A 55,739-nucleotide genomic window follows, 5' to 3' on the forward strand; every position below is an offset into this window, starting at 1 on the left:
GGCAACCCGTGCCGGCGTTCGCCACGCTGGCGCTGCTCAACGACTGGCTGGAGGACCGCTGCAAGGCGCTGTGGGGCGAGATCGTCCACGGCAAGCTGCCAGGGACCGTAGCCGATGTCTGGTCGCAGGAACGGCCGCTACTGATGCAGATCCCCAGACCCTTCGATGGTTTCGTAGAACACACCAAGCGCGTCTCGCCCACCTGCCTGGTGCACTTCGAGCGCAACCGCTACAGCGTTCCGGCCTCCTACGCGAACCGGCCAGTGAGCCTGCGCGTGTACGCCGAACGCCTTGTCGTGGCGGCCGAGGGCCAGATCGTGTGCGAGCACACGCGCATCATTGACCGTCGCCACGACACCGCAGGTCAGACCGTCTACGACTGGAGGCACTACCTGGCGGTGCTGCAACGCAAGCCAGGAGCGCTCAGGAACGGAGCGCCCTTCAGCGAGCTGCCGCAGGGCTTCCGGCGGCTGCAGGCCGCGTTGCTGAAGCAGCCGGGTGGAGACCGCGAGATGGTCGAGATCCTGGCGCTGGTGCTGCACCACGACGAGCAGGCAGTGCTGACCGCGGTCGAACTGGCGCTGGAAGCCGGCGTGGCCAGCAAGACCCATGTGCTAAACGTGTTGCACCGACTGCTCGATGCCAAGCCCGTTGCGCCCGCGCCCGTCACGGCACCGCAGGCACTGCGCCTGGTGAACGAGCCGAAGGCCGATGTGCTGCGCTACGACACGCTCAGGGGGCGTGCCAGCGCTGCTGGCGGCCTGCGCGGGCCGCTGAACTCCAAGTCAAGCAGCCAGGAGGTGCGCCATGCGACATGACCCTGCCAGTGGCGCCCTCGTGATCATGCTGCGCGAACTCAAGATGCACGGCATGGCCCAGGCCGTCGCGGAGCTGGCCGAACAGGGATCGCCGGCCTTCGAGGCGGCCCAACCGATGCTCTCGCAGTTGCTAAAGGCAGAGACAGCCGAGCGGGAGGTACGCTCGGTGGCCTACCAGTTGAAGCTCGCTCGCTTCCCAGCCTATCGCGATCTCGCTGGCTTCGACTTCGCCAACAGCGAGGTCAACGAGGCGCTGGTGCGTCAGCTACACCGATGCGAGTTCATGGATGATGCGCAGAACCTGGTGCTTGTCGGCGGGCCGGGTACGGGTAAGACTCATATCGCCACAGCCCTGGGCGTGCAGGCCATCGAGCACCATCACCGTCGGGTGCGCTTCTTCTCGACGGTAGAACTGGTCAACGCACTCGAGCAAGAGAAGGCCAGTGGCAATCCCGGCCACATCGCGCACAGACTGATGTACGCGGACATGGTGGTGCTCGACGAGTTGGGCTACCTGCCGTTCAGTGCATCAGGTGGCGCGCTGTTGTTCCATCTGCTGTCCAAACTCTACGAACGCACTAGCGTGGTGATCACCACCAACCTGAGCTTCAGCGAGTGGGCCAGCGTCTTCGGCGACGCGAAGATGACCACGGCGTTGCTGGACCGGCTTACACATCACTGCCATATTCTGGAGACTGGAAACGACAGCTTCCGCTTCAAGCACAGCTCGGCTCAACCCGTTCAGGCAGTCCAACCTAAAAAGGAGAAAACCAAAAACTTATCCACACCGTGAGCCGGCCGGCTCGCAAAGAGGGTGGGTCAATATTCGATGGAAATCGCGGGTCAGGATTCCATGGAACTCAACAGCTTCGGCACTGGTGTGTCTCGGCTCGGTGCTTGATGCGCAGGTGTTGAGATCGAGAGCGCGCAGCCTGGCCTGCTTCAAATGCGCAACGCTCACTGCTGCTTGGGCGATGCCGCGGGGCCTTCAATCCACTTGCAGCATGAGCGTGTCTTGGCGCAAGCTGGTTGAACCGTGGCTTGCAGCCTGTCCAGGCGCTCGAGTCGTCTTGTCGGTGGGCTATCGAATTCATCGACATGGGTTTCCACTTCGAAAGAAGTCCCGTCGCTGAGCGTCTTCAGAAGGCCTGCGATTTCGGCAAGGCGGAGATGTGCCTTTCTCGACGAATCGGCATCGCCCTTGATCGCGAACGCAAAGATGTCAGCGCGGTATATGCCGTGTGTCGCTCTGCTTGTGTCCTTCTGCTCGATGAACCAGTTTGTCAGAGAGATGACCTGCTCCGAACCGAGGCGCGTGCTGGCCGGCGCGACCTGCACTTCGTGTTCGAGCCCACCAAAAGAACATGCGATGGCACCTTTGAAGGCGACGGTGCAGATGAGGGCGACGCCCGCACACAACCATCTTGCGCGAGGCAGCGTGCACTCGAATTTCTCTTTCATCTTTGCAGGGCCGCCGGCTTGTAGAGAGGGTCACCCTTTTGACACGGGCATTCGTGTGGGCAGGCCGGAAGGAAATCGATGTTTACGCGCTTCACCAAGTCGCTTCCCTCTGGGGCCGGGATGGCGGCGACATACCCTTTGGTGGGCAAGTCGACTTCGCGCACGTCGAATTGCAGGTCTTCCCTGAGGACTCTCGCGACGTTCCTGGCGCGCTTCACCCCTAGATTGCTCGCGTCGTGCTCGCCGAATGCCGCTTGCGTTGAAAGAAAAAGCGACTCTCGATTCGGATACTGCAATCGGAGCATGGCCGTCCAATTGGCGAGCTTGAGAACCTCCTTGGCCGGAACGGTCGCCGAGTTCCTCTCAAACACGATGCCGATGGTTCTGATCGGGCTGCAAGCCCATGTGGTCGGCGCAAGCAGAACAGCAAGAGATGCAAGGAGGCATCTCGGAAAGGATTGCCAGCAGTCTTTCATTTTCAAGCCTCGGCTCGGCGCCGTGCTCGGTGTGAAGCCAGGTAGGGCTGCACTCGCATCAACGCTCCAACCATCGGGCCGACCGGGATTGCAGCCCGGCAGTTTCGAGGTCTTCAGGTTCGGACATAGCTTTATGGCCGCAAAGTCGTTGACTACGAGGTCTGCACTTTTCCTCTCTCGGTAGCTAAGTGCAAACCGCTCGGCTTCGGTGGGCAAGGGAAAAAGACCTTTCAACGCGTGCGTCGTGTTGTCGGCTCTCCGAAGGCGCCTATCTGACATGAACATTCGTGCGGACAAGCAGGAAGAAAGTCGAGTTGCACGGCCCTGACGCCTTGGCTCTTCTCCAACTCCTTGAGGTACGCGGACGCAGACTTTTGTACATGGCCTCGCTCCGGCAGATAGATCTTTGCTCCATCGAACAGAAGGTTTTCCCGGAGAACACGAGCAACATTGCGTGCTCGCGCCATTGCAAGGTTGCTTGGAGAGTTTTCGCCAGGTTCTGCCGAAGCGCTGATGTCGATAGATTCATGGTTCGGATATCTCGCATGCAGGTCGGCCATCCAGCTAGCAAGCCTCGACACCTGCGCTGCGGATACGGTCGCGGAGTCGCGATCGAAGTACACACCAATGACCTTCATCGGACTGCAGGCGTGAACTGAGGGCGTGGAAACCAATGACAAGAAGATTGCGGTCATACGCCAAATGGCTGGGCGATATCTTTTCATGGCACTCCAAGTGTGTAAGCCACGATGCTGTCGGCATTGGAAAGAAGGGCGGCGTGGTTTTCGCTGGTCACGCGCCGCCTTGAGTTTGCCGTCCCGTTCCAGGTGTCATTCGATCCGAAGGTGTCGTTGAAGTGGGTCACTTCGTGAAGCAGCACCACGAGCTGCGAGTTGGCATCCATGACTACACCGGTGTCAAAGTTGACCACGTTGTCTTCGTAGTAGCAGAAGGGAAGGGCGATCGCGATGGTGTGAGTTGTCGTGTCCGATTTGCATGCGGCAGCATCCGCCCCGAAGGTGCTGCCCATGACGCAGGTGGCCAGCTTGCCGCCCGCAACAAAGCGGACGAAATTCTTGGGCTCAAGAGATTTCAGCACTCGCACGCATTCGACCAAGCCTTTCTGCAAGTGCCCCCGGGTGTACTGATCGGCGATGGCAAACCACGCTTTGACATGAGCCTGCGCCGCTTTGTCCCAACGCTCCAGTTCGGGCAAGCGCTTCTTCGTGATGTAGTCGACCGCCATGTCGCGCAACTTCATTGCCAGCGTTGCAAATTCCTTGTTTGTCATATTCGGACAGATGTTCTCGGTCTGCTCGGCTTCCGGAGGATGTGTGACGTGAGCGTCGACGGTCTTCTTGAAGGCTGCCATCTCCGCAGCTTTTGCCACGGCCGTTGTAGCGGGTGGCGCAGTCTGACTCGGTGTCACGCCGCCCGCATGCCAATCGTCATCGTCATATTCCGCCGACTGCCGCAACACCGACAGCAGCGGCTGCGGCACAGGGCAATGGCACACCACCACGTCCCCCTCCAGCGCCATCTCCGATATGAACTGCGGTCGCCGCGGCCCTCCTGCCTTGGCGATGATGCCGACGCTGTTACATCCCTCGCAGTACGCCCTGCCACCGACCAGCGCGGGCCGGTGCCCGAAGAAATCGACCATCGGGCCGTCGTACGGCAGCACCCTTCCACCGGCGGCCGGCGGATCACCGACCAAGACAACTCTGCGCATCATCCTGAAACCTCCCTGTTGTGTGCGGGAGTTGTAGGAGGAAGCGCGCGTTGACACTGTTGCCCACTGTCAACTGGCTAGAAATTCTTCACGCGGGCTTTGGTTTTTTTCGATTCCTGGAGCGGCGCGGAGTCAGCGAAGAAAGGCCTGCAGCATTGCAGGCCAGGTCGGTTCGGGAGTGGCGGCCTGTCGCGCAGACCCCTACGGCTGCACGGCCAAGAGCACGGCGTGCGTCAGCACGTGGGCAATCATTGCCGCCTCCAGGCCATGCCGCCAGAAGAGGTATCCGGCCACGAGGCCGAATGCGGCATTGGCCCCGACGATGTAGGCCACGAGGCCGGCACTCGGCGCGCCCGCCAAGGCAAAGGCGGCCGGCAGGTGCCCCACGCCGAACAACAGCGCGCTGCCCGCGATGGCGACCCAGAAGATCCACGCGGGTGGCGTGGCGCGCCCTCGCCGTGCTGCAACGCGCCACAGGGCCCAGGCCATCGCGCTCATCAGGCCCCAGCGCACGAGGACTTCTTCCGTGATGCCGCCGTAGAGAAAGCGCACGACGGGCGGCAGCGTCACGCCCTGCAGCGCTTCGGCGGCATCGGCCGCGAGGCGCGTGATGGACCAGAGGAGCGCGGCGCCAAGCAGGCCGCCAAGGATGCCTGGAAGGCACTGTGCGCGGAGCATGCCCCACGCCAGCCTCGACCCGGCCAGCGCCGCCAATGCCGGCGCCTGCAAACCGACCCCGGGTGCCAGCCTGGCACCGGCGTATGCCGCCAGTGCCAGCAGCATGGCGCTCTGCATGCCCGAGGCCACGCTCACGACCCACATCGGCAGCGGCAGTACCTTGCCCGCCAGGATCTCGGGCACTGCGAGCCATGCGACGGCGATCACCCCGGGAAGGCCTGCGCAAAAGGCTGCCGCGAACATCCGTCGATTCATGACTGTTCCTCCTTCTATAGTTCTGGGACTGCGTCGCAGCCGTGTTCGCTCGAGCCGGCCGGCCACGGTCGCAGGCTCACTCGGCGATCACTTTGAGTGTCACATCTCTTTGCGCGTCAATCTCCGCACGCGTGAAGGGCAGTTCCACCCATTCGCGGCGGGCAAACCGTTCGGTCTGGTCGGCGAACCAGGGGGAGCCGGGGTCGGTCGACTGGGAGTAGGCGAGGAATGCCCTGGCGCGCGGCCCCTCCGCCGTGAACCCTACCGACTGCAGGTAGCTGGTCCCGTGCACGGCTTCGCGCAGGCCGCTTCCGGTGGCATCGACGCTCATCATCATGTTGTACACGCCCAGTTCCTCATGTCCGCCGGGAACGGGGATGCGCCGTCCGCCCCGCGTCGCGCCCTGGATGTCTCCCCAGCGCCGGTCCGCAGTCCAGCCCCTGGCTGCGACGTTGCGCACCGCGGCCTCCATGGCCGCACGCACCTGGGCCGTCACCTCGGGCTGTTCGACGCGCAGGCCGCGCGGCGTGTTCACGGGATCGGAGGGATCGAATGCAACGCGCCAGACGTCCGGGCCCTGCTGCAGGAACGACAGCGCGAAATCTTCCATGTACCCATAGCCGATGCCGGCATCCAGGCCTGCCGTGCGGTCCCATGACTTGAGCGCCGCGCATGCCTGGTTCATCTCGGCAGTGGCTTCGGGCGACCTGCTGCCGCCCGGGCATAGCGAGAGCATGTCGTCGAGCACCAGCTCCGCCAGGTACACGCGGTTGTCCAGCACCATGGCCTCGACCTGGTCCTGAGATACGCGTCGGGTGGGCACCCCGTTGCGCGGCTGCAGGGCGGTCTGCAGCCACGACAGGCCCTGACGTGTGCGCAAGCCTTGCCGGGAGCCCGCGATGCTCACCAGCGGGGAGAAGCCCTCGAGCGGAGCCTGGGGGTTGGTCAGCCAGGCGCTGTCATTCGAGTTATGGACGTAGTCGTGGCGCTCCAGCAGCGGCAGAGCCTTGCCTGCAAAGATGCCCGCCTGCGGCGCGGCAGGGTCGTTCGCCCATTGGCAGCGCGTCGTGTCGCCTCGCAGCACGGGGGCGGGGAGGTCCTTCAACGCGTCGGAGCCGGTGGCCTGGCAGTCGGCCAGCATTTGCGCGGAGACATTCGGCGTGGGCGTTGCGCTCATGAACAACGTGCGTCCGGAGGCATCCGCCGCCAGGGTGTTGTTCCACGGGTTGCCCACGATGCGCAGCACCGCGTCTTTCATCTCGTCGAGCGAGCGGGCCCGGTTCATGGCCAGCCACTGGTCGGCCAGGCGGTGGTTGTCCGTATTGGTATCGCGCACGGTGTAGGCGTGCTGGCTGTCCCAGCGCAGCGGCCCATGGGCGATGACGGTGCCGAAGTCGGTGGTGTAGTAGGCGTGTTCGCGTGCCGCGATGCGCCCGTCGGGCTCCCGTACGTCGATCTTGAACACCTTGCGCTCCATGGGCCTGCTTTGCCCATCCACCATGTAGCGCGTGGGGTCCGCGGGGTCCAGGCGCAACTGGTGGAAGGTGAGGCGCGCCGCCGTGTTCGTGGTGTGCGTCCAGGCAAAGTCGCGTGTGAAGCCGATGCCCACGATCGGCAGGCCGGGCAGGCTGGCGCCCATCACGTCCATGCGGCCGGGAATGGTCAGGTGCAGCTGGTACAGGCGCAGCACGCCGGCCCAGGGAAAGTGCGGGTTGCCCAGCACCATGCCGCGCCCGTTGGCGGTGGCGTCGCTGCCCAATGCCATGGCGTTGCTGCCCGTGCTGGGCTTTTGCACCAGAGCCTGGAGCGCGGTCGCTCCGGAAATCTGCGGCGCGCCTTGTGCGGCATTGCCGCCGCGCTGCGGCGGCGAAGCCTGGGCCAGCAAGGGCGCGGTGTCGGCCAGTCCATTGAGCGCCGCGTAGTCGCGCATCAGTCGCACGAGGTCGGCTTCTTCCACCGCACGCACCCAGGTCGCGCCCTTGCAGCTCGAAGGCAATGCCTGTGCCCCGGTTTCTCGCAGGTAGCGGTTGAAGCCCGCGGCGAATCCCTTGAACATCGCCTTGACCGGTTCGCTGTAGGCGTTCCAGGCCGCGCGCACCTTGGCCTCGTCGTTGTGATGGCGATAGAACAGGTCGGAGGTCACATTGGCGGGCAGGGTGCCCTGTCCCGATGCGGGCAAGGCCCCTTCGCCGAAGTAGCGGGACCGCTCGCCCCGCACGGTGACGAAATGCTCTGCGAGCACGCAGAAGTTGTCCTGCGCGTACGAATAGCCCACGCCGTAACCGATGCCCTTCTCGTCGCTGGCCTCGATGTGCGGAATGCCATGGGCGGTGCGGCGGATCTCGGCCTTGTAGACATCGCCCGGGGCGATGCCTTGCTGGCCGCCGCCCGTGCTGCTGACATTGCCGCTGTTGCTGCCGTTGCTGCTGAGCCAGCTGCCGATGCCAATGTCGCTGCCGCTGTTGCCGCCGCCGCATGCGGCCAACGCCGCGGTGGCGCTGGCGCAAAGGCCCAGCCGCCAGGGCCGCCGCAGCCCGCATGGACGGTTGGAAGCCGGAGGCGAGGAATGCAAATGCCGAAAGTTCATGTCGTCCCTGATCGAAGTCGGCTGCCGCACCACGCAGCAGCCCTCGGGGCACGATAGAAACCCAGGCTTGGCACAAGCTGAAGCGATGCTGAAAGAACGCTGAACGTGCGCCGGCCGCTCGGAGGGCCGGGATGGGGTGGGGTTGGCGCGTCGGAAAATTTTTTTCCGTGAGGCTGCATCCAAACCCACCCCTGGCGTGTAGACCCCTCAGCAGCGAGGAGCTGCTGACCCTCTACAACCCCAGGAGAAATTCCATGCACACCTCCCGTCCCGCCCGTTCGCTCGCCGTTCTCGGCGCTGTTTCCGCCGCTGCCGCGGTGCTCACCGCCTGCGGTTCGATGTCGATGACGCCCGCTTTCAACCAGTCCAGCCTGCCCCCCACCATCCAGGTGCCGGCCGGCAACAAGGTCGCGATGGAAACGGTGGGCAAGGGCGACATCACCTACGAATGCCGCGACAAGGCCAATGCCCCGGGCCAGACGGAGTGGGTGTTCGTCGGCCCCGACGCCAAGCTGCTGGACCGCAGCGGCAAGCAGGTCGGCAAGTACTACGGCCCGCCGGCCACCTGGGAGTCGATGGACGGCTCGAAGCTCACGGCCACGCAGCTGGCGGTCGCGCCCTCGGGCCCGACCAGCCTGCCGTACCAGCTGGTGAAGGCCAACCCGGCCACGGGCAGCGGCGCCATGACGGGCGTCACGTACATCCAGCGCGTGGCGCTGCAAGGCGGCGTGGCGCCAGCGGCCGTGCCGTGCACGCCGGCCACCAAGGGCCAGAAGCAAGTGGTGCAGTACCAGGCCGACTACATCTTCTGGAAGGCGTCCTGATCGGGGGGCGATTCGGCGGCGGGGCCGCCGGCTCCACTACCATCGGGCCGTGCAGAACCCGCCACCCACCTCGCCCTTCGACTACGACGCCACCCTCATGGCCTGCGCACGCGGTGACCGTCAGGCCCTGCAACAGCTCTACCAGCGCGAAAGCCGCTACCTGCTGGGCGTGGCGCTGCGCATCGTGCGCCAGCGCCAGCAGGCTGAAGACGTGCTGCACGACGCCTTCATCAGCATCTGGCAGCGCGCGGAAACCTTCAACCCCGCGCGCGGCGAAGGCCGGGGCTGGATCTACAGCGTGGTGCGCAACGCCGCGCTGAACATGGTGCGCAGCGGCGCACGCCAGGTGGACGTGAGCGAAGACGCGGCCGAGGCCATCGACGACCAGGCCGCGCTCGCGGCCTATGCCACCGCCGCCGACCCGTTCGAGCTGCGCGCGGACCTCGGCAGGCTTGAAGGCTGCCTGGGCGGCCTGGAGCCAGCGCGGCGCGACTGCATCCTCTATGCGTATGTGGAAGGCTGCTCGCACGGCGAGATCGCCGAGCGGCTGCAGACGCCGCTGGGCACGGTCAAGGCCTGGATCCAGCGCGGCATGCGCGCGCTGCGGGAGTGCATGGCATGAGCAGCGGCACCGCTTCTTCCGGTTTCGGGAATTTCGAAGACATCGACGCGCTGGCGGGCGAATACGTGCTGGGCACGCTGTCGGCCAACGCGCGCGCGGCGGTGGAAGCCCGCATGCGCGACGAGCCCGCGCTGCGCGATGCGGTGCAGGCGTGGGAAGCCCGGCTGCTGCCGCTGGCCTCGCTGGCGCCGCCGGCCGATCCGTCGCCCGCGCTGTGGTCGCGCATCGAGCGCACGCTGGGCAGTGTTGCTGCTGCAGCAGCTGCAGCAGCACCGAAGGCCGGGCAGCCGGCACGCGCATCGGGCTTCGCGAGCTGGTGGAACAACCTGAAGCTCTGGCGCGGCCTTGCCGCCGGCGGCTTTGCAGCCGCGGCGCTGATGGTGGCCGTGCTCATCACCCGGCCGGCGCCCACGCCGCAGTACATGGTGGTTCTGGTCGCCCCGCAAGACAAGTCGCCGGGCTGGGTGATCCAGACCACGTCGTCGCGCCAGCTGAGCCTGGTGCCGCTGGGCACCGTCGAAGTGCCGCCGCAGAAGACGCTGCAGTTCTGGACCAAGGCCGACCAGTGGCGCGGCCCGGTGTCGCTGGGGCTGGTCAAGCAGGGCCAGACGCTGCGCATTCCCATCGACAAGCTGCCGCCGCTGGAGCCGAACCAGCTGTTCGAGCTCACGCTGGAACCCGAGAACGGCTCGCCCATCGACCGTCCGACCGGGCCGATCCAGTTCATCGGCCGCGCGGTCAAGGTGCTGTAGCGCTGCTGCTCCGGCTGGCAAGGGCGGCCGCGACGCCGATGGCGCCCACCAGCATGCACAGCCCGAAGATCACCATGCGCGTCTGCGCCGCGTCGGCAAAGGCGCCGACCAGCAGGCCCGCCAGCGGCTGCGTCAGGTTGTTCAGCAGCACGATCACGCCGGTGGTCTTGCCGTAGTCGTGCGCCGGAATGATCCGCTGGCGGTGGATGCGGATGTAGATGCTGAACATCTTGTCGAACCCGATCACCAGCAGGAAGCCGGCCGCATAGCCCCAATGGCTGGTGCTCACGGCGGTGAGCAGGCCGCCGCCGAAGATCAGCAGGTAGGCGGTCAGCCCCATCTTCTTCAGCGCGAACGACCCCCGGATGATGCTCAGCAGGATCACGATGGTGGCGACGGCGCCCAGCGTCTGCAGCCCCGCGTAGTAGGTGGCCGAGCGATGGTGCAGCCCGGTGACCATCGCGGCGGAAGAAGCGAGCGTGGTGCCGAGCATCAGGTTCACGCCGGCCGTGAGCCCGGTCAGCCGCAGCAGGCCCGGCAGGTGCAGCAGATGGCCGAGCGCGGTCTTGATCGGCTGCAGCAAGTGGCCCTTGGCGGCCTGCGGTTCGTGCAGCTGCATCGGGTTGCCGCGCCGCCAGTACGCGGTGGCGACATCCGCCAGCAGGAAGAGGGCGGCCGCCGCGCCCACCACCGCCTGCCAGGGCAGGAACGCAAAAAGCGCCGCCGCAACGAGCGGCCCGAGCACCATGCCGGTCTGCTCGGCCGTCTGCGCATAGGCCAGCACCTTGTCGAAGCCGTGGCCGTTGCCGGCAATCTGCGGCAGCATCACCTCGCGCGCCATGACGCCCTGCGTGGTCAGCACGCCGCACACGGCAGACAGGCCCACCAGCCAGCCGATGCCGCCCAGCGCCTCGTTGCCCAGCACGCCGAGCACGCAGACCAGCGCCCGAAAGATCTGGCTGCCGCGCAGCAGCCTGATCGGCGAGATCCGGTCGCACAGCGCGCCGCAGACGGGGAACGACAGGAAGCGCGGAAAGGTCTCGGCCGCGAAGGCATAGCCGGACCACGCCACGTCCTGCGTCACCTGGAACACCACCAGCGGCACCAGGAACAGCAGGATCTGGTCGGCCAGCTTGGAGACGAGCAGCGAGAAAAGAAAGGCCGGGAACTGACGAGCCGAGCGCCGCGGGCCGATCGGCTTCATCCTCAGAACGCCGAGCGCGGCAGCAGCGCCGGCACCAGCGTGCGGTTCATCCGCTCGCGCCACCAGCGCAGCGCCTGGCCCTGCGCGCCGGTCTTCCAGGCCAGCCAGAAGGCTTCGGGCGGGCGCGGTTCCTCGGTGGGCAGTTCGACCAGCGTGCCGCGCTTGAGCTCGCCCAGGATGCAGGCGCGCGGCAGGAAGCCGTGGCCCAGGCCGGCGACCTGGCAGGCGATCTTCGCGGGCATCGACGGCACGGTGATGCGCGGCTGGCCGGCCAGCAGGCCGACGGTGCGCTCCGACAGCGTGCGCGCGCTGTCGCCCACCACGATGGCGTTGCACTCCAGCAGGTCGCCGCGCTGCAGCGGCCGGCCCAGCCGCGTGAGCGGGTGCGAGGGCGCCACGCAGAACGCGAAGTCGAGGCTGCCCACGGTCACCGCCTGGTAGCCGCCGCCGGCCGGCCCGTCGCCCGCGGCGATGACGATGTCGGCGCGCCCCTCGCGCAGCGCCTCCCAGCTGCCGGTGAGCGCCTCGCAGCCGATGCGCAGCCGCGTGCCGCAGCGCAGGTCTTCGAAGGCGCGGATGTCGTCGATGAGCGCTTGCGTGGGAATGAGCGAGTCGTGCACCAGCCGCAGCTCCGACTCGTAGCCGGTGGCGATCTGCCGCATGCGCGATTCGAGGTCGTTCGCGGCGCTGAGCAGCCAGCGGCCCTCCTTGAGCATTTCCTCGCCGGCGGCGGTGAGCGTGACGCGCGGGCCGTTGCGCTCGAACAGCAGCATGCCGAGCTGCTCCTCGAGCTTGCCCACGGCATACGAGATGGTGGAGGGCACCTTGTTCAGGCGCGTGGCGGCGGCGGCGAAGGAGCCGTGGCGCGCGATGGCGTCGACCACCTCGATGGCTTCCAGGCTGAGTTTGAGCATGCGGCGGTCCTTGTCGAAAAAGAAAGATCGAAAAATTCGATCATTGACAGTGAAAAGTTTCGTCGATGACAGTGAGTGGGAGCCCGATGATTCAGCCCATGCCAAGGAGATTCCCTCCGAACGCAATTGTGAATTCAATCGAACGTCAACTCAAGCCCAGGAGCTTTTTCCATGTCCATCAAAGCCACCCCCACCGCCGGTTCCAAGCTGCTCACGCCCACCGATCACACGCTGGTGATGATCGACTTCCAGTCGCAGATGGCCTTTGCCACGCATTCCATCGACGCCGTGAACCTGCGCAACAACGCCGCGCTGGTGGCGCAGGCGGCGGCCGGCTTCGGCGTGTCGACCATCCTCACCACCGTGGCCGAGAAGAGCTTCTCGGGCCCGATGTTCAGCGAGATCACCGACGCCTTCCCCGGCCAGAAGATGCTCGACCGCACCTCGATGAACACCTGGGAAGACGCCGCCGTGATCGATCGCGTCAACCAGATCGGCAAGCCGCGCATCGTGCTGTCGGGCCTGTGGACCAGCGTGTGCATCGTCGGGCCGGCGCTGTCGGCGCTGGACCAGGGCTTCGAGGTGTACGTGATCGCCGATGCCTGCGGCGACGTGTCGGCCGAGGCGCACAACCGCGCGATGGAGCGCATGGTGCAGGCCGGCGCGCAGCCGATGACCTCGCTGCAATACCTGCTCGAACTGCAGCGCGACTGGGCGCGCGGCGACACCTATGAGCTGACCACCGGCATCGCCAAGAAGGTGGGCGGCGCCTACGGCCTGGGCGTGACCTACGCCAAGACCATGTTCGGCGCGCACGAAGGCTGAAAGCCGGGGTGAACCAGATGAAGCCCTATGTCCTGTCGCTTGCGCTCGGCCTCTTGGTCGGCGTGATCTACGCACTGTTCCAGGTGCGCTCGCCGGCGCCGCCGGTCATCGCCCTGGTGGGGCTTCTGGGGATACTGCTCGGCGAGCAGATCCCCCCGCTCATCAAGAGCGTGTTCAAGCCCGACGCCGTGGCCACCTCGTGGCTGCACCACCAGGTCAAGCCGCATGTGTTCGGCGAACTGCCGAAGTGCCTGCCCGCCCAGACCGCCGCCGAAACCCCCAACAAGGAAACCCGCCATGGCTGAGAACATGACGACCCCGCCCGACCTGATCCTGCACAACGGCCGCTTCACCACGCTGGACCGCGCCAACCCGGTGGCCGACGCCGTGGCCATCAAGGACGGCCGCTTCACCCGCGTGGGCCGCGCCGAAGACGTGCTGCCGCTGGCCGGCGGCGCCACCCGCGTGATCGACCTGCAGGGCAAGCGCGTGCTGCCGGGGCTGATCGACAACCACCTGCACATCATTCGCGGCGGCCTGAATTTCAACCTGGAGCTTCGCTGGGATGGCGTGCGCAGCCTGGCCGACGCCATGGGCATGCTCAAGCGGCAGGTGGCCATCACCCCCGCGCCGCAGTGGGTGCGCGTGGTGGGCGGCTTCACCGAGCACCAGTTCGCTGAAAAGCGCCTGCCGACCATCGAGGAACTGAATGCGGTGGCGCCCGACACGCCGGTTTTCATCCTGCACCTGTACGACCGCGCGCTGCTCAACGGCGCCGCGCTGCGCGCCGTGGGCTACACCAAGGACACGCCCGCGCCACCCGGCGGCGAGATCGTGCGCGACAGCGCCGGCAACCTTACCGGCCTGCTGCTGGCCAAGCCGAACGCGGCCATCCTCTACGCCACGCTGGCCAAGGGCCCGAAGCTGCCCTTCGACTACCAGCTCAACTCCACGCGCCATTTCATGCGCGAGCTCAACCGCCTGGGCGTGACCGGCGCCATCGACGCGGGCGGCGGCAACCAGAACTACCCCGACGACTATGAAGTGATCCAGAAGCTCGCCGACGACGGCCAGCTCACCATCCGCCTGGCCTACAACCTGTTCACGCAGAAGCCCAAGCAGGAAAAGGAAGACTTCCTGAACTGGACCGCCAACTCCACATACAAGCAGGGCGACGACTACTTCCGCCACAACGGCGCCGGCGAGATGCTGGTGTTCTCGGCCGCCGACTTCGAGGACTTCCGCCAGCCGCGCCCGGAGGTGGCGCCCGAGATGGAAGGCGACCTGTAGGGCGTGGTGCGCATCCTGGCGCAGAACCGCTGGCCCTGGCGCATGCACGCCACCTACGACGAGACCATCAGCCGTTCGCTCGACGTGTTCGAGAAGGTCAACAAGGACACGCCGCTGGCCGGGCTGAACTGGTTCTTCGACCATGCCGAGACCATTTCGGAGAAGTCGATGGACCGCATTGCCGCGCTGGGCGGCGGCGTGGCCGTGCAGCACCGCATGGCCTACCAGGGCGAATACTTCGCGGAGCGCTATGGCGCCGCCGCGGCCGAGGCCACGCCGCCGGTCAAGCGCATGCTGGAGCGCGGCCTGAAGGTCTCGGCCGGCACCGACGCGACGCGCGTGGCTTCGTACAACCCGTGGGTGTCGCTGTCGTGGCTGGTCACGGGCAAGACCGTGGGCGGCCTGCAGATCACGCCGCAGCGCAACCTGCTCGACCGCGAACAGGCGCTGCGCATGTGGACCGAGAACGTCACCTGGTTCTCGAACGAGGAGGGCAAGAAGGGCCGCATCCAGGCCGGCCAGCTCGCCGACCTGGTGGTGCCCGACCGCGATTTCTTCGCCTGCGCCGAATCGGACATCGCCGACACCACGGCGCTGCTCACGATGGTGGGCGGCAAGGTGGTCTACGGCGCCGGCGTGTTCGCTGCGCACGACGAAGGCTCGGTGCCCCCGGCCATGCCCGACTGGTCGCCCGCGCGCACTTTCGGCGGCTACGCCGGCTGGGCCGACAAGAAGGAGGGCGCGCCGCTGCAGAAGGTTCTGCGCAACGCGGCTGTGTCCTGCGGCTGCGCCAACAACTGCAACGTGCACGGCCACGGCCACGCCACGGCCTGGAGCAGCAAGCTGCCCGTGGCCGACCTCAAGAGCTTCTGGGGCGCGCTCGGCTGCGCCTGCTGGGCGGTGTGATGGCGATGCGCTGGACCACCTCGCCCGCGCTGCGCTGGATCGCGTTGCTGCTGCTGTGCGCCGCCTACCTGCAGGGCGGGCTGAACAAGGCGATGGACTTCGACGCGGCCCTCGCCGAGATGAACCACTTCGGCCTGTCGCCCGCCGGCCCGCTGGCCGTGGCGGTCATCGTGCTGGAGCTGGGCGCCTCGGCGCTGATCCTCGCGGGGCGGCTGCGCTGGCTGGGCGCGCTGGCGCTCGGCGGCTTCACGCTGATGGCGACCTTCGTGGCGCTGCGCTTCTGGCAGATGCCGCTCGGGCAGGAGCGCTTCATGGCGGCCAACGCCTTCTTCGAACACCTGGGCCTGGCCGGCGGCTTCCTGCTGGTTGCCTGGCATGACCTGAAGGAGCGTGCCCATGTCTGACAACTCTCACGGCGCGGTTGCGCCGGCGGCCTGGTCCGGCGCCTTCGCGCCGCTGCGCCAGCCGGTGTTCGCGGTGCTCTGGGCCGCCACCGTGCTCGGCAACATCGGCAGCTTCATGCGCGACGTGGCCAGCTCGTGGCTGGTGACCGACCTGTCGGCCAACCCGACCGCGGTGGCGCTCATCCAGACGGCGGCCACGCTGCCGGTGTTCCTGCTCGCCATTCCGGCGGGGGTGCTCTCGGACATCCTCGACCGGCGCCGCTTTTTGATCTTCGTGCAACTGGTGCTGGCGGCGGTCAGCGGCACGCTGCTGGTGCTCTCGCACACCGGCGCGCTCACGGTCGAATACCTGATCGTGCTGACCTTCGTGGGCGGCATCGGCGCGGCGCTGATGGGGCCGACCTGGCAGTCGATCGTGCCGGAGCTGGTGCCGCGTTCGGACCTCAAGGGCGCGGTGGCGCTGAACTCGCTGGGCATCAACATCGCGCGCTCCATCGGGCCGGCGGCTGGCGGGCTGATCCTTGCGAGCTTCGGCGCGGCGGCCACCTATGGCGTGGACGTGCTGAGCTATGTGTTCGTGATCGCCGCGCTGCTGTGGTGGAAGCGCCCGGCGCCTGCCGACAGCGGGCTGTCGGAGAACTTCCTCGGTGCCTTCCGCGCCGGCCTGCGCTACACGCGGGCCAGCAAGGAGCTGCACGTGGTGCTGCTGCGCGCGGCGGTGTTCTTCCTGTTCGCCAGTTCGGTGTGGGCGCTGCTGCCACTGGTGGCGCGCCAGATGCTCGGCGGCAGCGCCGGCTTCTACGGCGTGCTGCTCGGCGCCGTGGGGGCGGGCGCCATCGGCGGCGCGCTGGTGATGCCGCGCCTGCGTGCCCGGCTGGACGCCGACGGCATGCTGCTGCTGGCCGCGCTGCTCACGGCCGCCGTGATGGGCAGCCTGGTCTTCGCGCCGCCGAAGTGGCTGGCGGTGCTGCTGCTGTTGCTGCTGGGCCTGGGCTGGATCATTGCGCTGACCACGCTCAACGGCGTGGCCCAGTCGATCCTGCCCAACTGGGTGCGCGGACGCGGGCTGGCCGTGTACCTCACGGTGTTCAACGGCGCGATGGCGGCCGGCAGCCTGGGCTGGGGCCTGGTGGCGCAGCAGGTCGGCGTGCCGGTCACGCTGGTGGCGGGGGCCGTGGGGCTGGTGGTGGTCGGGCTGGTGTTCCACCGCGTGCGGCTGCCCTCCGGCGAGGCCGACCTGCAGGCGTCGAACCACTGGCCCGAGCCTTTGCTCGCCGAGCCGGTGGCGCACGACCGCGGGCCGGTGATGATCCAGATCGAATACCGCATCCGCAAGGACGACCGCCCGGCCTTCCTGCAGGCGATGAAGCGCCTGTCTCTCGAACGCCGCCGCGACGGCGCCTACGCCTGGGGCCTGCACGAGCACACGGCCGACGCCGAGCGGGTGATGGAGTGGTTCCTCGTCGAATCCTGGGCGGAGCATCTGCGCCAGCACCACCGGGTGTCGCAGGCCGACGCCGACCTGCAGGGCGAGGCGCTGCGCTTTCACATCGGGCCGGGGAAGCCCGAGGTGCATCACTTCCTGGCGCTGTAGCGCAGGCGGCTTGGGCCCGCGGTCGTCAGGGACAGTGCCGGTGGCGATAATCCCCGGATGCGAATCCGCTTTACCAAGATGCAGGGAGCCGGCAACGATTTCGTCGTGCTGGACGAAACGCGCGGCACGCTGGGCCTCAGCGCCGCGCAATACCGCTTTCTGGCCGACCGCCACTTCGGCGTCGGCGCCGACCAGATCCTCACGGTGCGGCCTTCGCCGGCCGAGGGGGTCGACTTCCAATATGTCATTCACAACGCCGACGGCGGCGAAGTGGAGCAGTGCGGCAACGGCGCGCGCTGCTTCATGCGCTTCGTCAGCGAACACAAGCTGACTGAAAAAGACACCGTGCGCGTGCAGACGCTGGCCGGCGTCATCGAGCCGCGCATGGGCGCCGACGGCCGCGTGACGGTCGACATGGGCGCCCCGGTCTTCGACACCGCGCGCGTGCCGTTCGACACGGCCGGGCTCGACCCGCAACCCGACGGCGGCTGGCAAACCTGGCACCTCGCGCTCGGCACGCACGCCGACAGCGCCATCGTCGCGCTGGCGGTGCTGTCGATGGGCAACCCGCACGCGGTGCAGGTGGTCGACAACGTCGACACCGCTCCCGTGGCCGAGCAGGGCCCGAAGATCGAGCACCACCCGCGCTTTCCGCAGCGGGTGAACGCAGGCTTCATGCAGGTGGTCGACCGCGCGCACATCAAGCTGCGGGTGTTCGAGCGCGGCGCCGGCGAAACCCTGGCCTGCGGCACCGGCGCCTGCGCGGCGGTGGTGGCGGGCATTCGCCTGGGGCTGCTGGACCGCCGGGTCGACGTGCAGACGCACGGCGGCATTCTCACCATCGAATGGCAGGGCGAAGGCCAGCCGGTGCTCATGACGGGGCCGGCCACCACGGTGTTCGAGGGCGACATCGAGGTGCCGGAGCTGCCATGACGACCAACTTCACGAACAACAACGACGCCAACGCCATGAACCCGATCACCGAAGACGACATCGCCAACTACCTGGCGAACACGCCGGACTTCTTCGAGCGCCATGCCCAGCTGCTGGCGCAGGTGCAGCTAACCAGCCCGCACGGCAACCGCGCCGTGAGCCTGCAGGAGCGCCAGGCCGAGATGCTGCGCGAAAAGATCAAGGCGCTGGAGCATCGCCTGATGGACATGGTGCGCCACGGCACCGAGAACGTCGTCATCGCCGACCGCCTGCAGCGCTGGACCAGCGGCCTGCTGACCACGCGCGACCCGCGCAGCCTGCCGTACCGCATCGCGGTCGACCTGCAGTCGCTGTTCCTGGTGCCGCAGACGGCCATCAAGGTGTGGGACTGCAGCAGCGAATACCTCGACGAGGCCTATGCCCAGTGGGTGAGCGACGACGTGAAGGCGCTGGCCACCTCGCTGACCTCGCCGTACTGCGGGCTCAACTCGGGCTTCGAGGCGGCGAACTGGCTGCCGGAGCCGCAGTCGGCCATGTCGATCGCGCTGATCCCGCTGCGCGCCGACGCCGAGTCGCCGGCCTTCGGGATGCTGGTGCTGGCGTCGCCCGACGCGCAGCGCTTCAACTCCGAAATGGGCACCGACTTCCTCGAGCGCATCGCCGAGCTGGCGTCGGGCGGGCTGTCGCGGCTGCGTCCTTGAGCCGCCCGCGCTGGTTGCGGCGGCCCTGGCAGATCCTGCTGTTCGGCGGGCTGCTGGCCGGGGCGCTGGTGTACGCGGCCATCGGCGCGTTCCTCTGGCGGCAGGCCGAAGCGCTGCTGGCCAACCCGCCGCAGCGCGCGGCCGACGCCGCCCTGGTGCTCGGCAGCCGCGCCTACCTGGACGGCAAGCCGCACCCCTGCCTCTCGGGGCGGGTCGACACGGCGGTGGCGATGGCCAGGACCGGCCTCGTGAAGCAGCTCGCCTTCTCGGGCGGCGTGGATTCCGAAGACGGCCGCACGGAGGCCATCGCGATGCAGGAGCGCGCCGTGGCCGCGGGCTACGCCGGGCCGGTGCTGCTGGAGCCCGCTTCCACCTCCACGCGCCTGAATCTTTCGCTGTCGCGCCCGCTGCTGGAGGCGGCCGGCGTGCGCAGCGTGGTCATCGTGTCGGAGCCGTTCCACATGTGGCGCGTCGAGCGCCTGGTGAAGATGAGCGGTTTCGACCGCATCTTCGACGTGCAGTACGCGGCGGCGCCCACGTCCTGCTGGAATGCGCTGGGGCCGTTTTCGAAAGGCGCGTTGCGCGAGCCGGCGGCCATCGTGAACAATGTCTTCCGTGGCTTCCTCTTCTGAGCCCTCAGGGCCCGCGACGCCGGCCGTTTCCGCAGATTCCGGCTGGGTCGAAAAATACCTCGAGCATGTGCGCGTCGAGCGCCGGCTCGCGGCGCGCACGGTCGAGCTGTACGCCTTCCACCTGAAGTCGCTGACCGACCACGCCGCCGAGGCGAAGCTGCCGCTGGACCGCGTGCAGACCGCCCACATCCGCCGCTGGATGGCGCAGCTGCACGGCGCGGGGCGCGAGCCGCGCGGCATTGCGCTGGTGCTGTCGTGCTGGCGCAGCTTCTACCGCTGGCTCGGCCATGAAGGGCTGGTCGGCTTCAACCCGGTGCAGGACGTGCATGCGCCCAAGGCCGGAAAGCCCTTGCCCAAGGCGCTGGGCGTGGACGACGCGGTGCGCCTGGCCGAGCTGTACGACCCCGAGGCCGACCCCTGGACCGAGGCGCGCGACAGCGCCATCGTCGAAATGCTCTACGGCTGCGGCCTGCGCGTGAGCGAGCTCACGGGGCTCGACGCGCAGGCGAGCAGCACGGCGCGCGGCTGGGTCGACCTGGATGCGGGCGACGCCAACGTGCTCGGCAAGGGCAGCAAGCGCCGCATCGTGCCGATGGGCAGCAAGGCGGCCGAGGTGGTGCGCGACTGGCTCGCGGTGCGCGGCGACTGCGCCGCGCTGGCCACCTCGCACCTGCGCGACCCGCAGGCCGCCGCCGCGCTCTTCATCAGCGCCAAGGGCGTGCGGATGTCGTCGCAGGCGGTGTGGAAGCTGCTGCGCGAACGCAGCCTCAAGGCCGGCCTCGCTGCGCCGGTGCATCCGCACATGCTGCGGCATTCCTTCGCCAGCCACGTGCTGCAGTCGAGCAGCGACCTGCGCGCGGTGCAGGAGCTGCTCGGCCACGCCAACATCTCGACCACGCAGGTCTACACGCGGCTGGATTTCCAGCATCTGGCCAAGGCCTACGACGCCGCGCATCCGCGCGCCAAGGCCAGGCCGGAGAACGACAAGTAAGCAACAAAAAACAATGAAAACCCTTCGCCTCAAACCCGGCAAAGAGCGCTCGATGCAGCGCCGCCACCCCTGGGTCTTCGAATCCGCCATCGCGCGCGGCGGTGCCGATTCCGGCGAGACGGTGCGCGTCGAGTCGCACGACGGCGCCTTCCTGGCGTGGGCCGCGTTCAGCCCGGTCTCGAAGATCCGCGCGCGGGCCTGGAGCTTCGTCGAGACGCAGCGCATCGACGCCGCCTTCCTCGCGTCGGTGTGCGCCCGCGCCGTGGCCGCGCGCGGCCTGTTCGACCTGCAGAGCGACGGCGTGCGGCTGGTGCACGGCGAGGCCGACGGCCTGCCGGGGCTGATCGTCGACCGCTACGGCGACACGCTGGTGGCGCAGTTTCTGTCGGCCGGCGTCGAGCGCTGGAAAGACGTGCTGGCCGACGCGCTGCTCAAGGCCACGGGCCTCGCCAAGCTCTACGAGCGCTCCGACGCCAGCGGCCGCGAGCGCGAAGGCCTGAAGCCCGTCACCGGCTGGCTGCGCGGCGACGGGCCGACCGAAATCGTCATTCGCGAGCACGGCTGGCAGCTGTCGCTGGACATCGCGACCGGCCACAAGACCGGCTTCTACCTCGACCAGCGCGACAGCCGCCAGCGTTTTGCCGAGCTGGCGCAGCACCGGCGCTTCCGGCGCGTGCTGAACTGCTTCTGCTACACGGGCGGCTTCACCGTCGCGGCGCTCGCGGGCCTGAAGGCCGCGAACGCGCTGCAGGGCGCGCAGCTGGTGTCGGTCGATTCGTCGCTGCCGGCGCTGGAGCGCGCGCGCGGCCACCTGGCGCTGAACGGCTTCGAGGGGCAGGGCATAGAGACCGAATTCCTCGACGCCAACGTGAACACGGTGCTGCGCGAGTTCATCGACCAGGGCCGCACCTTCGACGCCATCGTGCTCGACCCGCCCAAGTTCGCGCCCACGGCGGCGCATGCCGAGCGCGCGGCGCGGGCCTACAAGGACATCAACCGCCTGGCGCTCAAGCTGCTGGAGCCGGGCGGCGTGCTGCTCACGTTCTCCTGCTCGGGCGGCATCAGCGCCGACCTGTTCCACAAGATCGTGGCCTCGGCCGGGATCGACGCGGGCGTGGACGGCTACATCGCCGAGCGGCTGGGCGCGGCGCCCGACCATCCGATGACCATCGAGTTCCCGGAAGGGGAGTACCTGAAGGGCCTTGTGGTGGTCCGCAAGCCGGCTTGACCCTGCCGGCAACGCAACTCAGTGGCATTGGCTAAACTGCCTGCCAAGTCTTTTTCCGCCCCTTTTCCTGTTTTCCGCTTCCGGAGCACTCCCCACATGGCCCTCATTCCCGCGACCATCCTCACCGGCTTTCTCGGCTCTGGCAAAACCACGCTGCTCAAGCGCATCCTGACCGAGGCCCACGGCCAGAAGATCGCGGTCATCGAGAACGAGTTCGGCGAAGAGAACATCGACAGCGACATCCTGGTGACCGAGTCGAAGGAGCAGATCGTGCAGATGAGCAACGGCTGCGTCTGCTGCACCATCCGCGAAGACCTGCGCGAGGCGCTGCAGCTGCTGGCCGCCAAGAAGCGCCAGGGCCTGCTGGACTTCGACCGCGTGGTGATCGAGACCACCGGCCTGGCCGACCCCGGCCCGGTGGCGCAGACCTTCTTCATGGACGACGAGATCGCCGAGAGCTACCTGCTCGACTCGATCCTCACGCTGGTCGACGCCAAGCATGCGCCGCAACAGCTCAACGACCGCCAGGAAGCGCGCCGGCAGGTGGGCTTTGCCGACCAGATCTTCATCAGCAAGAGCGAGCTGGTGTCGGCCGAGGAAACCGAGGCGCTCATCCACCGCCTCAAGCACATGAACCCGCGCGCGCCGCAGCAGAAGGCGCATTTCGGCGATGTGCCGCTGAAGGACATCTTCGACCTGCGCGGCTTCAACCTGAACGCCAAGCTCGACATCGACCCCGACTTCCTCAAGGAAGACGACCACGACCATCACGACCATGACCACGCGCATGGCGAGCACTGCGACCATCCCTCGCACAAGCACGAAGGAGGGCACGGCCACCATCACCACACGGACGACGACGTGAAGAGCTTCGTCTACAAGGCCGACCGTGCGTTCGATCCGGCCAAGCTGGAAGACTTCCTGGGCGCCATCGTCAACATCTACGGCCCTCGCATGCTGCGCTACAAGGGCGTGCTGAACATGAAGGGCACCGAGCGCAAGGTGATCTTCCAGGGCGTGCACCAGCTCATGGGCAGCGACTTGGGCCCCGAGTGGGGCAAGGACGAGGCGCGCCAGAGCCGCATGGTGTTCATCGGCATCGAGCTGCCGCGCGAGATCCTGGAACAGGGCCTGGAGCAGTGCCTGGTCTGAAGCCCTGACTTGCTCCTTCCCCCGCTGGGGGAAGGAGACATACCCTGCTACTTGCCCAGCCCGCCCAGCGGCTTGCCGTTGACCTTCAGGTTGCCGTCGCTGAACTCGACCTGGGCGGTCACGTCGTCGCCGTCGCGCTTCACGAAGCCGCTCTGCTCGCCCTGTGTGACCAGCAGCGCCACGGTTTCGGGCGGGGGCGTCTGGCCGCTCTCGGCGCCGGTTGCGGCCAGTTTCTCGATCCACTGCATCGGCAGGCGCGCATTGGCCTTGAGCACGCCGCGCTTGAGCAGGAGCGCGGTGCCGGGCAGCTGCAGGTCCTCGTCGGTCACGCCGGCCATGCTGGCGGTGTAGCCGAGTTCGCCGCGCTTGCCGTCGATTTCGACCAGCACCTTGTCGATGCCGGCTTCGGGGCCGTACTTGGCCATGGCCTTGAGGTCCGGCGAGAGCTGCTCCACCAGCGCGCTCATGGCGGCCTGTGAAGCCTTGCTGCCGCCCTTGCCGCAGCCGTTGGCGGCGCTCGACTGCATCCAGGCGTCGGCCAGCTTCTTGTAGCCGGCGGCATGGATTCGGCGCGCGCTGCTGGTCAGCTCGAACCTGTCGATCCTGGTGGCGCCGATCTTGCCGGCGCCCTTGAGGGTGCCTTCGGACGCGTAGAGCCCGTCCTTGATGCTCGCGCCGCCCACCAGGTCGATGCCCTGCAGCAGCACGGTCGGCAGCGGCTTGCGCGGCGTGGTGTCGTCGCCGTCGCCGGCGCCCAGGCCCTTGGGCGCGGCGAATTTGAGCGTGTCGAGGCGGCCCTCGGTCTTGCCGGTGGCCAGGAACCAGCCGGCGCTGCTGTCCATGTCGGCCTTGGCCGTGAGCTTGCCCATCTTCATGGTCAGGCCGCTGCGGGTGTCGTTGAAGTCGAAGCCGGGCATCGTCAGGTCGTAGCGCACCTGGGTGCGCGCGGCGTTCACGTCCATGCGCAGCTGCGCGCCCTGCCATGCCATCTGGCCCTTGCCGTCTTCGGCGAGCCTGGCGGGCGCCACGTTCAGGTCGCTGGTGAAGGCGCCGCTGAAGGCGACCTTGGTGCGGGCCGTGAGCGGCTTGGCCTCGCCGAACAGCTTCTTCGCGTCGGCCTGGGTCTTGGCGTCGAGCACCAGTTCGCTGTCGATGGTGGCCGCGGCGAGCGTGCCGCCGGCCAGCGGGCCGTGGTGGATGGTGTCGCGGATGGTGAAGCGCAGCGGCTTGGGCGGCGCGGCTTCGGCTTCTTCCTCCGGCTCTTCCTCGGGTTCCTCGCCGGCGGCGGGTTTCTGCGCGGCGGCGGCCGCTGCGGCGTCGGGCGCGCAGCCGATTTCGAGGGTCACGGTGCTCACGGCACCGAGGAAGCCGCGCTCGTAGCTGCGCTCGACCACCCGCACCAGCGCGGTCTGCTTCGGAAGTTCTTCGAATGCGGTGTCGTAACGCGACTTGACCTGCGAACCGGCCCACCAGGTGCTGCCACCGTAGGCGACCGCGATGGCTGCGGCCAGGACGCCCAATACTGCTGCTTTCTTGCTCAAGACTTGCTTTCTTTTGTCGAATGATCGGATGGCCCGCGCCGCCCAAAGGGCAATGGCCGGCCAGCGCCACCCCCTCCAGCGGCGCCGCGCGATGCTAATGGACGCGACCGGCAGCCGGACACATCGCCCGCGCTTTCGAGTTCTCTATACAATCGCGCGCCTGTTCCGGCAGCCATACCCCGTCCCAGCGGACAGGATGTGGCATCCGGCACGGGGCGCCGCACGTTTCTGGTGGGCTTTCGGGGGTATAACCCCGGGGTTCGCCGTTGGCGGGCACCCCGACAACGTGGAGCCGGCGCGGCCTGAAAGCCGCAATCGGTTCCCATGGGAGGAGACACCCAGTGAAAGCGCGTTCCAGTTCGACCAAGGAGCCAGTCACCGTGAAGAAACCCGCCGCCAAGGCCACGCCAGCAACCAAGCCCGCCGCAAAGAAGGTGGCGGCTGCGAAGCAGGCTGCACCTGCGGCAAAAAAGGTTTCCGCCGCAGTGCCGGACCCCACGGCGAAAGAGAAAAGCGCGCCGACCAAAAAGACCGCGGCAGCACCGGCCAAAGCCGTGACCGCTGCCAAGAAATCCGCCAAGCCTGCAACTGCCGCAACCAAGAGCGCAGGCGCGGGTACCTCGTCATCCAAACCCGTCGGCCGCCCTGCTGCCGTTCCTTCTGCTTCCCCGATCCCCATGAAAAAAACGGCTGCCGCCTCCACTTCCGCCCCGGCGACACCCTCGATTCCCGCCCAAACCGCCACGCCCGCTCCCGCTGCGCGTGGTGGCCGCGTGTCCCGGCTGTCGCAATTGACCGTTCCCTCGATGCCGCAATCGGTGGCATCGACCGCCGCCAAGTCCAGCTTCTCGCAGGCGCCCTCCACCGCGCTGGTGCCGCCGCCGCCCCTGGCCGTGAAGAAGGACCCGAAGCTGGTCAACAACTGGAAGACCAAGTCCGCCAACGAGCTGAGCGACGCCGAAGTCATCGCCATGCCCGACGACGAGTACATGAACGAAAAGCAGATGGCGTTCTTCCGCCTGAAGCTCGAAGAACTCAAGCGCGGCATTCTCGAGAACGCCGGCGAGACCACCGAGCACCTGCGTGAGGACACCGTGGTCGTGCCCGACCCGGCCGACCGCGCCACCATCGAGGAAGAACACGCCCTCGAACTGCGCACCCGCGACCGCGAGCGCAAGCTGCTCAAGAAGATCGAGCAGTCGATCCAGCGCATCGACGCCGGCGACTACGGCTACTGCGACGAAACCGGCGAACCCATCGGCGTCGGCCGCCTGCTCGCCCGCCCGACGGCCACGCTGTCGCTCGAAGCGCAGCAGCGCCGGGAACTCAAGCAGAAGATGTTCGGGGATTGATCGGGAACAAGGTCGCAAGAACCCCCCGTCCGCAAGCTTTCGTCGAATGGCAAAGGAAGAGTCGGGCCGCCTTTTTTCGAAGGTGGCCAAGTTTGTCCGCAATCCGCTGAAGGATTGGTCGGAACTGGACGAGCCCGCCCAGTCGGACTCTTCGTTGCCCGAGCAGGCCTACAACAGGGAAATGCTCAAGGAGATGATCGAACGGCGCCAGCGCAACGACTTCGTGCGCCGCCGCGAGTTCGACATGCTGCGCAAGCTGCGCCAGCGCGAGGCTGCAGCCCACGCCTTCGACCCGACCGTCACGCCGTCGTCGTTCAATCTCAACAGCTCTTCGGAAAAGCTCGAAGGCCGCGCGCTCACGCTCAAGAAGATCGACGAGATCGAGCAGCAGATGTCGCAGCAGTGGTGGAAGGGGCGCGGCCCGAACGGCGAGCCGCTGGGCAGTCCGCCGCCCGACGCCGGCGCCGAGACCCTGCCGCCCGTCGGTTCCGACGCGCCCGATACGCAGACCGACCGGCCCGACAGCGTTGGCGCGCCCGTCGCGGCGGCGCCGGCCGGGGAGGCGCCGGCGATGGCCGCGGGCGCGGCGCCAGCGCCCCTGTCGCGGCTGGCGCACGATGGCGCGCTCGAAGAGGCCGTCATCCGATTCGCGCATGGCGACGACACCGGCGCCGAAGCCATCCTGCTGCAGGCCCTGGCCTCCGAGAGCGCCCCCGCCACGGAAGCCGAGGGCAGCCCCGCCGCCGAGCGTGACGACAGCCGCTGGCGTGCCCTGTTCGACCTGTACCGCGCAACCGGCGATGCAGCCAAGTTCGCCGCCGCCCGCATGCGCTATGCGCATCGCATGCGGCGCATGGGGCCCGACTGGGTTTCGTTCGAAGAACTGGCCCGCAGCGTCAAGGCCGTGGCCGCCAGCGAAGAGGCAGGCGCCGTCTCCGAAGCCACCGCGTATGCCGATTGGGTGTCGCCCGCGCACCTGGGGCGCGAAGGCCTGGTGGAGCTCACGCGCGCACTCTCGAAGGCCGGCTCGGTCTGGACGCTCGACTGGCGCGCGCTGAACACCATCGGCGCCGATGCCGCCGCGCCGCTGCGGGTGCTGTTCACCCACTGGGCCGATTCGCCGGTGCAACTGCGCTTCATGGGCTCCGCCCAGTTGCTGGCGGTGCTGTCCGAGGCCGCGCCCAACAATGACCGCAGCACCGAAGACGTCTGGTGGCAGCTGCACCTCGCGGCGCTGCGCATGATGCACCTGCCCGACGACTTCGAGCTGGTGGCGCTCAACTACTGCATCACCTACGAGGTGTCGCCGCCCTCCTGGCAAGACCCGCGCGGTGAATGCGCCTCGCTGGCCGCGCCGCCGGCGAGCCGCCCCAGCTCGGTGTGGTCGCTGCTGTCGGTCGGGGGCGATTCCGAGAGCTTTCCGTCCACCGACAGCGGTTTCGCCGCGCTGGCGGGCGACCTGCGGGGCGAGTCCCTGTCGAGCTGGGAGCGGCTCGACAACGACCTGCGCCACACCTCGGCGCCCGTCATTTCCTGTGCCGCGCTGCTGCGCATGGACCTGGCCGCCGCCGGCGCGCTGCTGAGCTGGGTGCGCACGCGCGACGCCAACGGCGAACGCGTGCAGTTCGTCGATGCGCACCGGCTCGTCGCCGCGCTGTTCACGCTGGTAGGCATTACCGATCACGCCACGGTCGCGGTTAGGAAAAACTAAGGCGCCGGGCGGCCTTGCCGCGGGTTGCATTGCCTCTTGCCATCCCCAGATGGCTTCGATGGAACAGTTTCACGGCACCACCATCGTGAGCGTGCGCCGCAAGACCCCCCAAGGCGACCAGGTCGCCATCGGCGGGGACGGGCAGGTCACTCTCGGCAATATCGTCATCAAGGGCACGGCGCGCAAGGTGCGCCGGCTTTATCACGGCAAGGTGCTGGCGGGCTTTGCCGGCGCCACCGCCGACGCCTTCACGCTCTTCGAGCGCTTCGAGGCCAAGCTCGAAAAGCACCAGGGCCACCTGACCCGCGCGGCCGTCGAGCTCACCAAGGACTGGCGCACCGACCGCGTGCTGCGCAAGCTCGAGGCCATGCTGGCCGTGGCCGACGCCACCACCTCTCTCATCATCACCGGCAACGGCGACGTTCTGGAGCCCGAGGACGGCGTGATCGCCATCGGTTCCGGCGGCGCGTATGCCCAGTCGGCGGCCAAGGCGCTGATCGAGAACACCGAGCTTTCGGCCGAGCAGATCGTGCGCAAATCGCTGGCGATCGCCGGAGAAATCTGCATTTACACGAACATGAACCACACCGTGGAAGCGCTCTGACCATGTCCATGACCCCCCAGGAAATCGTCTCCGAGCTCGACAACCACATCGTCGGCCAGCCGGCCGCCAAGCGCGCGGTGGCCATCGCCCTGCGCAACCGCTGGCGCCGCCAGCAGGTCGACGACAAGCTGCGCCACGAGATCACGCCCAAGAACATCCTCATGATCGGCCCCACGGGCGTGGGCAAGACCGAGATCGCGCGCCGCCTTGCGCGGCTGGCCGATGCGCCCTTCATCAAGGTCGAGGCCACCAAGTTCACCGAGGTGGGCTACGTGGGCAAGGACGTCGATTCCATCATCCGCGACCTCGCCGAGATCGCCGTCAAGCAGACGCGCGAATCCGAGAGCGCCAAGGTGCGCGTGCGTGCCGAGGATGCCGCCGAGGAGCGCATCCTCGACGTGCTGCTGCCCCCGGCGCGCGGCGCCGACGGCACGACCCCGGCGCTCGACGCTCCCAATCCCACGCGCCAGGCCTTCCGCAAGAAGCTGCGCGAGCACCAGCTCGACGACAAGGAGATCGAGCTCGATCTCGCGGAGACCCGCACGCCGCTTGAAATCATGGGCCCGGCCGGCATGGAGGAAATGACCGAGCAGCTGCGCGGCATGTTCGGCCAGCTGGGGCAGGGCAAGCGCAAGACCCGCAAGCTCAAGATCGGCGAGGCGATGCGCCTGCTGATCGACGAAGAAGCCGCCAAGCTGGTCAACGAGGACGAGATCCGCACACAGGCGATCGCCAATGCGGAGCAGAACGGCATCGTCTTCATCGACGAGATCGACAAGGTCGCCACGCGCAGCGAAGCGCAGGGCTCCGACGTGTCGCGCCAGGGCGTGCAGCGCGACCTGCTGCCGCTGGTGGAGGGCACGGCCGTCACCACCAAGTACGGCGTGGTGCGCACCGACCACATGCTGTTCATCGCGAGCGGCGCTTTCCACCTGAGCAAGCCGAGCGACCTGATCCCGGAGCTGCAGGGTCGCTTTCCCATTCGCGTCGAGCTGCAGTCGCTCTCGGTGTCGGACTTCGAGAGCATCCTCACGCAGACCCGCGCGTCGCTCGTGAAGCAGTACCAGGCGCTGCTCGCCACCGAAGGCGTGACGCTCGACTTCACCCCTGAGGGCGTGAACCGGCTGGCCACCATCGCCTTCGAGGTGAACGAGCGTACCGAGAACATCGGCGCACGCCGCCTGTCGACGGTGATGGAGCGCCTGCTGGATGAGGTAAGCTTCGACGCGACCCGCCTCGAAGGCCAGTCGATCCGCATCGATGCCGCCTATGTCGACCAGCGCCTCGCGGCACTAAGTCACGACGAAGATCTTTCGCGCTTCATCCTCTGAAGCCGCCCTTTGGTTCCCCCTGTAACGGGGGAATCCTTCACGCATCACTTTCACTGCGTGGGCTAAGTACTTAATTCTCAACGAAATTCACCGATTCCACGGATTTGGAATCGGTGCTAAGTCGTTGATTCCATTACAAAAAATACCCCGAACGGCCAGTTGCGTCCGAAGTGTTTCCTGCTACAGTGCAAAAAAGTGCAGTTAAGTGGGAAAAAGTGCGGGTAGTGCCCCCTTCGGGTGCCGCAGCACTCCCAACACAGGGGTTTCGTGGTCGTGTTTCAAGGCGCTTCATCGCTCAGTCTGGATGCCAAGGGGCGGCTCTCCGTGCCGACCCGGCATCGTGACGTCCTGAGCGCCACGGCAGGCGGCCAGCTCACGATCACCAAGCATCCGCACGGATGCCTGATGGTGTTCCCCCGTCCCGAATGGGAAAAATTCCGCGAGCGCATCGCCGCGCTGCCGATGTCGGCGCAGTGGTGGAAGCGTGTCTTCCTGGGCAACGCCATGGACGTCGAGATGGACGGCACCGGCCGCATCCTGGTGTCGCCCGAGCTGCGCGCGGCCACCGGCATCACGCGCGAGACGCTGCTGCTGGGCATGGGCAACCACTTCGAACTCTGGGACAAGGCCACGTACGAGGCCAAGGAGGCCGAGGCCACCCAGGGCGAGATGCCGGATGTGTTTCAGGACTTCGCGTTCTGAGGATTCACGTGACTACCCCATGGACCCATACGACCGTCTTGCTGAACGAAGCGGTGGAAGCCCTTCTTTCCGGCAGCACGGCGGCAACCGGCACCTACGTGGACGCCACCTTCGGGCGGGGAGGGCATGCGCGTGCAATCCTCTCCAGGCTGGCGCCGGAAGGCAGGCTGATCGCATTCGACAAGGATGCGGAAGCAGTGGCCGAAGCAGCGCGCATCTCCGATGCGCGTTTTTCTATCCGCCACCAGGGATTCCGCTCGCTGGGCGAACTGCCCGACGCGAGCGTCGACGGCTTGCTGATGGACCTGGGCGTGAGCTCGCCCCAGATCGACAACCCGGTGCGAGGTTTCAGTTTTCGTTTCGACGGCCCGCTCGACATGCGCATGGACACCACGCGCGGCGAGAGCGTGGCCGAGTGGCTGGCAACGGCCGAACTCCAGCAGATTGCAGAGGTGATCCGTGACTATGGCGAAGAACGGTTTGCTGTTCAGATTGCAAAGGCGATTGTTGCTCGCCGACAAGAACGGGGCCCAATTTCAACCACCACCGAACTGGCCGAGCTCGTGGCTGGCACGGTCAAAACCCGCGAGCAGGGCCAGAACCCTGCAACGCGCACATTTCAGGCTTTTCGGATTTTCATCAACGCCGAGCTTGAAGAGCTGCAACAGGCGCTAGAAGCGAGCCTTTCCGTGCTGAAGCCCGGCGGCCGGCTGGCGGTGATCAGCTTCCACTCGCTGGAAGACCGCATCGTCAAGCAGTTCATCGCCAAGCACTCGAAGGAGATCTACGACCGCCGCGCGCCCTTCGCCGCCCCCAAGGTGATGAAGCTGAACGCGCTCGAGCGCATCAAGCCGTCCCAGGCCGAGGTGAGCGGCAACCCGCGCTCGCGCAGCGCCATCCTGCGCGTGGCCGAACGCACGGAGGCTGCATGAGCGCCGCCCGGCCGCCCGAAGGCGCTCGCCCCCTCGCTCGCGAGGGGGAAGGCGCAGCCACGCAGTGGCGCAGCCTGGGGGAGCTTCTTTAACCATGGCCCGTATCAATCTGCTGCTGCTGCTGGCTGTGATTGCCACGGCGCTGTACCTCGTTCACACGCAGTACCAGTCGCGTCAGCTCTACACCGAGCTCGACCGCGTGCAGCAGGAAGCCCGCCGCTTGGAGCTGGACCGGGACCGCCTGCAGGTCGAGAAGCGCGCACAGGCCACGCCGCTGCGCGTCGAGAAGCTTGCCAAGGAGCAGTTGCAGATGCGCACCACCTCCCCGGCCATCACGCAGTACGTGCGGCCCGACGGCTCGGTGATCCCGGCCGTGGCGCCGCTGCCGCCGGCCACGCCCGCGGGCGCCAAGCCGGCCGCCAAGCCCGCCACCGCAGCGAGGGCCGCACGATGACCCGGGGCAACCGCAGCGTGCGCTACACCACCAGCCCCTTGCTCGCGAGCAAGACGCCGGTCTGGCGCAGCAAGTTCATCGTGGCCGGCATCGCCTTCGGCTTCGTCATGCTGGCCGCCCGCGCCGCGTACGTGCAGGTGTTCAACAACAGCTTCTTCCAGCGCCAGGGCGAAGTGCGCTTCGCGCGCACGCTCGAGATGCCGGCCAACCGCGGCCGCATCCTCGACCGCAACGGCCTCATCCTCGCGTCCAGCGTGGTGGCGCCCAGCATCTGGGCCATTCCCGAAGACATCGAGCGCGACGACCCCGAGGTGCGCGCCAAGCTCAAGCAGGTGGCCAAGCTGCTCGAGATGCCGCAGAAGGATTTCGACAAGAAGCTCGAGGACGAGGACAAGACCTTCGTCTGGGTGAAGCGCCAGGTCGACGAACCCATCGCCAAGCAGATCGCCGCGATGAACATCAAGGGCCTCTACCAGCGCAAGGAATACAAGCGCCAGTACCCCGAGGGCGAGGCCGCCGCGCACGTGGTGGGCTTCACCAACGTGGAAGACAGCGGCCAGGAAGGCATCGAGCTCGCGTTCAACAAGGAACTGGCGGGCAAGGCCGGCTCGCGCCGCGTCATCAAGGACCGCCTGGGCCGCGTGGTCGAGGGCGTGGGCGAACTGGTGCCGCCGCTCGACGGCCAGGACATCCAGCTCAGCGTCGACAGCAAGGTGCAGTTCTTCGCCTACCAGAAGCTGCGCGACGCCGTGATCGCGCGCAAGGCCAAGGCCGGCAGCGTGGTGGTGCTCGACTCCACCACCGGCGAGGTGCTGGCGCTGGCCAACTACCCGAGCTACGTGCCCGACAAGCGCCAGAACCTCACCGGCGAGCAGCTGCGCAACCGCGCGCTCACCGACACCTTCGAGCCCGGCTCGACCATGAAGCCCATCACGGTCGGCATGGCCCTGGAAGCCGGCCGCGTGAAGCCGTCGACGGTGATCGACACCGCGCCCGGGCGCTACCAGATCGGCGGCTTCACCATCAGCGACACCCACAACTACGGCGCGCTGACGGTCGAGGGCGTGATCCAGAAGTCGAGCAACGTGGGCGCGCTCAAGATCGCCCAGAAGATGACGCCGCACGAGATGTGGGACACCTACACCGCGCTCGGCTACGGCCAGAAGCCGCAGATCCAGTTCCCCGGCGCGGTGACGGGCCGCCTGCGCCCGTGGAAGACCTGGAAGCCGGTCGAGCAGGCCACCATGGCCTACGGCTACGGCCTGTCGGCTTCGCTGTTCCAGATGGCGCATTCGTACACCTCGTTCGCGCACGACGGCTCGCTCATTCCGGTCACCATCCTCAAGAACTCCGAGCCGCCGGCCGGCGTGCGGGTGTTCTCGCCGTCGAACGCGCTGGCCGTTCGCAAGATGCTGCAGATGGCCGCCGGCCCCGGCGGCACCGGCACGCGCGCGCAGACGGTGGGCTACTCGGTCGGCGGCAAGTCGGGCACGGCCCACAAGCAGGTCGGCAAGGGCTACGCCAGCAACAAATACCGTGCGTGGTTCACCGGCATGGCGCCGATAGAGAAGCCGCGCATCATCGTCGCCGTGATGATCGACGAGCCCAGCGATGGCCAGTATTTCGGCGGCCTGGCAGCGGCTCCCGTGTTCAGCGAAGTCGTGCAGCAGACCCTGCGCATGATGAACGTACCGCCCGACCTGGCGGTCAAACCGCTTGTGATGACGCAGGGCGTCGACGAGAGTTTCTGAACATGCTGACCTTCACTTCCCCCCAACTGGTGGCCGCCTGGCTGAAGGAGCGTGCACCGCAGGGCGCGATGCATGCCGACAGCCGTGCCGTGGGCGCGGGCGACATCTTCGTCGCCTGGCCCGGCGCCGCCACCGACGGCCGCAAGCACGTGGCGTCCGCGCTGGCGCAGGGCGCCGCGGTCTGCCTGGTCGAGCACGAGGGCGTCGAGCCCTTCGGTTTCGATGGCGATGAACGCATCGTGAGCTACCCCGGCCTCAAGGCCGCCACCGGCCCGATCGCCTCGGCCTTCTACGACAACCCCTCGGCCTTGCTCGACGTGCTGGCCGTGACCGGCACCAACGGCAAGACCTCCACCGCCTGGTGGCTGGCCGAATCGCTCTCCACGCTGCGGGCGGCGGGCGGCGTGCGCGCCATGAAGCCCGACGGCACCATGCAGCGCGACGCGCCATCGCCCTGCGCGGTGATGGGCACGCTCGGCATCGGCGTGCCGCCCGAGCTGACCTACACCGGCCTGACCACGCCCGACCCGGTGATGATGCAGCGCGAGCTGCGCGCGCTGGTCGAGCGCGGCTTCGGCGCCTGCGCCATCGAGGCCTCGTCCATCGGCATCGCCGAGCGCCGGCTCGACGGCGCGCGGATCGCGGTGGCCGTGTTCACCAACTTCACGCAGGACCACCTCGACTACCACGGCAGCATGGACGCCTACTGGCAGGCCAAGGCCGAGCTGTTCCGCTGGCCGGGCCTGCGCGCGGCGGTGATCAACATCGACGACACGCACGGCGCCAGCCTGTGCGCGAACCTGATCGACGCCGGCATCGGCGCGCTCGACGTCTGGACCGTCTCGGCCGGCGGCAAGCCGGCGCGCCTGGTGGCGCGCGACATCGGCTACGACGCGCAGGGCCTGCAGTTCTCGGTGGCCGAGCACGGCACCGACGCCGTCGAGCGCCTGTCGACCGGCCTGATCGGCCAGTACAACGTGGCCAACCTGCTCGGCGTGCTCGGCACCCTGCGCGCGCTGGGCCTCACGCTGGCGCAGGCCGTGGCCGCCTGCGCCAACCTCACCAGCGTGCCGGGCCGCATGGACCGCGCCGGCACCGGCGAAGGCGCGCCGCTGGCCGTGGTCGACTACGCGCACACGCCCGACGCGCTGGACAAGGCCCTGACCGGCCTGCGCCCGCTGGCAAAGCAGCGCGGCGGTGCGCTGTGGTGCCTGTTCGGCTGCGGCGGCGACCGCGACCCGATCAAGCGCCCGATGATGGCCGCCGTCGCCGAGCGCCAGGCCGACCGCGTGATCGTCACCAGCGACAACCCGCGCAGCGAAAAGCCCGACGCCATCATCAGCCAGGTGCTGCTCGGTTTCTCGCGCCCTGAAGGAGCGCAGGTGCAGCCGGACCGCGCCATCGCCATCGCCGACGCGATCGCACAGGCCGCCCCGCAGGACGTGGTGCTGATCGCCGGCAAGGGCCACGAGGCATGGCAGGAAATCGCCGGGCAGCGCATCGAGTTCTCCGACAAGGCGCATGCGCTGCAGGCGCTGGCAGAGCGAGGTGGCGCATGACCGACACCACGCCGCTCGGCATCACGCTGGCACAGGTGCAGCAATGGATTCCCGGCGCGCGCCTGGTGGGCGACGCCTCGACCGGCATCGCCCGCGTGCACACCGACACCCGCACGCTCGCGGCCGGCGACCTGTTCGTCGCGCTCAAGGGCGAGCGCTTCGACGCCAACGAATTCCTCGCCGAGGCGAAGAAGCAGGGCGCCGTCGCCGCCATCGCCCACCACGGCCTCGAGGCCGCGGGGCTGGCCGGCCTGGAGGTGCCCGACACGCTGGCAGCGCTGGGCGCGCTCGGCGCTGGCTGGCGTGCACAGTTCGACCTGCCGCTGATCGCCGTGACCGGCAGCAACGGCAAGACCACGGTCACGCAGATGATCGCGGCCATCCTGTTCGCCTTCCGGGCCGAACGCGCGCTGGCCACGGCCGGCAACTTCAACAACGAGATCGGCGTGCCGCTCACGCTGCTGCGCCTGCGCGCGCAGCACCAGCGCGCGGTGCTCGAACTGGGCATGAACCATCCGGGCGAGATCGCGCGGCTGGCCGCCATTTCGCGCCCGACCATCGCGCTGGTCAACAACGCGCAGCGCGAGCACCAGGAATTCATGGCCACCGTCGAGGCGGTGGCCATCGAGAACGCCTCGGTGTTCGCGGTGCTGCCCGACGACGGCACGGCCGTCTTCCCGCACGGCGACGCCTTCACCTCGCTGTGGACCGACATGGCGCACGCCGGCGGCTCGCGCCGCTGCATGACCTTCGGCGAATCGGAAGACGCCGACATCTCGCTCGACAGCGCCGAATGGAAGCAGGGCGCCTGGGCCGTGCGCATCCGCACGCCCATCGGCGGCTTCGACGCGCGCCTGCACATCGCGGGCCGCCACAACGTCGTCAACGCGCTCGCGGCCACGGCCTGCGCGCTCGCGGCCGGCGTGTCCACCGACATCATCGCCGCGGGCCTGAGCGCCTTCGAGCCGGTCAAGGGCCGTTCGCGCGCCAGCGAGATCGTGGTGGACGGCGGCCGCGCGGTCACGCTGGTCGACGACAGCTACAACGCCAATCCCGATTCCGTGATTGCCGCCATCGACGTGCTCGCCGCCCTGCCGGGCCCGCGCCTGCTGGTGCTCGGCGACATGGCCGAGGTGGGCGAGCGCTCGACCGAGTTCCACGCCGAGGTCGGCGACTGGGCGCGCCAGCGCGGCATCGAGGCCGTCTACACCCTCGGCAGCGCCACGGCCCACACCGTCGCCGCGTTCCGGGGCGATGCCGACGGCCGTCATTTCAACGAGTTCGACGCGCTCGGCGCCGCCGTGCTCGCCCGGCTGCCGCATGTCGGCAGCGTGCTCGTCAAGGGCTCGCGCTCCATGAAGATGGAACGCGTGGTCCAGGCCATCGCGGCCCAGGCACGACAACCACAACAACAAAAGGAGGCCGGTCATGACGCATGAGCCGCGCGAAACCACATGCTGATGACCCTGGCCCAATGGCTGCAGACGCTCTCACCCGAGTTCGGGTTCCTGCGCGTTTTCCAGTACCTGACTTTCCGCGCGCTGATGGCCGCGCTGACCGCGCTGGTGGTCGGCCTGGTGGCGGGGCCGTACGTCATTCGCCGCCTGGCCGCGCTCAAGATCGGCCAGCCGGTGCGCGGCTACGGCATGGAAACGCACCTGACCAAGAGCGGCACGCCGACCATGGGCGGCGTGCTCGTGCTGTTCTCCATCGCGCTGTCGACGCTGCTGTGGTTCGACGTGTCGAACCGCTTCGTGTGGATCGTGCTGTGGGTCACGATGGGCTTCGGCGCCATCGGCTGGGTCGACGACTGGCGCAAGGTGGTGCGCAAGGACCCGGAAGGCATGCGCTCGCGCGAGAAGTATTTCTGGCAGTCGGTGGTCGGCCTGCTCGCCGGCTTCTACCTGCTGTTCAGCATTTCGGAAAGCTCCAACTGGCGCGTGCTGCAGCTGTTCTTCGCGTGGGTGCAGTCGGGCTTCGACCTCAGCTTCCCGCCCAAGATCAACCTGCTGGTGCCTTTCTTCAAGGAAGTGAGCTATCCGCTGGGCGGCATCGGCTTCGTGGTGTTGACCTACCTGGTGATCGTGGGCGCGAGCAACGCGGTGAACCTGACCGACGGCCTCGACGGCCTGGCCATCATGCCGGTGGTGATGGTCGGCTCGGCGCTGGGCGTGTTCGCCTATGTGACGGGCAGCGCGGTGTATTCCAAGTACCTGCTGTTCCCCAACATCCCGGGCTCCGGCGAACTGCTGGTGTTCTGTTCCGCCATGGCGGGCGCGGGGCTCGCGTTCCTGTGGTTCAACACGCACCCGGCGCAGGTCTTCATGGGCGACGTGGGCGCGCTGGCGCTCGGCGGCGCGCTGGGCACCATCGCGGTCATCGTGCGCCAGGAGATCGTGTTCTTCATCATGGGCGGCATCTTCGTGGTCGAGGCGATCTCGGTGATGGCGCAGGTGATGTACTTCAAGTACACCAAGAAGCGCTACGGCGAAGGCCGGCGCGTGCTGAAGATGGCGCCGCTGCACCACCACTTCGAGAAGAGCGGCTGGCGCGAGACGCAGGTCGTGGTGCGCTTCTGGATCATCACGATGCTGCTGTGCCTCGTGGGCCTTTCGACGCTGAAGCTGCGGTAACGGACACATGCGGCACCTGAAAGACCTCCACGTTCTCATCCTCGGCCTCGGCGCGTCCGGGCTGGCGATGGCGCGCTGGTGCGCGCGGCACGGCGCCGTCGTGACCGTGGCCGACACCCGCGAGGCGCCCGCCTCGCTGGCGACGCTGAAGGCGGAATGGCCCGAGGTTGCTTTCGTCGGCGGTCCGTTCACGGCCGCGCTGGTCGAAGGCACGCCGATCCGCGCGGTCTATCGCTCGCCGGGGCTGTCGCCCGCGACCATCGCGCCGGTGGCCGATGCCGCACGCGCCATGGGCCTGCCGGTCGGCGGCGAACTCGACCTGTTCGCGCGCGCGCTGCTGGACCTGCGGACGGTCGAGGTGCCGGTGGCGGAAGCCGAGCCCGAGCCCGAACCCGAAGCCGTGCCCGAAGCGCCCGTGGAAGCCGCCGAGTCGCAGCCTCAGGCAGAACTGCCGCTGGAAGAGCCGGCGCCCGCCGAGCCGGCAGAGGCCGTGGCGGAGCCTGTGCAGCAGCCCGAACCCGCGCCGGAGCCAGAGCCGGAGCCCGAGCCGATCGTTCCCGCGCAAGCCGAGGCCATGCCGCGCGATCCTTCGCTCAGCGTTGCCGTGCCGCAGCCTCCGGAAGCCGACGCACCTGCTGCCGCCCCTGAGGCAAGCGCAGAAACTGTCGAAACTGCTGCCGCCGAGCTTCCCGTCGCCATCCCGGCGCCGGCGCCCGCCACCGTTTCCCGCCTGCCCGCCACCGGCAAGCCTTACGTTCCCACGGCCGCCAAGGAAGCCGCGGAGTTCGTCGCCAAGATCGCCGAGCTTTCCGCCACCAACCCGGCCTCCGCCGCCGTCGAGGAAGAATCGCCGCAGCTCGAACTGGCCCCGCCGGTCGAGCCCGAGGCGCCCAAGGGCTACACGCCCGCGGTGCTCGCCATCACCGGCACCAACGGCAAGACCACCGTCACCTCGCTCACCGGCCAGCTGGTCGAGCGCGCGGGCAAGACCGTGGCCGTGGCCGGCAACATCGGCCCTACGCTGCTCGACACGCTCTGGGCCCACATCGACGCCGGCACGCTGCCCGACGTGTGGGTGCTCGAGCTCTCCAGCTTCCAGCTCGACGGCGTGCAGGACTTCGAGCCGACCGCCGCCACCGTGCTCAACCTCACGCAGGACCACCTCGACTGGCACGGCGACATGCCGGCCTACGCGGCGGCCAAGGCGCGCATCTTCGGCGCGCGCGGGCTGATGATCCTCAACCGCGACGACGCCGGCGTGATGGCGATGCTGCCCGCGCCCGTCAAGGTCAAGCTGCAGCGTCCGCAGATCCGCGCGCACGTCACCTTCGGCGCCGCGATGCCGCTGCGCCCGGGCGACTACGGCATCGAGCGCGTCAACGGCATGGCCTGGCTGGTGCGCGCGCTGGAAGCCGACGAAACCCAGAAGCGCAAGCGCGGCGCCGTGGTGGAAGAAGAAATCTTCCTGCAGCGCCTGATGCCCGCCGATGCGTTGCGCATCCGCGGCCGCCATAACGCCATGAACGCGCTGGCCGCCCTTGCGCTGGCGAGCGCCGCCGGCTGCCCGCTCGGCCCCATGCTCTACGGCCTGCGCGAATACCACGGCGAGCCGCACCGCGTGGAAGCCATCGCCATCGTCGACGAGGTCGAGTACTTCGACGACAGCAAGGGCACCAACGTCGGTGCCACCGTGGCCGCGCTGGCCGGCCTGGGCGAAGAGCGCCGCGTGGTCGTGATCCTCGGCGGCGAAGGCAAGGGGCAGGACTTCGAGCCGCTCGCCGCGCCCGTGCGCCAGTACGCGCGCGCCGTGGTGCTCATCGGCCGCGACGCACCCATCATCGAGGCCGCGCTGGCTTCCACCGGCGTCTCGCTGATGCACGCGGGCTCCATGGACGAAGCCGTGCAGGCCGCCGCCGCCCGCGCCAATCCGGGCGATGCAGTGCTGCTGTCACCGGCCTGTGCGAGCTTCGACATGTTCAGGGACTACGAGCACCGCGCCGATGTCTTCCGCGAGGCCGTGCAGGCCTGGGCGGACAGCCCGCGCGGACTGGGCGATTCTTCGACGACGGAGGAGCAGCTTTGAACTCTGCCGCATCGGGCGCCACGCCCAACGCACGCACCAGCCGCTTCGGCGGCTGGTTCAGGCGCGCCCGCAGCGGCATCGACGCGCTGCCGGTGCACCTGCCCGTGCGGCTGGGCGGCGCCGGTATCGCACAGACCAAGGCCACGCCCATGCGCGTGCTGGGCTTCGACCAGGCGCTGGTCTGGGTCACGGTCGCGCTGCTGACCTGGGGCCTGATCATGGTGTATTCGGCCTCCATCGCGCTGCCCGACAACCCGCGCTTCGCGCGCGCCGGCTACAGCGCTTCCTACTTCCTCACGCGGCACGCGGCCTCGGTGGTGTTCGCGTTCGTCGCCGCGCTGCTGACCTTCCAGATCCCGATGAAGACCTGGGAGCGCGCCGCGCCCTGGCTCTTCGTCGCGTCGCTGCTGCTGCTGGTGGCCGTGCTCATTCCGCATATCGGCATCAACGTGAACGGCGCGCGCCGCTGGCTGCCGATGGGCTTCATGCGCTTCCAGCCCTCGGAGCTGGCCAAGCTCGCGATGGTGCTCTACGCCGCCAGCTACATGGTGCGCAAGATGGAGATCAAGGAGCGCTTCTTCCGCGCCGTGCTGCCGATGGGCATCGCGGTGGTGGTGGTCGGCATGCTGGTGATGGCCGAGCCCGACATGGGCGCGTTCATGGTGATCGCGGTGATCGCCATGGGCATCCTGTTCCTGGGCGGCGTGAACGCGCGCATGTTCTTCGTGATTGCCGCGCTGGTGGTGGTGGCCTTCGGCACCATCGTCGCGACCAGCCCGTGGCGCCGCGAGCGCATCTTTGCGTACCTCGATCCGTGGAGCGAAGAGCATGCGCTGGGCAAGGGCTACCAGCTGTCGCACTCGCTGATCGCCATCGGGCGCGGCGAAATTTTCGGCGTGGGCCTGGGCGGCAGCGTCGAGAAGCTGCACTGGCTGCCCGAGGCGCACACCGACTTCCTGCTCGCCGTGATCGGCGAGGAGTTCGGCCTGATCGGCGTGCTGCTGATCATCGGCCTGTTCCTGTGGCTCACGCGCCGCATCATGCACATCGGCCGCCAGGCGATCGCGCTGGACCGCGTGTTCTCCGGCCTCGTGGCGCAGGGCGTGGGCGTGTGGCTCGGCTTCCAGGCGTTCATCAACATGGGCGTGAACCTGGGCGCGCTGCCGACCAAGGGCCTGACCCTGCCGCTGATGAGCTTCGGCGGCTCGGCCATCCTGATGAACCTCGTGGCGCTGGCCGTGGTGCTGCGCATCGACTACGAGAACCGCGTGCTGATGCGGGGAGGCCGCGTATGACGCGCACTGCCTTGGTCATGGCAGGCGGCACCGGCGGCCACATCTTCCCCGGACTCGCGGTGGCCGAGGCCCTGCGCGAGCGCGGCTGGCAGGTGCACTGGCTGGGCGCGCCCGGCAGCATGGAAGAAAAACTCGTGCCGCCGCGTGGCTTCGCCTTCGAGCCGGTGCAGTTCGGCGGCGTGCGCGGCAAGGGTCCGCTCACGCTGTTCCTGCTGCCGCTGAATCTGCTGCGCGCCTTCTGGCAGAGCCTGGGCGTGGTGCGCCGCGTGAAGCCCGACGTGCTGGTGGGCCTGGGCGGCTACATCACCTTCCCCGGCGGAATGATGGGCGTGCTGATGGGCAAGCCGCTGGTGCTGCACGAGCAGAACTCGGTCGCCGGCCTCGCCAACAAGGTGCTGGCGGGCGTGGCCGACCGCGTGTTCACCGCCTTCCCCAATGTGCTGAAGAAGGCGCAATGGGTGGGCAATCCGCTGCGCGAGGCATTCACCTCCAAGGCCGATCCGGCCACGCGTTTCGCGGGCCGCACCGGCCCGCTGAAGCTGCTGGTGGTGGGCGGCAGCCTGGGCGCGCGCGGCCTCAACACCGTGGTGCCCAAGGCGCTGGCCCGCATCGAGCCGGCCGTGCGCCCGCAGGTGCTGCACCAGAGCGGCGCCAAGCAGATCGACGAGCTGCGCGCCAACTACACGGCGGCCGGCGTCGAAGGCGAACTCACGCCCTTCATCGAAGACACGGCGCAGGCCTATGCGGACGCCGACATCATCGTCGCGCGCGCAGGTGCCAGCACCGTCACAGAAATCGCGGCCGTCGGCGCAGCAGCGCTGTTCGTGCCTTTCCCTTCGGCGGTCGACGACCACCAGACCACCAACGCGCGCTTCCTCGTGGACGCGGGCGGCGGCTGGCTGGTGCAGCAGGCCGACCTCACTCCTGAATTGCTGGCTGACTTGCTACAGAACACAGAGCGCACCGCGCTGATCGACAAGGCCGCGAAGGCCAAGACCATGCAGAAGACCGAAGCCGTCGAGGCGGTCGTCCGCGCTTGCGAGGAGCTTGCCAAATGAAGCACGCGATCCGTCACATCCATTTCGTCGGCATCGGCGGCTCGGGCATGAGCGGCATCGCCGAAGTGCTGCTGAACCTGGGCTACAAAATCACCGGCTCCGACCTGGCCGACAGCGCCACGCTGCGCCGGCTCGCGGGCCTGGGCATCGGCACCTTCGTGGGCCATGCGGCTGCGCACATCGACGGCGCGGACGCGGTCGTCACCTCCACCGCGGTGCAGCCGGACAACCCCGAAGTGCTGGCCGCGCGCGAGAAACGCATTCCGGTGGTGCCGCGCGCGCTGATGCTGGCCGAGCTGATGCGCCTGAAGCAGGGCATTGCCATTGCCGGCACGCACGGCAAGACCACCACCACCAGCCTGGTGGCGAGCGTGCTCGACGCCGCCGGCCTGGACCCGACCTTCGTGATCGGCGGACGCCTGAACAGCGCGGGCGCGAATGCGCAGCTCGGCAGCGGCGACTACATCGTGGTCGAGGCCGATGAATCGGACGCCTCGTTCCTGAACCTGCTTCCCGTGATGGCGGTGGTCACGAACATCGACGCCGACCACATGGAGACCTACGGGCACGACTTCGCGAAGCTCAAGAAGGCGTTCGTCGACTTCCTGCACCGCATGCCGTTCTATGGCGTGGCCATCTTGTGCACCGACGACCCCGCGGTGCGCGAGATCGTCGCCAGCGTGACCTGCCCGGTGACCAGCTACGGCTTCGGCGAAGACGCCCAGGTGCGCGCCATCGACGTGCGCGCCGTCGGCGGCCAGATGCATTTCACCGCGCAGCGCCGCAACGGCGTGACGCTGCCCGACCTGCCCATCGTGCTGAACCTGCCCGGCGAGCACAACGTGCGCAATGCGCTGTCGGTGATCGCGGTGGCGGTCGAGCTCGGCATTCCCGACGAGGCCGTGCAGCGCGGCCTGGCGAGCTTCAAGGGCGTGGGCCGCCGCTTCCAGAGCTACGGCGACGTGGCGGTGCAGGGCGGTGACGCCGCTGCTGCTGCCGGCACCTTCACCGTCATCGACGACTACGGCCATCACCCCGTGGAAATGGCGGCCACCATCGCGGCCGCGCGCGGCGCCTTCCCGGGGCGCCGGCTGGTGCTGGCCTTCCAGCCGCACCGCTACACCCGCACGCGCGACTGCTTCGAGGACTTCGTCAAGGTCATCGGCACGGCCGACGCGGTGCTGCTCGGCGAGGTCTATGCCGCCGGCGAGGCGCCCATCGTGGCCGCGGACGGCCGCACGCTGGCACGCGCGCTGCGCGTGGCGGGCAAGGTCGAGCCGGTGTTCGTCGACGACATCGCCGCCATGCCGCAAGCCATTCTCGACAACGCCCGCCCGGGCGACGTGGTGCTCTCGATGGGCGCCGGGTCCATCGGCGCGGTGCCGGCCAAGGTGGTCGAACTGGGCGCCACGCCCTCAACATCGCAGCGCGATTCGCGCCAAGGGAGGGCCGCATGAGCCTTCAGGATCCCAAACTCTTCGGCAAGGTCGCCGTGCTGTTCGGCGGCAGTTCCGCCGAACGCGAAATCTCGTTGATGTCGGGCACCGGCGTGCTCGAAGCCCTGCGCTCGCGCGGCGTGGACGCGCATGCCTTCGACCCCTCGCAGCGCGAGCTGGCCGATCTCAAGCGCGAAGGCTTCGCGCGCTGCTTCGTCGCGCTGCACGGCCGCCACGGCGAAGACGGCACGGTGCAGGGCGCGCTCGAGCTGCTTGGCATTCCCTACACCGGCTCTGGCGTGATGGCCTCCAGCGTGGCCATGGACAAGGTCATGACCAAGCGCATCTGGCAGGCCGACGGGCTGCCCACGCCCAAGTACGTGCGCCTGGCCTTCGACCAGCAAAGCCGCGAGCAGGTCATGGCCGTGCCTGACGTGCTCGGCCTGCCGCTGATCGTGAAGCCGCCGCGCGAGGGCTCGTCCATCGGCGTGACCAAGGTCGAGGGCTACTCGCAGATGCAGGACGCGATCACGCTCTCGGCCAAGTACGACGCCGACGTGCTGTGTGAAGAGTTCATCGAAGGCGAGGAAGTGACCTGCGCCGTGCTCGGCCACGGGCTCGATGCGCGTGCGCTGCCGGTGGTGCGCATCGCCGCGCCCGAAGGCGCCTACGACTACCAGAACAAGTACTTCACCGACGACGTGAAGTACCAGTGCCCGAGCGGCCTGCCCGAGGCGGAAGAGCACGAGATCCAGCGCATCACGCTGGCCGCCTACCGCACGCTCGGCTGCCGCGGCTGGGGCCGTGCCGACGTGATGATCCGCGCCAGCGACCGCAAGCCCTTCCTGCTCGAGATGAACACCTCGCCCGGCATGACCAGCCACTCGCTGGTGCCGATGTCGGCCCGCGCCGCGGGCATCGCCTACGAAGAACTCTGCGTGCGGGTGCTGGCCTCGGCCACGCTCGACGCCACGGGAGGCTCGTTATAGCCATGGCTGACAGCATCCCCGCGCCCTTCGACGTCAAGCTCATGAACATCGTCGCCAACCTTGCGTTCGCGGCGGTGGCGCTCATGCTGCTTGCGGCGGGCGCCTGGTGGGTGCTGCGCCAGCCGTTCTTCCCGATCGTCGGCATCAAGGTGGACGGCGAGGTCACGCACAACAACGCGGTCACGCTGCGCGCCAACGTGGCGCCGCAGCTCAAGGGCAACTTCTTCACCATCGACCTGCTGCGCGCGCGCGCGGCCTTCGAGTCGGTGCCGTGGGTGCGCAGCGCGGTGGTGCGGCGCGAGTTCCCGAACAAGCTGCGCGTGACGCTGACCGAGCAGGTGCCGGTGGCCATCTGGGGCGACGAAGCGGGCTCGAAGCTGATCAACGGCTTCGGCGACGTGTTCGAGGCCAATGTGGCCGAGGTGGACGACAACCTGCCGCGCCTGGACGGCCCGATCGAGCAGGCCGGCCAGGTGCTGGGCATGTACCGCGTGCTGCAGCCGCAGTTCAAGCCGTATGACTTCAGCATCGACGAGCTCACGCTGTCGAGCCGTGGCAGCTGGAAGGTCGTGCTGGACACCGGCGCCGAGATCGAGCTGGGCCGAGGCCAGGGCGAGGAAGTGTCGGCCCGCCTGCAGCGCTTCCTGAAGACCGTGACCCAGGTCGCGGGCCAGTACCACCGCACGGTGGCGGATGTCGAAGGCGCCGATCTGCGCCACAACGACGCGTATGCATTGCGGCTGCGCGGCGTCACCACGGTCTCGCCAGAGGCCCCAAGAAAAATCAAGTAGCGAATACCGAGGAATCGAGGACATATCAATGCCCAAAGAATACAAAGACCTGGTCGTAGGACTCGACATCGGCACCGCCAAAGTGATGGTGGTTGTGGCCGAGGTGCTGCCCGGCGGCGAGCTCAAGCTGGCCGGCCTCGGCATCGCGCCGAGCAACGGACTCAAGCGCGGCGTGGTGGTGAACATCGACGCCACGGTGCAGAGCATCCAGCAGGCGCTGAAAGAGGCCGAGCTGATGGCCGACTGCAAGATCAGCCGGGTCTACACCGGCATCACCGGCAGCCACATCCGCGGCATCAATTCGAGCGGCATGGTGGCGGTGAAGGACAAGGAAGTGACGCCCGCCGACGTGGCCCGCGTGGTGGAGACGGCGCGCGCCATCAACATCTCCAGCGACCAGCGCCTGCTGCTGGTGGAGCCGCAGGAGTTCGTGATCGACGGCCAGGACGTGAAGGAGCCGATCGGCATGAGCGGCATGCGGCTCGAGGCCAAGGTGCACATCGTGACCGGCGCGCAGAGCGCGGCCGAGAACATCATCAAGTGCGTGCGCCGCTGCGGCCTGGAGGTCGACCAGCTGATGCTGAACCCGCTGGCCTCCAGCCAGGCGGTGCTGACCGAGGACGAGCGCGAACTGGGCGTGGTGCTGGTCGACATCGGCGCGGGCACCACCGACGTGGCGATCTTCACCAACGGCGCGATCCGCCATACGGCCGTGATCCCGATCGCGGGCGACCTCATCACGAGCGACATCGCGATGGCGCTGCGCACGCCGACGAAGGACGCGGAAGACATCAAGGTCGAGAACGGCTTCGCCAAGCAACTGCTGGCCGACCCCGACACGCAGGTCGAAGTGCCGGGCCTCGGCGACCGCGGACCGCGCATGCTGAGCAAGCAGGCGCTGGCCGGCGTGATCGAGCCGCGCATCGAGGAAATCTTCTCGCTGGTGCAGCAGGTGGTGCGCGAGTCGGGCTATGAAGAAGTGCTGTCGTCGGGCGTGGTGCTCACGGGCGGCAGCGCGGTGATGCCCGGCATGGTCGAACTCGGCGAGGACATCTTCCTCAAGCCGGTGCGACGCGGCATTCCAAAGTATTCCAGCGCGTTGTCTGACATGGTCGCGCAGCCTCGCGCCGCTACAGTCATGGGCCTTCTCGAAGAGGCACGCTTCGCGCGCATGCGCGGCTTCAAGGTCGCGCAGAAGAACGGGTCGGTGAAAACCGCATTCGGGCGCTTCAAGGACTTCATAGTGGGGAATTTCTGACGATGATCAAGTCTCCACTCTGGCTCGCGCGCGGCAGCCCTCCATTGCACTTCAACGAGCGATGGCGACGAACAGGTCCACCGCCATGACGAGCGCATCGTTGTTCCAGTCGCGGCACAAGAAATATTCATAGACACATAACGGCAACTGCAAGATTCAAGGAGTTAGAAATGACCATCGAAATGATCGAAGTCGAAGAGTTCAATCAGGGCACGCAGATCAAGGTGATCGGCGTCGGCGGTGGCGGCGGCAATGCGGTCGCCCACATGATGGAGCGCGGCGTGCAGGGCGTTCAGTTCGTCTGCGCGAACACCGACGCCCAGGCACTGCAGCGCAGCAGCGCGCACAAGATCATCCAGCTCGGCACCAGCGGCCTGGGTGCCGGCAGCAAGCCCGAGAAGGGCCGTGACGCGGCCGAAGCGGCGGTGGACGACATCCGCGCGGCCATCGACGGCGCGCACATGCTGTTCATCACCGCCGGCATGGGCGGCGGCACCGGCACCGGAGCGGCTCCCGTGATCGCGCGCGTCGCCAAGGAAATGGGCATCCTGACCGTGGGCGTGGTGACCAAGCCCTTCGACTGGGAAGGCGGCCGCCGCATGACCAACGCCGACGCCGGCCTGGCCGAGCTCGAAGCCAACGTCGACTCGCTGATCGTGGTGCTCAACGAGAAGCTGCTCGACGTGCTGGGCGAAGACGTCACGCAGGACGAAGCCTTCGCGCAAGCCAACGACGTGCTGAAGAACGCCGTGGGCGGCATCTCGGAAATCATCAACGAGTACGGCGGCGTGAACGTCGACTTCGAAGACGTGCGCACCGTGATGGGCGAACCCGGCAAGGCCATGATGGGCACGGCCGCGGCCGCGGGCCCCGACCGCGCGCGCATCGCCGCCGAACAGGCCGTGGCCTGCCCGCTGCTCGAAGGCATCGACCTCTCGGGCGCCAAGGGCGTGCTGGTGCTGGTGACGGCATCGAAGGGCTCGCTGAAGCTGAACGAGTCGAAGCTGGCGATGAACACCATCCGCGCCTACGCTTCGCCGGACGCGCACGTGATCTACGGCGCCGCCTACGACGACAGCCTCGGCGACGAGATGCGCGTCACCGTGGTGGCCACCGGCCTGTCGCGCGCCGACGCACGCCGCCAGGCCCCGACGCTGGAAGTGATCCGCACCGGCACCGACAACATCGGCTTCACCGTGCCCACGCTGGGCGGCACCGGCCACGCGCACAGCAGCGGCAGCCAGCCGAACTACGACGGCATGGCCGTGCCCAGCGTGTGGCGCACCAACCGCACGATGGCCGCCGCCAAGGTGGACGCGCTGTCGTCGGGCGGCATGGACGACTTCGAGATTCCGGCCTTCCTGCGCCGCCAGGCCGACTGAACCTGGCTCGCCCCCAGGCTGCGCGCACTTCGTGTCGCTTCGCCAACCCCCTGCCGGGGGCGACACCTGCGGCCCGGCAAAGCCGGTTCCGCGGTGTCCCGCGAATCGACGGACCGCGTCCATTTCGCGCGCATCCGGCGGGATTGCATAGAACCCATGTCTATCGGTGCCATAGCCAGGGGCATAGGCCGCCACGCCCGTGGCGCGCCTAAAATCGCCGGCGTGCTGCAACAACGAACCCTCAAGTCGATCAGCCGCGCCGTGGGCGTGGGGCTCCACAGCGGCCAACGCGTGGAGCTGACCCTGCGACCGGCCCCGGCCGACACGGGCATCGTGTTCCGCCGCGTCGACCTGCCGGAGCCGGTCGACATCCGCATGACCGCCGAGTCGGTCACCGACACGCGCCTGGCGTCCACGGTCTCCACCGGCGGCGCCAAGGTGCAGACCGTCGAGCACATCATGTCGGCCTGCGCGGGCCTCGGCATCGACAACCTCTACATCGACATCACGGCCGACGAAGTGCCGATCCTCGACGGGTCGGCTTCTTCGTTCGTGTTCCTGCTGCAGAGCGCGGGCATCGCGCTGCAGAAGGCGCCGCGCCGCTTCATCCGCGTGACCCGCAAGGTCGAGGTGCGCGAGGGCGAGGGCGCCAACGAGAAGTGGGCGCGGCTGGAGCCGTACCACGGCTTCAAGCTGAGCTTCGAGATCGACTTCGACCACCGCGTCGTCAATTCCACCGGCCAGCGCGTGGAGTTCGACCTGGGCACCGACTCCTACAGCCGCGACATCGCGCGCGCGCGCACCTTCGGCTTCACGAAAGAGGTCGAGTACATGCGCAGCAAGGGCCTCGCGCTCGGCGGTGGCCTGGACAACGCGATCGTGATGGACGACACCAAGGTGCTCAATGCAGGCGGCCTGCGCTACGACGACGAGTTCGTGAAGCACAAGATCCTCGACGCCATGGGCGATCTGTACATCATCGGCAAGCCGCTGCTGGCCGCTTACACCGCGTTCCGCTCGGGCCATGCGCTGAACAACAAGCTGCTGCGCGAGCTGCTCTCGCACAGCGACGCCTACGAAGTCGTGACCTTCGAAGACGAGAAGCGCGCACCGCGCGGCTTCGGCGAAGTCGCCCGCGCCTGGTAGAGCCGGCGCAGGCCACGTTCACACATGCTTCTTTTCCGCTGGGCCATCCTGCTGCTTCTGCTGGTGGCGGGCGTGTCCTTTGCGTTCTATGCGGGCACCGGGCAGGTCAAGTACCGGCGCTTCGGCTGGATCGTGCTGAAGTGGACGCTGTTGGCGGCGTTCGGCTTCTTCGCGGTGCTGATCGCCGAGCGCGTGGCCTAGCCGACGCCCCAGGCCCCTTGGCACTCAGGCGGCCAACGCCTGCAGCGCCTGCACCTGCCGCGCCAGCAGCGGCCCCTTGCGATGCGCCGGCACCAGCAGCATGACCGTATCTCCCAGCGCCTTCGGCCGTCCCCACGGCGCATGCAGCCTGCCTTGGGCGAGCAGCGGCGCGACGAGCTGTTCACGGCCCATCAGCACGCCTTCGCCGTCGACCGCGGCCTGCAGCGCGAGGCTGTAGAGCGAGAAGTCCGGCCCCGCGGCCAGCGCATCGGCCTCGGCTGCCGTGGTGCCTGCGCGCGTGGCTTGCAGCCAGCGCCGCCAGTCGTCTTGCCACACGGTGTCGTGCAGGCCGCCACAGCGGGCCAGCAGTTCCGCCAGGTCGTCGAGCGATCGGGGCCGGCCGCTGGGCAACGGCTGCTGCAGGCGTGGACTGCAGACCGGAAGCAGCCGGTCTCGCGCCAGAGGAATGGCTTGCGCGCCGACTGCCGTCTCGATGTGCTCACCGGCCCGCGCATAGAACAACCCCAGGTCGAAGGGCTCGCGGCGAAAGTTCGGCGGCTGCTCGAGCGCAGTCACCGACACCTGCACGCCGGGCAGCGCGGCCTTCAATCGCGAGAGCCGGGGCGACAGCCACAGCTGCGCCACGGCAGGCAGGGCCGCCACCTGCAGCGTGCTGCGGCGCGCGGCGGTCTGGGTCTCGTGGCGCAGCGCCTGCACCGCGAGGCCGAGCTGGTCGACGGCGGCGCTGAGGGCAGGCAGGGCGCGCCGCCCGTGCGCGCTCAGGCGTATGCCCTGGCTGTGCCGTTCGAACAGCGCGCCGCCGGCCCAGCTCTCCAGTGCCTTGATCTGCTGCGCGACGGCGGCCGGGGTGACGAACAGCTCTTCCGCCGCCCGCGCGAAGCTGCCGTGGCGCGCGGCCGCTTCGAAGGCACGCACGGCGGTGTGCGGAGGCAGGCGGGGGCGGGGCGGTGCGAGCGGCATCGAGAACGAGGAAGATCAGGCCAAGTTTTTCTAAGGCTGGGGCACAGATTATCCGGTTTGCCCGCTGCCGTGCGGCGCGCGACGATGCGGCCACACACCACTTCCAGCGAGATACGCCGCATGCCTGCCGCCCTGCAACGCCGCCCCTGGGTTCCCGCCGCCAGCGAAGACCACGTGCTCTCCATCGCCGCCGATGCCGCTGCGCGCGACGCGGCCGGCGTCGCCGCCGAGATCGAGCGGCTGGTGGCCGACAACCACCGCATCCACGATGTCGACGGCCTGAACCTCAACCCCGCCACCAACGTCATGAACCCGGCGGCCGAGGCGCTGCTGTCGCGCGGGCTCGGCTCGCGCCCGTCGCTCGGCTATCCCGGCGACAAGTACGAGATGGGGCTGGAAGCCATCGAGCGCATCGAGGTGGTCGCCGCCGAGCTGGCGGCCGAGGTGTTCGGCGCCAAGTTCGCCGAGGTGCGCGTGGGCTCCGGCGCGCTGTCGAATCTCTATGTGTTCATGGCTACCTGCCAGCCCGGCGACACGATCATCGCGCCACCCGCCACCATCGGCGGCCACGTCACGCACCATGCGGCGGGCGCGGCCGGCCTCTACGGCCTGAAGACCGTGCCGGCGCCCGTCGATGCCGACGGCTACACCGTCGACGTGGCCGCGCTGGCCCGGCTGGCGCGCGAGGTGAAACCGAAGCTCATCACCATCGGCGGCAGCCTCAATCTCTTTCCTCACCCCGTGCCCGCCATTCGCGAGATTGCCGACAGCGTGGGCGCGAAGCTGCTGTTCGACGCCGCGCACCTGTCGGGCATGGTGGCCGGCAAGGCATGGCCGCAGCCGCTCGAAGAAGGCGCGCATGCCATCACCATGAGCACCTACAAGAGCCTGGGCGGCCCGGCGGGCGGGCTGATCGTGTCGAACGACGCGGCGCTGATGGAGCGCATCGACGCCATCGCCTATCCCGGCCTCACGGCCAATTCGGACGCGGGCCGAACCGCCGCGCTGGCCCGCGGGCTGCTCGACTGGAAGGTGCACGGCAAGGCCTATGCGGCTGCGATGCGCGAGACCGCGCAGGCACTGGCGCGCGCGCTCGATGCCCAGGGGCTGCCGGTGTTTGCCAAGGCGCGCGGCTTCACGCAGTCGCACCAGCTGGCGGTCGAGGCCGCGCGCTGGGGCGGCGGGCAGCGAGCCGCGAAGCTGCTCGCGCAAGGCGGCCTGCTGGCCTGCGGCATCGGGCTGCCTGTTGCGCCGGTCGATGGCGACATCAACGGCCTGCGGCTCGGCGTGCCGGAGATCGTGCGCCTCGGCTTCACGGCCGAGGACATGCCGCAGCTGGCGTCGTGGATCGCGCGCGCCCTGCAAGGCGACGCCGCCTCGGTGGCGGCCGAAGTGCGCGAGCGCCGCAAGCGCCTGGGCGAGTTGCGTTACATCGTGCGCTGAGTCAGCGCGAGCGGCCCTGCCGGTAGGTGCCGGCATGCGTCTTCGAAAGCTCGGCCGCCTGCGCGAGCCGCGCCATCGAACGCCCCACCTGCGCATGCGTGATGGCGATGCCCAGCGCATCGGCCGCGTCGGCGCCGGGCAGGCCCGGCAGGTCGAGCAGGCGCTTCACCATCTCCTGCACCTGCGCCTTGGCGGCCTGACCGTGCCCGGCCACGGCCTTCTTCATCTGCAGCGCCGTGTATTCGGCCACCGAGAGGTTGCTGTTGACCAGCGAGGTCACGCACGCGCCGCGCGCCTGCCCCAGCAGCAGCGTCGACTGCGGGTTGACGTTGACGAAGATGATTTCCACCGCCGACGCATCGGGCTGGTAGCGCGCCGTGATTTCCGCGATGCCGTCGAACAGCACCTTGAGCCGTGCCGGCAGGTTGCCGGTGCCCAGGTGCCGCGTGCTGATGGTGCCGCTGGCCACGTAGCGCAGCGCATGGCCGTCCGCGTCGACCACGCCGAAGCCGGTGGTCTGCAAGCCGGGGTCGATGCCGAGAATTCGCATGAACAGGAAGGAGGCCTTTGCTGCCTCAGGCGTTGAAGTACCAGCGGATCGAGTGGAAGAAGATCGGCGCCGCGAAGCACAGCGCGTCGACGCGGTCGAGCAGCCCGTTGGCCCCGGTCACGCCCACGCCCTTCTTGCCCCAGTTGGGAATGCCGCGGTCGCGCTTGAGCGCCTTCATCACCAGGTGCCCCATCGACCCGGCGATGCATGCGATGACCGACACCGCGAGCGCCTGGGCGAACTTGAACGGCGTGATGAAGGAGAACAGCGCGCCCACCAGGCTGGCCACCACGATGCCGACGCCCCAGCTGGTCCAGTTGAAGCTGCGGCTCACGTTGGGCGCGAAGGGCGCACGCTGGGTGCGGCGTGAGATGAGGTGCTGCACCAGCACCGAGGTCTGCACCACGAACACCAGGAAGAACACGAGGAAGGCGCTCTTGCCTTCGTAGCCGGGGAAGCTCAGCAGCAGCAGCGCCGGCACGTGGCTCATGCCGTAGACGCAGACCATGATGCCCCACTGCAGCTTGGCGTTGCGTTCGAGGAACTGGCTCGGGTCGTTGGCCAGCGCGCTCGCCACCGGGATGGCGAGGAACACGTAGACCGGGATGAAGACGGTGAAAAGGTCGAAGCGCGCGGTGGCTACGAGCCAGAACTGGATCGGCAGCACGACGAAGAAGGCGAGGATGAGGCTGCGGTGGTCGCCGCGCCGCGTGGGCGAGAGGGTGATGAACTCGCGCAGCGAGAAGAAGGCGATCAGCGCGAAGAGCACGGTGGCCACCGTCTCGCCCAGCGCCCAGCCGATCCAGAAGATCACGGCCATGAACCAGGTGGTGCCGAGCAGTCCGCGGAAGTGGGCCAGCTCGGCCTGCCAGGCGGCGTCGTGCACGGGGTTGCGGCGTTCCCTGAAGGTGAGGAAGAACGCGGTGGCGCTCACGATCGCGAGCACGCCGAAGACGATGAGGAAGAGGGCGGCGACCTGCTGGGTCGGGGTCAGGTTGCGCAGGAACTGGTTCATTTTTTACTGCGCTTCGGGTTTGTTCAGGGCGTGTGTGAAGGCCACCGGGTAGCTCCCTCCGCGAATGTCCCCCGGCCTGCGGCCTCCTCCTTTATTTCGCTGCGGGAGCCACCCGGCGCCCTTCACACAATAGGCGCGGCTGTTGTGCAGGCCGATCGAGAAGTGCTTCATGTCAGACATCGCGCAAAGCGATCACCGCGGCGCGTGCACGGTCGAGGAAGGGACGGCGCTCCTCGCCTTCCTCGACGCGGATCGGCGCGCCGAAGGTGACGGAGCAAAGAATGGGCACGGGCACGATCTCGCCCTTGGGCATGACGCGCTGCACGTTGTCGATCCAGGCCGGCACCAGCACCACCTCGGGGAACATGGTGGCGAGCGCGTAGAGGCCCGACTTGAACTTCTGCGGCTCGCCGGTGTGGCCGCGCGTGCCCTCGGGGAAGATGATGATCGAGTCGCCGCTGCGCAGGGCTTCGATGAGCGGGGCCAGCGGATCGGCTGCGGGCGCGGCCGCAGCGGCCTCGGGTTCCGGGGCAGCAGGGGGAGGCGCCGGAGGAGGCGGTGGCGGGGCCGGGAGATCGAGTTGGCCCTGGGCCTCGCGCAAGACCTCCGCCGAGGCATCGGCGAAAGGCAGGGACATCGGCAGCAGCGGCTCCATCGAAGGCTCGATGCGCTCGGCCGGCGGTGCCGGTTCGGCGGCCACTGGCGGCGGTACTTCCACGGATGCTGCGGGGGCGGGCGCAGTCGTCGCCGCGCGCTCCACATACACCGCGTTGAACACCTCGGTCGTGATCCAGCGCTTGACCGGGGTGTTGGCCCAGTAGTCGCGCGCCGCGATCGGCCGGGTGATGCTGCGCAGCTCCTCCGGCAGCGCGGCCCAGATCATCACGAGGTCGGCGTGGCTCTGGTGGTTGGCGAAATAGATGCGCTGCTCGGCCTTCGGCGGACAGCCGTACCAGCGCGCCTGCGCGCCAGTGAGCAACCGGACGATTCCCAACAACAACCAACCCGTGAGCTTTGCCAGCATAGGGCGCGATGATACGGGCCATGCGATGGCGTTTCGATCCTCTTTCTCTGGCGTGGGCGGTGGCCCTGTTCTTCGTTCTCGTGCTGCTGGCCACCGTCGGCGCGCGCTGGGGCTGGGTGCGCAGTTTCTTCGGCGACGTGCTGGCCGTGGTGTGGGTGTACTTCGTCTTCAAGACGGCCATCGGCGCGCGCGTGCTGCCGCTGGCGCTGGCCGCGCTGGCGGTGGGCTGCGCGGTGGAGCTGGGGCAGTACCTTGCGTCGGCATTGCAGCTGCGCATTCCGAACCGGGCCCTGCGCATCGTGCTCGGCAGCACGGCCGACTGGTGGGACGTGGCGGCCTACGTGCTCGGTTTCTTCGGCGTGCTCGGCATCGAGCGGCTGCGCGGCGGTTTCAGGGCAGCGCGGCCGCGGGCATCCGCGCCATGACCGTCGAGGCCCGGCCGCTCAGGTAAGGCGAGCCGGGACGGCGCTCGAAGAACTTGGGGCTCGGCAGCATCACGGCCAGGCGCGCGGCCTCGTTGGCGCTCAGGCGCGAAGCCGGCTTGCGGAAGTAGTACTGCGAAGCGGCCTCCGCGCCGAACACGCCTTCGCCCCATTCGACGTTGTTGAGGTAGATCTCCAGGATGCGCTGCTTGTCGAGCACCAGTTCCAGCAGCGTGGCGAGCACCAGCTCCTGGCCCTTGCGCAGCATGGTGCGCTCGCCGGACAACAGCAGGTTCTTCGCGAGTTGCTGCGTGATGGTCGAGCCGCCGCGCAGCCGCACGGGCTGCATCGGTTTGCCGCGCGCCACCGCACGGGCGGAGCGCTTGGCCGCCAGCTCTTCGGCCTTGGCGTTGCGCTGGCGCGCGCGTTCGATGGCTTCCCACTCCACGCCGTTATGGTCGACGAAGCCCGCGTCCTCGCTCGCGATGACGGCGCGCTTGAGGTTGTCGCTGATCTGCGCATACGGCACCCACTCCTGACGCCAGCCGCCGCCGCTGCCCTTGTGAATGGCGATCTGGAAGGCCTCGGAGCGCTGGAACGCCGTGCTCTCGGGGTTGACCACGGCCATGGCCGCGATGCGCGCGACGAAGAACAGCTCGAGTGCCACGCCCGCCACCACGAGGCAGGCGATCAGGCGCAGCACGGCTTTCATGCTTTCGAGGAGGCGAGCGAGCTTCGGAGTTCGGCCAGCACCTGGGCCGAGGGCGGACGCACGCCGCGCCAGATCTCGAACGCCTCCGCCGCCTGTTCGACCAGCATGCCCAGCCCGTCGCGCGCGACCGCGCCGTGCGCCTCGGCCCAGGCCATGAAGCCGGCGGCGGCGGGTCCGTACATCATGTCGACCGCGAGGCCGCCGGGGCGCAGCACGCCGGCGCTCACCGGCACCGCATCGCCCGCGAGGCTGGAGGCCGTGGCGTTGACCACCACGTCGAAGGTGCCCGGCACCTTGTCGAGCGCCCAGGCTTCGAGCGAGGCGCCGTGGCGCAGCGCAACCGCCGCATGGCGGCGCACCAGTTCGATGGCCTTGTCGACGGTGCGGTTGGCCACCACGACGCG

Annotated in this window: 53 protein-coding genes and 1 pseudogene (1 of these 54 running past the window's edge); 39 read left to right on the plus strand and 15 right to left on the minus strand. The window is 68.2% G+C overall.

The features are described 5' to 3' along the window. A partial coding sequence (locus tag QRN67_RS19545; protein ID WP_503010915.1) for a Mu transposase domain-containing protein occupies nt 1–818 on the plus strand: 818 nt, incomplete at its 5' end. Further along, nucleotides 808–1,611 carry an IS21-like element helper ATPase IstB gene (gene istB / locus QRN67_RS19550; RefSeq protein WP_285413190.1) on the plus strand — a complete coding sequence of 268 codons (804 nt, stop codon included), beginning with the start codon at nt 808–810 and terminating at the stop codon, nt 1,609–1,611. The genes QRN67_RS19545 and istB, both read left to right, overlap by 11 nt. 164 nt (nt 1,612–1,775) lie before the next feature. On the opposite strand, the gene QRN67_RS19555 is transcribed toward istB, so the two are convergent. The 6 genes from QRN67_RS19555 to QRN67_RS19580 all read right to left on the minus strand — a co-directional run bounded on the left by QRN67_RS19555 (nt 1,776) and on the right by QRN67_RS19580 (nt 8,007). Beyond that, entirely contained in the window at nt 1,776–2,279 is a 504-nt protein-coding gene (locus QRN67_RS19555; RefSeq protein ID WP_285413191.1) for a hypothetical protein, read from the minus strand. Further along, nucleotides 2,276–2,971, minus strand: a complete 696-nt coding sequence (locus QRN67_RS19560) for a hypothetical protein (RefSeq protein ID WP_285413192.1) — start codon at nt 2,969–2,971, stop codon at nt 2,276–2,278. Before QRN67_RS19560 ends, QRN67_RS19555 begins: the two co-directional genes overlap by 4 nt. 14 nt (nt 2,972–2,985) lie before the next feature. Continuing rightward, nucleotides 2,986–3,450 (minus strand): OmpA family protein, encoded by a 465-nt coding sequence (locus QRN67_RS19565; RefSeq protein WP_159053663.1) that lies wholly within the window; start codon nt 3,448–3,450, stop codon nt 2,986–2,988. 26 nt (nt 3,451–3,476) lie between these two features. After that, on the minus strand, nt 3,477–4,490 hold the full coding sequence (locus QRN67_RS19570) for a M35 family metalloendopeptidase (protein WP_285413193.1): 1,014 nt from the start codon (nt 4,488–4,490) through the stop codon (nt 3,477–3,479). A gap of 198 nt (nt 4,491–4,688) precedes the next feature. Next, nucleotides 4,689–5,420, minus strand: coding sequence for a CPBP family intramembrane glutamic endopeptidase (locus tag QRN67_RS19575; RefSeq protein WP_285413194.1), 732 nt, complete (start codon nt 5,418–5,420; stop codon nt 4,689–4,691). Between the two features lie 76 nt (nt 5,421–5,496). Continuing rightward, the gene (locus tag QRN67_RS19580; protein WP_285413195.1) at nt 5,497–8,007 is read right to left on the minus strand and encodes a penicillin acylase family protein; all 2,511 of its coding nucleotides are present in this window, start codon (nt 8,005–8,007) and stop codon (nt 5,497–5,499) included. Nucleotides 8,008–8,261: 254 nt separating this feature from the next. Here QRN67_RS19580 and QRN67_RS19585 point away from each other — a divergent pair, with 254 nt between their 5' ends. The 3 genes from QRN67_RS19585 (at nt 8,262) to QRN67_RS19595 (ending at nt 10,205) form a co-directional block, all read left to right on the plus strand. Beyond that, nucleotides 8,262–8,831, plus strand: a complete 570-nt coding sequence (locus QRN67_RS19585; RefSeq protein ID WP_285413196.1) for a DUF3455 domain-containing protein — start codon at nt 8,262–8,264, stop codon at nt 8,829–8,831. A 97-nt stretch (nt 8,832–8,928) separates the two neighbouring features. Continuing rightward, the gene (locus QRN67_RS19590) at nt 8,929–9,453 is read left to right on the plus strand and encodes a sigma-70 family RNA polymerase sigma factor (protein WP_234382924.1); all 525 of its coding nucleotides are present in this window, start codon (nt 8,929–8,931) and stop codon (nt 9,451–9,453) included. Further along, on the plus strand, nt 9,450–10,205 hold the full coding sequence (locus tag QRN67_RS19595) for an anti-sigma factor (RefSeq protein WP_285413197.1): 756 nt from the start codon (nt 9,450–9,452) through the stop codon (nt 10,203–10,205). Before QRN67_RS19590 ends, QRN67_RS19595 begins: the two co-directional genes overlap by 4 nt. Here QRN67_RS19595 and QRN67_RS19600 read toward each other — a convergent pair. Further along, a complete protein-coding gene (locus tag QRN67_RS19600) occupies nt 10,192–11,409 on the minus strand; it encodes an MFS transporter (protein ID WP_285413198.1) in 1,218 nt (405 codons plus the stop codon). The genes QRN67_RS19595 and QRN67_RS19600 overlap by 14 nt on opposite strands. Nucleotides 11,410–11,411: 2 nt before the next feature. Further along, nucleotides 11,412–12,323, minus strand: a complete 912-nt coding sequence (locus tag QRN67_RS19605) for a LysR family transcriptional regulator (protein WP_081271357.1) — start codon at nt 12,321–12,323, stop codon at nt 11,412–11,414. 171 nt (nt 12,324–12,494) lie between these two features. Here QRN67_RS19605 and QRN67_RS19610 point away from each other — a divergent pair, with 171 nt between their 5' ends. From QRN67_RS19610 to QRN67_RS19660, 11 genes and pseudogenes are all read left to right on the plus strand, one after another. After that, nucleotides 12,495–13,148 carry a hydrolase gene (locus QRN67_RS19610; protein ID WP_081271356.1) on the plus strand — a complete coding sequence of 218 codons (654 nt, stop codon included), beginning with the start codon at nt 12,495–12,497 and terminating at the stop codon, nt 13,146–13,148. A 17-nt stretch (nt 13,149–13,165) separates the two neighbouring features. Then, nucleotides 13,166–13,453, plus strand: coding sequence for a DUF1427 family protein (locus QRN67_RS19615; RefSeq protein WP_081271399.1), 288 nt, complete (start codon nt 13,166–13,168; stop codon nt 13,451–13,453). A gap of 4 nt (nt 13,454–13,457) precedes the next feature. Next, a pseudogene (locus tag QRN67_RS19620) lies at nt 13,458–15,344 on the plus strand (amidohydrolase). Nucleotides 15,345–15,349: 5 nt separating this feature from the next. Further along, nucleotides 15,350–15,748 carry a DoxX family protein gene (locus QRN67_RS19625; RefSeq protein ID WP_285413199.1) on the plus strand — a complete coding sequence of 133 codons (399 nt, stop codon included), beginning with the start codon at nt 15,350–15,352 and terminating at the stop codon, nt 15,746–15,748. Beyond that, complete coding sequence (locus QRN67_RS19630; protein ID WP_285413200.1) at nt 15,741–17,342, plus strand: MFS transporter; 1,602 nt, start codon at nt 15,741–15,743, stop codon at nt 17,340–17,342. The genes QRN67_RS19625 and QRN67_RS19630 overlap by 8 nt, the downstream gene beginning before the upstream one ends. Nucleotides 17,343–17,399: 57 nt before the next feature. Next, complete coding sequence (gene dapF / locus QRN67_RS19635) at nt 17,400–18,275, plus strand: diaminopimelate epimerase (protein ID WP_081271353.1); 876 nt, start codon at nt 17,400–17,402, stop codon at nt 18,273–18,275. Continuing rightward, nucleotides 18,272–18,976, plus strand: coding sequence for a DUF484 family protein (locus QRN67_RS19640; protein ID WP_285413201.1), 705 nt, complete (start codon nt 18,272–18,274; stop codon nt 18,974–18,976). The genes dapF and QRN67_RS19640 overlap by 4 nt, the downstream gene beginning before the upstream one ends. Next, a complete protein-coding gene (locus QRN67_RS19645; protein WP_285413202.1) occupies nt 18,973–19,608 on the plus strand; it encodes a YdcF family protein in 636 nt (211 codons plus the stop codon). Before QRN67_RS19640 ends, QRN67_RS19645 begins: the two co-directional genes overlap by 4 nt. After that, nucleotides 19,592–20,599: a tyrosine recombinase XerC gene (locus QRN67_RS19650; protein ID WP_285413203.1), complete on the plus strand. Its 1,008-nt coding sequence runs from the start codon at nt 19,592–19,594 to the stop codon at nt 20,597–20,599. Before QRN67_RS19645 ends, QRN67_RS19650 begins: the two co-directional genes overlap by 17 nt. Nucleotides 20,600–20,612: 13 nt before the next feature. Next, a complete protein-coding gene (locus QRN67_RS19655) occupies nt 20,613–21,827 on the plus strand; it encodes a class I SAM-dependent rRNA methyltransferase (RefSeq protein WP_285413204.1) in 1,215 nt (404 codons plus the stop codon). A gap of 96 nt (nt 21,828–21,923) precedes the next feature. Then, nucleotides 21,924–22,979 (plus strand): CobW family GTP-binding protein, encoded by a 1,056-nt coding sequence (locus tag QRN67_RS19660; RefSeq protein ID WP_081271346.1) that lies wholly within the window; start codon nt 21,924–21,926, stop codon nt 22,977–22,979. A gap of 47 nt (nt 22,980–23,026) precedes the next feature. Here the strand turns inward: QRN67_RS19660 and QRN67_RS19665 are convergent, their stop codons facing one another. Further along, nucleotides 23,027–24,520: a YdgA family protein gene (locus tag QRN67_RS19665; RefSeq protein ID WP_285413205.1), complete on the minus strand. Its 1,494-nt coding sequence runs from the start codon at nt 24,518–24,520 to the stop codon at nt 23,027–23,029. 554 nt (nt 24,521–25,074) lie between these two features. Here QRN67_RS19665 and dksA point away from each other — a divergent pair. The 21 genes from dksA to QRN67_RS19770 all read left to right on the plus strand — a co-directional run bounded on the left by dksA (nt 25,075) and on the right by QRN67_RS19770 (nt 49,188). Further along, nucleotides 25,075–25,872 carry an RNA polymerase-binding protein DksA gene (gene dksA / locus QRN67_RS19670; protein ID WP_409196334.1) on the plus strand — a complete coding sequence of 266 codons (798 nt, stop codon included), beginning with the start codon at nt 25,075–25,077 and terminating at the stop codon, nt 25,870–25,872. Between the two features lie 46 nt (nt 25,873–25,918). Beyond that, nucleotides 25,919–27,583: an STAS domain-containing protein gene (locus tag QRN67_RS19675; protein WP_285413206.1), complete on the plus strand. Its 1,665-nt coding sequence runs from the start codon at nt 25,919–25,921 to the stop codon at nt 27,581–27,583. Between the two features lie 58 nt (nt 27,584–27,641). Continuing rightward, the gene (hslV, locus tag QRN67_RS19680; RefSeq protein WP_007832466.1) at nt 27,642–28,187 is read left to right on the plus strand and encodes an ATP-dependent protease subunit HslV; all 546 of its coding nucleotides are present in this window, start codon (nt 27,642–27,644) and stop codon (nt 28,185–28,187) included. 2 nt (nt 28,188–28,189) lie between these two features. Then, entirely contained in the window at nt 28,190–29,518 is a 1,329-nt protein-coding gene (gene hslU / locus QRN67_RS19685) for an ATP-dependent protease ATPase subunit HslU (RefSeq protein ID WP_081270171.1), read from the plus strand. A gap of 273 nt (nt 29,519–29,791) precedes the next feature. Next, nucleotides 29,792–30,220 (plus strand): division/cell wall cluster transcriptional repressor MraZ, encoded by a 429-nt coding sequence (mraZ, locus tag QRN67_RS19690; protein WP_081270207.1) that lies wholly within the window; start codon nt 29,792–29,794, stop codon nt 30,218–30,220. An 8-nt stretch (nt 30,221–30,228) separates the two neighbouring features. Further along, complete coding sequence (rsmH, locus tag QRN67_RS19695) at nt 30,229–31,152, plus strand: 16S rRNA (cytosine(1402)-N(4))-methyltransferase RsmH (protein WP_285413207.1); 924 nt, start codon at nt 30,229–30,231, stop codon at nt 31,150–31,152. 94 nt (nt 31,153–31,246) lie between these two features. Beyond that, on the plus strand, nt 31,247–31,606 hold the full coding sequence (ftsL, locus tag QRN67_RS19700) for a cell division protein FtsL (protein WP_106935707.1): 360 nt from the start codon (nt 31,247–31,249) through the stop codon (nt 31,604–31,606). Further along, complete coding sequence (locus QRN67_RS19705; protein WP_081270174.1) at nt 31,603–33,357, plus strand: peptidoglycan D,D-transpeptidase FtsI family protein; 1,755 nt, start codon at nt 31,603–31,605, stop codon at nt 33,355–33,357. Before ftsL ends, QRN67_RS19705 begins: the two co-directional genes overlap by 4 nt. A 2-nt stretch (nt 33,358–33,359) precedes the next feature. Next, nucleotides 33,360–34,916 carry a UDP-N-acetylmuramoyl-L-alanyl-D-glutamate--2,6-diaminopimelate ligase gene (locus QRN67_RS19710; protein ID WP_285413208.1) on the plus strand — a complete coding sequence of 519 codons (1,557 nt, stop codon included), beginning with the start codon at nt 33,360–33,362 and terminating at the stop codon, nt 34,914–34,916. Continuing rightward, complete coding sequence (locus QRN67_RS19715) at nt 34,913–36,355, plus strand: UDP-N-acetylmuramoyl-tripeptide--D-alanyl-D-alanine ligase (protein ID WP_285413209.1); 1,443 nt, start codon at nt 34,913–34,915, stop codon at nt 36,353–36,355. Before QRN67_RS19710 ends, QRN67_RS19715 begins: the two co-directional genes overlap by 4 nt. Before the next feature lie 15 nt (nt 36,356–36,370). Beyond that, nucleotides 36,371–37,549 (plus strand): phospho-N-acetylmuramoyl-pentapeptide-transferase, encoded by a 1,179-nt coding sequence (gene mraY, locus QRN67_RS19720; protein ID WP_081270177.1) that lies wholly within the window; start codon nt 36,371–36,373, stop codon nt 37,547–37,549. A 7-nt stretch (nt 37,550–37,556) separates the two neighbouring features. Further along, nucleotides 37,557–39,632, plus strand: coding sequence for a UDP-N-acetylmuramoyl-L-alanine--D-glutamate ligase (murD, locus tag QRN67_RS19725; protein WP_285413210.1), 2,076 nt, complete (start codon nt 37,557–37,559; stop codon nt 39,630–39,632). Continuing rightward, nucleotides 39,629–40,927, plus strand: a complete 1,299-nt coding sequence (gene ftsW / locus QRN67_RS19730) for a putative lipid II flippase FtsW (protein WP_081270178.1) — start codon at nt 39,629–39,631, stop codon at nt 40,925–40,927. Before murD ends, ftsW begins: the two co-directional genes overlap by 4 nt. Then, a complete protein-coding gene (gene murG / locus QRN67_RS19735) occupies nt 40,924–41,985 on the plus strand; it encodes an undecaprenyldiphospho-muramoylpentapeptide beta-N-acetylglucosaminyltransferase (protein ID WP_081270179.1) in 1,062 nt (353 codons plus the stop codon). Before ftsW ends, murG begins: the two co-directional genes overlap by 4 nt. Further along, nucleotides 41,982–43,442: a UDP-N-acetylmuramate--L-alanine ligase gene (gene murC / locus QRN67_RS19740; protein ID WP_285413211.1), complete on the plus strand. Its 1,461-nt coding sequence runs from the start codon at nt 41,982–41,984 to the stop codon at nt 43,440–43,442. Before murG ends, murC begins: the two co-directional genes overlap by 4 nt. Continuing rightward, complete coding sequence (locus tag QRN67_RS19745; protein ID WP_081270181.1) at nt 43,439–44,410, plus strand: D-alanine--D-alanine ligase; 972 nt, start codon at nt 43,439–43,441, stop codon at nt 44,408–44,410. The genes murC and QRN67_RS19745 overlap by 4 nt, the downstream gene beginning before the upstream one ends. Before the next feature lie 2 nt (nt 44,411–44,412). Next, nucleotides 44,413–45,201: a cell division protein FtsQ/DivIB gene (locus tag QRN67_RS19750; RefSeq protein WP_081270182.1), complete on the plus strand. Its 789-nt coding sequence runs from the start codon at nt 44,413–44,415 to the stop codon at nt 45,199–45,201. Between the two features lie 28 nt (nt 45,202–45,229). Beyond that, complete coding sequence (gene ftsA / locus QRN67_RS19755; RefSeq protein ID WP_081270183.1) at nt 45,230–46,459, plus strand: cell division protein FtsA; 1,230 nt, start codon at nt 45,230–45,232, stop codon at nt 46,457–46,459. Between the two features lie 170 nt (nt 46,460–46,629). Beyond that, a complete protein-coding gene (gene ftsZ, locus QRN67_RS19760) occupies nt 46,630–47,841 on the plus strand; it encodes a cell division protein FtsZ (protein ID WP_081270184.1) in 1,212 nt (403 codons plus the stop codon). Nucleotides 47,842–48,063: 222 nt separating this feature from the next. Beyond that, on the plus strand, nt 48,064–48,987 hold the full coding sequence (gene lpxC, locus QRN67_RS19765; protein ID WP_172839925.1) for a UDP-3-O-acyl-N-acetylglucosamine deacetylase: 924 nt from the start codon (nt 48,064–48,066) through the stop codon (nt 48,985–48,987). Between the two features lie 24 nt (nt 48,988–49,011). Further along, entirely contained in the window at nt 49,012–49,188 is a 177-nt protein-coding gene (locus QRN67_RS19770) for a hypothetical protein (protein WP_172839926.1), read from the plus strand. Nucleotides 49,189–49,212: 24 nt separating this feature from the next. On the opposite strand, the gene QRN67_RS19775 is transcribed toward QRN67_RS19770, so the two are convergent. Continuing rightward, complete coding sequence (locus tag QRN67_RS19775; protein ID WP_285413212.1) at nt 49,213–50,124, minus strand: LysR family transcriptional regulator; 912 nt, start codon at nt 50,122–50,124, stop codon at nt 49,213–49,215. Nucleotides 50,125–50,289: 165 nt separating this feature from the next. Between QRN67_RS19775 and QRN67_RS19780 the strand changes: the two genes are divergently transcribed. Further along, nucleotides 50,290–51,612: an alpha-methylserine aldolase gene (locus QRN67_RS19780; protein WP_285413213.1), complete on the plus strand. Its 1,323-nt coding sequence runs from the start codon at nt 50,290–50,292 to the stop codon at nt 51,610–51,612. A 1-nt stretch (nt 51,613) separates the two neighbouring features. On the opposite strand, the gene ruvC is transcribed toward QRN67_RS19780, so the two are convergent. The 3 genes from ruvC to QRN67_RS19795 all read right to left on the minus strand — a co-directional run bounded on the left by ruvC (nt 51,614) and on the right by QRN67_RS19795 (nt 54,201). Further along, nucleotides 51,614–52,162 (minus strand): crossover junction endodeoxyribonuclease RuvC, encoded by a 549-nt coding sequence (gene ruvC, locus QRN67_RS19785; protein WP_081270188.1) that lies wholly within the window; start codon nt 52,160–52,162, stop codon nt 51,614–51,616. A gap of 25 nt (nt 52,163–52,187) precedes the next feature. After that, a complete protein-coding gene (locus QRN67_RS19790; RefSeq protein WP_285413214.1) occupies nt 52,188–53,177 on the minus strand; it encodes a phosphatidate cytidylyltransferase in 990 nt (329 codons plus the stop codon). A gap of 172 nt (nt 53,178–53,349) precedes the next feature. Then, nucleotides 53,350–54,201 carry a lysophospholipid acyltransferase family protein gene (locus QRN67_RS19795; protein ID WP_285413215.1) on the minus strand — a complete coding sequence of 284 codons (852 nt, stop codon included), beginning with the start codon at nt 54,199–54,201 and terminating at the stop codon, nt 53,350–53,352. A gap of 8 nt (nt 54,202–54,209) precedes the next feature. On the opposite strand from QRN67_RS19795, the gene QRN67_RS19800 reads away from it, so the two are divergent. Then, the gene (locus QRN67_RS19800; protein WP_285413216.1) at nt 54,210–54,626 is read left to right on the plus strand and encodes a ribosomal maturation YjgA family protein; all 417 of its coding nucleotides are present in this window, start codon (nt 54,210–54,212) and stop codon (nt 54,624–54,626) included. Here QRN67_RS19800 and mtgA read toward each other — a convergent pair. Together mtgA and aroE are read right to left on the minus strand one after the other, a co-directional pair. Next, nucleotides 54,592–55,335 carry a monofunctional biosynthetic peptidoglycan transglycosylase gene (mtgA, locus tag QRN67_RS19805; RefSeq protein ID WP_106935698.1) on the minus strand — a complete coding sequence of 248 codons (744 nt, stop codon included), beginning with the start codon at nt 55,333–55,335 and terminating at the stop codon, nt 54,592–54,594. The two genes, QRN67_RS19800 and mtgA, sit on opposite strands and share 35 nt — an antisense overlap. Beyond that, a protein-coding gene (aroE, locus tag QRN67_RS19810; RefSeq protein ID WP_285413217.1) for a shikimate dehydrogenase crosses the window boundary here: on the minus strand, nt 55,332–55,739 show its end. Its footprint extends 453 nt past the window's final position; only the last 408 of its 861 coding nucleotides appear in the window; its start codon lies off the right edge, out of view — the gene reads right to left on this strand; it ends in the stop codon at nt 55,332–55,334. Before aroE ends, mtgA begins: the two co-directional genes overlap by 4 nt.

This window comes from Variovorax sp. efr-133-TYG-130 (assembly GCF_030208835.1).
GTDB lineage: Bacteria > Pseudomonadota > Gammaproteobacteria > Burkholderiales > Burkholderiaceae_C > Variovorax.

What these genes read in the sequence shown, in the direction of transcription:
- QRN67_RS19615 (WP_081271399.1), top strand. Translation starts at nt 13,166, where the DNA reads ATGAAGCCCTATGTCCTGTCGCTTGCGCTCGGCCTCTTGGTCGGCGTG.
- QRN67_RS19770 (WP_172839926.1), top strand. Translation starts at nt 49,012, where the DNA reads ATGCTTCTTTTCCGCTGGGCCATCCTGCTGCTTCTGCTGGTGGCGGGC.
- mraY (WP_081270177.1), top strand. Translation starts at nt 36,371, where the DNA reads ATGCTGATGACCCTGGCCCAATGGCTGCAGACGCTCTCACCCGAGTTC.
- QRN67_RS19705 (WP_081270174.1), top strand. Translation starts at nt 31,603, where the DNA reads ATGACCCGGGGCAACCGCAGCGTGCGCTACACCACCAGCCCCTTGCTC.
- hslV (WP_007832466.1), top strand. Translation starts at nt 27,642, where the DNA reads ATGGAACAGTTTCACGGCACCACCATCGTGAGCGTGCGCCGCAAGACC.
- QRN67_RS19590 (WP_234382924.1), top strand. Translation starts at nt 8,929, where the DNA reads ATGGCCTGCGCACGCGGTGACCGTCAGGCCCTGCAACAGCTCTACCAG.
- mtgA (WP_106935698.1), bottom strand. Translation starts at nt 55,335, where the DNA reads ATGAAAGCCGTGCTGCGCCTGATCGCCTGCCTCGTGGTGGCGGGCGTG.
- QRN67_RS19610 (WP_081271356.1), top strand. Translation starts at nt 12,495, where the DNA reads ATGTCCATCAAAGCCACCCCCACCGCCGGTTCCAAGCTGCTCACGCCC.
- QRN67_RS19710 (WP_285413208.1), top strand. Translation starts at nt 33,360, where the DNA reads ATGCTGACCTTCACTTCCCCCCAACTGGTGGCCGCCTGGCTGAAGGAG.
- QRN67_RS19555 (WP_285413191.1), bottom strand. Translation starts at nt 2,279, where the DNA reads ATGAAAGAGAAATTCGAGTGCACGCTGCCTCGCGCAAGATGGTTGTGT.
- ftsA (WP_081270183.1), top strand. Translation starts at nt 45,230, where the DNA reads ATGCCCAAAGAATACAAAGACCTGGTCGTAGGACTCGACATCGGCACC.
- QRN67_RS19570 (WP_285413193.1), bottom strand. Translation starts at nt 4,490, where the DNA reads ATGATGCGCAGAGTTGTCTTGGTCGGTGATCCGCCGGCCGCCGGTGGA.
- QRN67_RS19625 (WP_285413199.1), top strand. Translation starts at nt 15,350, where the DNA reads ATGCGCTGGACCACCTCGCCCGCGCTGCGCTGGATCGCGTTGCTGCTG.
- QRN67_RS19800 (WP_285413216.1), top strand. Translation starts at nt 54,210, where the DNA reads ATGATACGGGCCATGCGATGGCGTTTCGATCCTCTTTCTCTGGCGTGG.
- QRN67_RS19565 (WP_159053663.1), bottom strand. Translation starts at nt 3,450, where the DNA reads ATGACCGCAATCTTCTTGTCATTGGTTTCCACGCCCTCAGTTCACGCC.
- QRN67_RS19600 (WP_285413198.1), bottom strand. Translation starts at nt 11,409, where the DNA reads ATGAAGCCGATCGGCCCGCGGCGCTCGGCTCGTCAGTTCCCGGCCTTT.
- QRN67_RS19790 (WP_285413214.1), bottom strand. Translation starts at nt 53,177, where the DNA reads ATGAACCAGTTCCTGCGCAACCTGACCCCGACCCAGCAGGTCGCCGCC.
- QRN67_RS19780 (WP_285413213.1), top strand. Translation starts at nt 50,290, where the DNA reads ATGCCTGCCGCCCTGCAACGCCGCCCCTGGGTTCCCGCCGCCAGCGAA.
- murC (WP_285413211.1), top strand. Translation starts at nt 41,982, where the DNA reads ATGAAGCACGCGATCCGTCACATCCATTTCGTCGGCATCGGCGGCTCG.
- QRN67_RS19630 (WP_285413200.1), top strand. Translation starts at nt 15,741, where the DNA reads ATGTCTGACAACTCTCACGGCGCGGTTGCGCCGGCGGCCTGGTCCGGC.
- QRN67_RS19580 (WP_285413195.1), bottom strand. Translation starts at nt 8,007, where the DNA reads ATGAACTTTCGGCATTTGCATTCCTCGCCTCCGGCTTCCAACCGTCCA.
- dapF (WP_081271353.1), top strand. Translation starts at nt 17,400, where the DNA reads ATGCGAATCCGCTTTACCAAGATGCAGGGAGCCGGCAACGATTTCGTC.
- istB (WP_285413190.1), top strand. Translation starts at nt 808, where the DNA reads ATGCGACATGACCCTGCCAGTGGCGCCCTCGTGATCATGCTGCGCGAA.
- hslU (WP_081270171.1), top strand. Translation starts at nt 28,190, where the DNA reads ATGTCCATGACCCCCCAGGAAATCGTCTCCGAGCTCGACAACCACATC.
- ruvC (WP_081270188.1), bottom strand. Translation starts at nt 52,162, where the DNA reads ATGCGAATTCTCGGCATCGACCCCGGCTTGCAGACCACCGGCTTCGGC.
- QRN67_RS19715 (WP_285413209.1), top strand. Translation starts at nt 34,913, where the DNA reads ATGACCGACACCACGCCGCTCGGCATCACGCTGGCACAGGTGCAGCAA.
- QRN67_RS19595 (WP_285413197.1), top strand. Translation starts at nt 9,450, where the DNA reads ATGAGCAGCGGCACCGCTTCTTCCGGTTTCGGGAATTTCGAAGACATC.
- QRN67_RS19745 (WP_081270181.1), top strand. Translation starts at nt 43,439, where the DNA reads ATGAGCCTTCAGGATCCCAAACTCTTCGGCAAGGTCGCCGTGCTGTTC.
- murD (WP_285413210.1), top strand. Translation starts at nt 37,557, where the DNA reads ATGCGGCACCTGAAAGACCTCCACGTTCTCATCCTCGGCCTCGGCGCG.
- murG (WP_081270179.1), top strand. Translation starts at nt 40,924, where the DNA reads ATGACGCGCACTGCCTTGGTCATGGCAGGCGGCACCGGCGGCCACATC.
- QRN67_RS19605 (WP_081271357.1), bottom strand. Translation starts at nt 12,323, where the DNA reads ATGCTCAAACTCAGCCTGGAAGCCATCGAGGTGGTCGACGCCATCGCG.
- ftsL (WP_106935707.1), top strand. Translation starts at nt 31,247, where the DNA reads ATGGCCCGTATCAATCTGCTGCTGCTGCTGGCTGTGATTGCCACGGCG.
- QRN67_RS19795 (WP_285413215.1), bottom strand. Translation starts at nt 54,201, where the DNA reads ATGCTGGCAAAGCTCACGGGTTGGTTGTTGTTGGGAATCGTCCGGTTG.
- QRN67_RS19660 (WP_081271346.1), top strand. Translation starts at nt 21,924, where the DNA reads ATGGCCCTCATTCCCGCGACCATCCTCACCGGCTTTCTCGGCTCTGGC.
- QRN67_RS19585 (WP_285413196.1), top strand. Translation starts at nt 8,262, where the DNA reads ATGCACACCTCCCGTCCCGCCCGTTCGCTCGCCGTTCTCGGCGCTGTT.
- ftsZ (WP_081270184.1), top strand. Translation starts at nt 46,630, where the DNA reads ATGACCATCGAAATGATCGAAGTCGAAGAGTTCAATCAGGGCACGCAG.
- QRN67_RS19675 (WP_285413206.1), top strand. Translation starts at nt 25,919, where the DNA reads ATGGCAAAGGAAGAGTCGGGCCGCCTTTTTTCGAAGGTGGCCAAGTTT.
- QRN67_RS19640 (WP_285413201.1), top strand. Translation starts at nt 18,272, where the DNA reads ATGACGACCAACTTCACGAACAACAACGACGCCAACGCCATGAACCCG.
- QRN67_RS19575 (WP_285413194.1), bottom strand. Translation starts at nt 5,420, where the DNA reads ATGAATCGACGGATGTTCGCGGCAGCCTTTTGCGCAGGCCTTCCCGGG.
- QRN67_RS19655 (WP_285413204.1), top strand. Translation starts at nt 20,613, where the DNA reads ATGAAAACCCTTCGCCTCAAACCCGGCAAAGAGCGCTCGATGCAGCGC.
- QRN67_RS19750 (WP_081270182.1), top strand. Translation starts at nt 44,413, where the DNA reads ATGGCTGACAGCATCCCCGCGCCCTTCGACGTCAAGCTCATGAACATC.